Here is a 55,966-nt window from a genome sequence, read left to right as displayed (position 1 = left end):
CGACCCAGCAACTCAGGACTCGACGATGCGGCTTCGAGGGTGGGCGCAGTGCGGAGCGCGGCGCGCGGCGGAGCGCGGCGCGGCGCGGCGCGGCGACGGCCGCCGACCCGGGGGTCGACGGCCGTCGTGCGGCGTTCGCGCGTCAGTCGGTCGCGGGGGCGGCCGTCGGACGCTGGGCGCGCAGCGACGCGGTGTCGGCGCCCGGCTCGATCAGCGCGCCGAAGTCGTCGGCGGCCCGGTGGGCGAGGATGCCTGTGTCGAGTTCGGCTTCGTCCTCGTCCGCGGCGGCGCCGAGCACGGCCGCGACGCGCTCGCGGGTCGACTTGGCGTCGGCCTCGGCGTCATCCGCGGCCTCCTGCAGTGCCGACTTGGCACGCAGCGGCGGCGTCTTGAAGAACAGGGCGAGAACGAAGGCGATGAGCACGACGATCAGCGCGACCCAGTAGACCGTAACCGCTGAGGCACTGAACCCCTGCAGGAACGGCTTCGCCAGGCGCGGATCGGCACTGTTCAAGAACGACGTGTCGTCGAGAGCGCCGCCACCTGCGGTGCCTGCCGAGGCGGCACTACCGGACGGGTTCGCCTTGATCTGCGCGATGACGTTGTCGACGACGCCGGCACGTGCCTGGTCGTTGGACAGGTCGATCCCGGCCGGCAGGGCCGCCTTGATCTGGGTGACCTGCTTGTCGTAGGCCAGCGCCATGATCTGCTTGTTCTCCGGCGCGTTGGCCACAGCGGGGTCGAGTGCCGCGTTGAGCGCAGCGGACAGGGTCGCGTCGTCCTTGAATGCCGCGGTCAGATTCGTCGGGAACAGCGTGAACAGCAGTGACAGAAGCACGGCCGTGCCCAGCGTTCCACCGATCTGGCGGAAGAAGGTGGACGCGCTCGTCGCGACGCCCATGTCCTTCAGGCCGACCGAGTTCTGGCTGGCGATGGTGAGCGTCTGCATCAGCTGGCCGAGTCCGAGGCCGATCAGCAGCATGGCTCCGGCGATGAACCAGTACCCCGTGTCGTACTTGAGGAACGTCAGGTAGAAGAACCCGCCGGCGAGAAAGAGCGTGCCCAGGATCGGGAACATGCGGTATCGGCCCGTTCGCGCGATGATCTGGCCGCTCGCGATCGAGGAGACCATCAGGCCGAGGATCATCGGCAGCAACTGCAGGCCGCTCTCCGTGGGCGTGGACCCGAGCACGAGCTGCAGGTACAGCGGCAGGGTCAGCATCGCTCCGAACATCCCGAAGCCCACGAAGACGCCGATGATCGTCGCCATCGAGAAGGTCGGGGAGCGGAAGAGCTTGAGCGGGATCAGCGCGTCGTCCTTCATGGCCATCTCGATGAAGATGAAGGCCAGGATGCCGACCGCACCGATCACGTAGCAGGCGATGGCTCCCGCGCTGCCCCAGCCCCAGTCGCGACCCTCTTCGGCGACGAGGAGCAGTGGGACGAGTGCCACGACGACCGCCGTCGCACCCCACCAGTCGATGCGCACCGAGTTGGGTGTCCGCTTGGGAAGGTGCAGGAACCGCAGCACCACGAGCAGTGCGACGATGCCGATCGGCACGTTGATGAGGAACACCCAGCGCCAGCCGGCGATGCCGAGGATCTCGCTCGCACCGGCGAAGAGGCCGCCGACGAGCGGTCCGATCAGGCTCGAGATGCCGAAGACGGCGAGGAAGTAGCCCTGGTATTTGGCTCGCTCGCGTGGCGCGAGCATGTCGCCCATGATCGCGAGCGGCATGGACATCAGGCCACCGGCGCCGAGGCCCTGGATGGCGCGAAACACCGCGAGCTCGATCATCGAGGTCGAGAACGTGGCCAGGATCGACCCGATCACGAAGATGACGATCGCGAAGATGAACAGTGGCCGCCGGCCGAAGATGTCGGAGAGCTTGCCGTAGATCGGCGTGCTGATCGTCGAGACGATCAGGTAGGCGGTCGTGACCCAGGCTTGCTGGCTGAGCCCGTGCAGGTCGTCGCCGATGGTGCGGATCGCGGTTCCGACGACGGTCTGATCGAGGGCGGAAAGGAACATGCCGGCCATGAGGCCGAAGATGACGAACAGGATCTGCCGATGCGACATGATCGCGTTCGTCGGTGCGGCCGGGGCCGGAGTTGCTGGGCTTGACATGAGTCTCCGAGTCGAGAGTCTGAAAATGGGGACGCCCGGGCCACGGGCGACACACCGGTGTGGGCACAAAAGAAATTTGCGGAGAGTGCAAAGTTACACCTTATGTGACCATTTCAGCAATGTGAACTATCTGCGGCGGCGCGAGCGTTCGCCAACGGCGAACGCCGACTTCACCCGCGATTTCATGCGGACGAATGAACCGGTGCACGCCACGCTGCCCCCCGCACAGGTGACACAAAGGAGGCGGGAGTACCGTGAGTGAGGAGCAGAATCCGAACTCCGCACTCGAACTCCGAAGGTCTTATGCGCTTCTCTACCCGCTCCTCCACATCCCGCCGTCTCCTCGGCATTGCCGGATTCGCTGCGGTGACGTCTCTCGTCCTCACCGGATGTGCGGGGGAGCCCTCGCCTGTCACCAAGGCTGTCGCTCAGGTCACCCACGACACCACCACCTCGATCTCGGCCGTGCAGCCCGCCACAGGAAGCGTCTCCGGAGCGAGCACCGTGACCATCTCGGGCAAGAACCTGGGCGATGTGAAGACCGTGCAGATCGGGGGCCAGCCGGCCACGGTGACGAAGGCGTCCGACTCGTCGGTCGTCGCGGTCGTCCCCGCCGCCCCGAACTTCAAGGCGGGCGCGGTCGACGTGTCGCTCACTGCGGCGGGCGGCAAAGCGGTGGCCACGAGTGACAACGCGTACTCCTACACGGTGGCCACGCCGGTCGACCGTCAGCTCAGCTACGCGATGACCCACTGGAAGACGTACAACTCGGCCGAGTACGGCGATCTCAACTCGGTGGGCGGCGACTGCGCCAACTTCGTGAGCCAGACCCTGATCGCCCGCGGCTGGACCCAGAACGGCGATTGGTACAACCGCAACGCTGCCGCCGACTGGAGCCCGGCCTGGGGTTACGTGCCGTCGATGGACACGTACTTCCGCGATCATCCGGAGCTGGGCCTCACCGAGTATCCGCTCGACCAGCGGGCGAAGATCCGGGTCGGCGACATCGTGATGTTCGACTGGAACGACAACGACTCGCTCGACCACGTGCAGATCGTCTCGGCGGTGCAGAACGTGAACGGCAAGATCCAGATCAAGATGGCCGGCCACAACGAGGACAGCGACTACCGCGACCTCGACCAGACGATCACGGTCGACCACCCGGGCGCCGTCGGGCATTTCTGGAGCTTCCAGGAGTAGCGCACGTCTTCTCGCGAGGCTCAGCGTCCGTCCATCCGGCGCCAGCTATGCTCGACCCGTGAAACACGGGGTGGGCCGCGAGGGGCGGCAACGGATGCGCGGTCGCGCGATTCGACGCGGCGCGCTGTTCGCAGGCGCTCTCGTCCTGGCTGTCGCACTGGTCGCGTGCACCTCCGCGTCCGCGCCGTTCGGGAACTCGATGCGCCAGCCCACGGGCCGGCCCTCGACGGGTCCGAAGCCCACGCCCGGACCCACACCTAAGCCGACGCCCACGACGACCTCGCCTCCGGCATCCACCGCGCCTCCGACGACACCGAATCCGTCATCGCGCCCGACGCCCTCCAAGAGCCCGGCACCGACCGCGCCGGGCTTCGACAACGCGGCCCAGTCGATCGCGGACCCGGCCAGCAGCTGGGTCGTGGTCAACAAGACCCGTTCGCTCGGTCCGGTGACGTTCGTCCCTCCGGACCTCGTGTACCCCGACGTGACCTACGTGAACCGGCAGCCGATGCGACGACAGGTGGCCGACGCTCTCGTCGCGCTGTTCGCAGCGGGCAAGTCGGAGGCCGGCCTCGACTTCTCCGTGCAGAGCGCCTACCGCTCGTACGATTCGCAGGTACGCGTCTACAACGACGACGTCGCACGCAACGGCCGGGCCTACGCCGACACGGACACGGCGCGCCCCGGCCACAGCGAGCACCAGACCGGGCTCGCCGTCGACATCAGCGCCGTGCCGGCGCAGTGCTCGCTCGACGCGTGCTTCGCGCACGCCCGGCAGGGCGTCTGGCTCGCGGCCAACGCCTACCGGTTCGGGTTCCTGCTGCGCTACCCGGCGGACAAGGTCGCGGTGACGGGGTTCACCTTCGAGCCGTGGCACTTCCGGTTCATCGGAGCCCCGCTCGCCGCGCGACTGCACGCCAGCGGGGTGAGCACCCTCGAGGAGTACTTCGGCGTGCCAGGCGGCACCGTCTACCGCTGATCGCCACGGCCGCTGATCGGCACGGCCGCGCGACGCGCCCCGCCGCGCTGGGGCGGCCGCCTGCCGGCCGCCCCCGATCAGGCGCCGGCGAGAGCCTCGCCCACGATCCGCTTGGCCTCCTCCTGCACCTGCCGCAGGTCGTCCGCGCCGACGAACGACTCGGCGTAGATCTTGTAAACGTTCTCCGTGCCGCTCGGGCGCGCGGCGAACCAGGCGGTGGCGGTCTCGACCTTGACGCCACCGAGCGCCGCGTCGTTGCCGGGAGCCCGGCTCAGCTTGGCCGTGATCGTCACGCCCGCGAGTTCGGTGGCGGCGATCGCGTCGCCGTCGAGCTTTCCGAGGGCCGCCTTCTCAGCCGGGCTGGCCGGTGCGTCGACCCGCTCGTAGACCGGGTCGCCGAACTTCTCGGTGAGCTCTGCGTAGAGCTGCGAGGGGGTCTTGCCGGTGACGGCGAGGATCTCGCTTGCGAGCAGAGCGAGCAGGATGCCGTCTTTGTCGGTGGTCCAGACCGAGCCGTCGAACCGCAGGAAGCTGGCACCGGCGCTCTCCTCGCCGCCGAAGCCGACCGAGCCGTCGATGAGGCCGGGGACGAACCACTTGAAGCCCACCGGGACCTCCCAGAGCCGGCGCCCCAGCGACTCCGCCACCCGGTCGATGATCGACGATGAGACGAGCGTCTTGCCCACCGCCGCGTCTTTCTGCCAGCCGGTGCGGGTGCGGTACAGGTAGTCGATGGCGACCGCCAGGTAGTGGTTGGGGTTCATCAGCCCGCCGTCGGGCGTCACGATGCCGTGGCGGTCGGCGTCGGCGTCGTTGCCGGTGAGGATGTCGTACTCGTCTTTGTGCGCGAGCACCGACGCCATGGCCGACGGGCTCGACGGGTCCATGCGGATCTTGCCGTCCCAGTCGAGCGTCATGAAGCTCCAGGTCGGGTCGACCGTGGGGTTCACGACCGTCAGGTCGAGGTCGTAGCGCTCGGCGATCGCGGCCCAGTAATGAACGCTCGCACCGCCGAGGGGGTCGGCGCCGATACGGATACCGCTCTGCTTGATCGCCTTGACGTCGATGATGTTCTCGAGGTCGTCGACGTAGCGCCCGCGGAAGTCGTACGTCTCGACGGCGCTCGGCTCGCTCATCCGGACGCCCCTCAGCTCATCGGCGATGAGCTCGTTGGCCCGGTTCGCGATCCAGCTGGTGGCGTCGGTGTCTGCCGGTCCGCCGTGCGGCGGGTTGTACTTGAAGCCGCCGTCGGAGGGCGGGTTGTGGCTGGGGGTGACGACGATGCCGTCGGCCTGGTCGGGGTGGTCCGCGCGGTTGTAGGCGATGATCGCGTGCGAGACGGCCGGTGTCGGCACCCAGTCGTCGAACTCGTCGACCATCACGCGCACCTCGTTGCCGACCAGCACGGCCAGCGCGGTCGTCATCGCGAACTCGCTCAGCGCGTGCGTGTCTGCGCCGATGAAGAGGGGGCCGTCGATGCCCTGGGACGCGCGGTACTCCACGATCGCCTGCGTGGTGGCGGCGATGTGGTTCTCGTTGAAGGCGGTGTTGAGCGAGCTGCCGCGATGCCCCGAGGTGCCGAACACCACCCTCTGCTCCGGGATGCTCACATCGGGCTTGAGGTCGTAGTACGCGCGCCGCAGCGCGTCGACATCGACGAGATCGGAGGCCTGTGCGGGTGTTCCAGCTCGTTCGTTCATGGCCCCATCCTTCCACTCGCGCCCGATCGCGCCAGAGGGGCGGCGCAAGGTTGTGGATAACTTTTTCGGTCGCTCACCCGCATGGCTAAGCTGACGCCATGCCCGAACGAACCGAGCCCACCGCCGACCTGCCTGCCGCCGTCGACGAGGTCTACAGCTTCCTCGGCCCGTCGGGAACCTTCACCGAGGCGGCCCTCGCACAGGTCCCCGAGGCCGCGGGAAAGCACTGGCGCTCGGTCAACAACGTGGGGGAGGCGCTCGCCGACGTCGTCTCCGGGCGCAGCGTCGCGGCGATGATCGCGATCGAGAACTCGATCGAGGGCGGCGTCTCGGTCGCTCAGGATGCTCTCGCCACCGTGCCCGGGCTGCGGATCGTGGGCGAGTACCTCGTGCCGGTCAACTTCGTGCTCGTCGCACGGCCGGGAACGACGCTCGCCGACGTGCGTGTGATCAACGCGCATCCGGTGGCGTACGCGCAGTGCCATCTCTGGCTCGACGCGCACCTGCCCGAGCACGGGCACTTGCCCGCGTCGAGCAACGTGGCCGCCGCCTCCTCGCTGTTCCAGGGCAGCACGGCGGATGCCGCGATCGCGCCGCCGGGGATCGTCGACCACCACGACGTGGTCGTGCTCGCCGAGAACATCGGCGACAACCCGCACGCCGTCACGCGGTTCGTGCTGGTGAGCCGCGAACGCACCGTGCCGGCACCGACAGGCGCCGACAAGACCAGCCTCGTCGCCGAGCTCCCCGACGACCGCCCCGGCAGCCTGCTCGACCTGCTCGAGCAGTTCTCCACCCGCGGCGTCAACCTGAGCCTCATCGAGTCCCGTCCCATCGGCGACGCTCTCGGCCGGTACCGGTTCGTGATCGACGCCGACGGCCACATCCACGACGAGAGGGTGGCGGATGCTCTGCTCGGTCTCCGCCGGTTCAGCCCGGCCGTCATCTTCCTCGGTTCGTACCCCAGAGCCGACAAGGTCCGCGTCGAGTTCGACTCCCGCTACCGCGACGAAGTGTTCACCGAGGCGCGCGAATGGCTGGCGTCTCTCACCGGCGCCGACGGCGTCCCTCAGGGGTAGGCTGCGAGCCAGGAGCGAGGAGGCGCGATGATCCTGGACGAGTCGGGACGCGACGCGGGGGACGCCGGCGGCGACCCGCGCGCCGAAGCGTCCCGCCGCGACGCCGGTGCGGGCCAGGCCGACGCCGACTTCGACCCGCGCTACGACCCGGCGTTCCAGCGCGGCTATGAGCCGCGACCGGGCGAGCGCCCGCGCACGCAGTTGCGGTCGGCCGCCCCCGCCCGCGAACAGTCGCCGTTCCGCCGCCCGTCGAACGCCCCGGCACCGGATGCCGAGGGCGCGTCCACCGCGTATCGCCGCGCATCCGCCGAGTCGCCTGTGCGGCCCGCGCCGGAGCCCGAAGAGCTGATCGGCGATGCCGGCGTCCCCGACGAACTGCGTGAGGCCGACCCGCGATTCGTCCCCGATCCTCTGACCGTGGAGCTCGAGGCGTATCGTGCCGACGGCATCGCGGGAGCATCCGGTCTCTCGGGCACCGCGACGCGAGGGTCCTTCCTCGACGACATCGACGTCTCGCCGCGCCGCAACCCGTACTTCCTGGCACTGTGGCTGATCGGCGGCGGCTTCGTGGTGCTCGGCATCGTGCTCTACGTCGTCTCCGTCTTCACCTCCTACACAGCCAGCCCCACCGCCTCGCAAGACGCGACCTCTCTCGTGTTCAGCCAGGTCGGCTGGATGCTCGCCGGCCCGCTCATCACCGTCGGTCTGGCCACGATCGTCGCCCTTGTGCTGCTCTCGGCCCTGAAGTCCCGCCGTCGCGCTCCGGCCCGGGATGCTCCGCTCAGCGACGCCGCCCGGGAGGAGTGAATGCGCTGGACGTACCGGGTGCTGGTGATCCTCGCCATCGGCCTCGGAGCGGTCGCCGCCCTCTGCATCGCCGCGCCCGCGCTGGTGCCGTCCACCTACAGCCAGAGCGACCTGATGCGGCCGGAGATCCTCGTCGCGGGGGTCGCCGAGCTCGCGCGGGTGCCGGCTACGTCGCTCGCGCTGATCGCCGCCATCGGCGCCGTGTTCGTGCGAGCAGTCACCTGGAGGCCGTCGCCGAGCCGGGCGGGCCGGCTCGGTCGACTCGGCATCCGCGACCGGCCCGGCCGCCTCAGCCGACGGCGGGAACTCTGACCCTCAGCCCGCCCCGATCCACCGTGAAGTCGACCGCGGAGATCTCGCCGAGCGCGTCCCCGTCGAGCTCGAACGGCTCCGGGTCGCCGACGGTGAGCCGCACCGACTCGCCGCGGAGGTAGCTGAGCTCGGTGCGCACGGCACGATCGGTGATCCGGATGATCCGCTGGCCGAGCGAGGTCTTGCGCAGGATGCGGTTCTCCCAGGTGACCTTGCGCCAGATCATCAGCCAGCCGAAGATCGACTTCGGCTGCAGCACGGCGATGTCGAGCATCCCGTCGTCGATGAGCGCGTCGGGGATCAGCTCGATGTTCCCGGGCAGGCTGCCGCAGTTGGCGACCAGGATGGTGCTGACGTGGGCGGTGCGCCGTTCGCCGCCGTCGAGGGTGTAGCCGACCCGCACCTTCTTCGAGGTGGGCAGTGCGCGGAAGCCGGCATCCACGTAGGCGAGCCAGCCCAGCCGGCGCTTGAGCCTCGGCCGGGTGTTCGCGATCATCGCGGCGTCGATGCCGAGACCGGCCATCACGAGGAACGCGTGCTCGCGGGTCGCCCCCTCGACGTCGGTGATCGTGGCGACACCGAGGTCGATCGAGCGGGTGTCGCCTCCGAACGCGATGGCGCAGGCCTGCTCGAGGCTGGTGTGGGTGATGCCGAGGTTGCGGGCGAGGAGGTTGCCGGTGCCGGAGGGGAGGAGGGCCAGCACGGCATCCTGGTCGCGCAGCCCTTCGGCGACAGCGCGCACGGTGCCGTCGCCCCCCGCCGCGAGGACGAGCGTCGCACCGGCGTGGAGCGCCTGCCTGGTCTGGCCCTGGCCCTGGTCTTCGACGCTGGTGCGGAGCCAGAGCAGATCGATCTCGCCGGCGCGCGCGGCAGCATCCTGCACCGCCGTTCTGACGCGGTCGACGTCCACCTTGATCGGGTTGTAGACCACGGCGACGACGGCCCGGGAAGCGCTCTCGCGATCGGTCACGTGATCACGCTACTCGTTCGCTGTGGATAACTCAGATCGACGGATGCACGCTCGATAAGCTGATCCCGTGATCGATCCAGTTCTGCTCCGTGAAAACCCTGACCTCATCAAGCGTTCGCAGGAGGCCAGGGGCGACTCCGTCGACGTCGTCGACGAGGCGCTGCAGGCCGACCGGGAGCGTCGCGCCACGATCACCGCCTTCGAGGAGCTGCGCGCCGAGCAGAACGCCTTCGGCAAGAAGGTCGCCGCCGCGCCGAAGGAGGAGAAGAAGGAGCTCGTCGCGCAGGCGCAGAGCCTGGCGGCCCGCGTCAAAGAGGCGCAGCACGCCGCCAACGCGGCAGAGGTGCGGTTCGACGAGGTGCTCCGGCGCGTCGGCAACCCGATCATCGACGGCGTCCCGGCCGGTGGCGAAGACGACTTCATCACGCTCAAGACCGTGGGAGACAAGCCCACGTTCGACTTCGAGCCGCGCGACCACCTCGAGATCGGCGAGCGGCTCGGCGCCATCGACATGGCACGCGGGGCCAAGGTGTCCGGTGCGCGCTTCTACTATCTCAAGGGCGTCGGGGCGCGCCTCGAGATCGCCCTGATGAACATGGCGCTCGACCGTGCGCTGGCCGCCGGGTTCATCCCGCTCATCACCCCGACCCTGGTCAAGCCCGAGATCATGCAGGGCACCGGGTTCCTCGGCGAGCACTCCGACGAGGTCTACTACCTCCCGGCCGACGACCTCTATCTCACCGGAACGAGCGAGGTCGCGCTGGCCGGCTACCACGCCGACGAGATCCTCGAGGTGGACCAGCCCCTCCGCTACGCCGGCTGGTCGACCTGCTACCGCCGTGAGGCCGGGTCGGGCGGCAAGGACACCCGGGGGATCATCCGGGTCCACCAGTTCAACAAGCTCGAGATGTTCGTCTACACCCTGCCCGAGGAGGCTGAGGCGGAGCACGCCCGGCTGCTGTCGTACCAGGAGGACATGCTGCAGGCGCTCGGGCTCAGCTACCGCGTGATCGACGTCGCCGCCGGAGACCTCGGATCGAGCGCCGCCCGCAAGTACGACGTCGAGGCCTGGGTGCCCACGCAAGACGCCTACCGCGAGCTCACCTCCACCTCCAACTGCACCACCTTCCAGGCGCGTCGCCTCGACATCCGCTACCGCACCGAGAGCGGCAAGACCAGCCCGGTCGCCACCCTCAACGGAACCCTTGCGACCACGCGCTGGCTGGTCGCCATCCTCGAGACCCACCAGCGCGCCGACGGGTCGGTGCTGGTGCCGGAGGCGCTGCGTCCCTACCTGGGCGGCCTCGAGGTGCTGGAGCCGATCACACAGTGACCGCCGACGACCGCCTGCTGATCGCGCTCGACGTCGACGGCACGCTCATCCACGAGGACGAGACGATCGGCCACGCCGTGCTTGAGGCGGTGAACCGGGTGCGCGACGCCGGTCACGAAGTGATGCTCGCGACTGGTCGCAGCTGGGAGACTGCGCGTCCCATCCACGAGCGGTTCGGGCTCACCAGCGAATACGTCGTCTGCGCCAACGGAGCCCTCACGATGAGACGCGACGACACCGCCGAGGGCGGTTACCGCCGCGAGTTCGTCGAGGTGTTCGACCCGACCGAGGTTCTCGAGACCATCCGGCCCTTCCTGCCGAGCGGCAGCTTCATGGTCGAAGACGCCACAGGGTTCCGCCGCTACACCGAGGGCATGACCGACTGGGAGCTGGTGAACGCCGTGCAGGTCCCGTTCGAGGAGCTGTCCGCGCATCCGGCGACCCGTGTCGTCGTCGTCTCGCCGCAGCACGACGAGGAGCAGTTCCTCTCGATCGTCGAGCGCATGGGGCTGCACAAGGTCAGCTACGCCATCGGCTGGACAGCCTGGCTCGACATCGCGCCCGACGGAGTGAACAAGGCCACCGCGATGGAGCGCGTGCGAGAGCACCTCGGCATCCCGCGCAGCAACGTGGTGGCGGTCGGCGACGGCCGCAACGACATCGATTTCCTCGTGTGGGCCGCGGGGGAAGGCAAGGGCATCGCGATGGGCCAGGCTCCGGATGAGGTCAAAGCGGTCGCCAACGCCGTCACCGATCCCGTGGTCGAGGACGGGCTCGCAAAGGTGCTCTCCTCCCTCTGATCTACCGCGGCCTGGAGGGCCCGTGACCAGGGCTTCTTGCGCGTCCGCCCAGAAGTTTGCCAGGGTGATCTGCGAAGCTGAAGGTCCGCCATCATCGATGTGCGCCGAACTCCGACCCCCACTGACTCGCCTCCGGCGACAGGAGCGTGCCACGAAAGGGAGTGAATGAACGAGATGCCCACGCGCGCTTCCCTGCGCGCACAAGAGAAATCGGCCGGTCCGAGCATCGCTCGACACGGCCGCCTCAAGCGGCACCACCCTCTCCGTTTCATCCTCAAGATCATCGCGGCCGTCATCGGCGTCGCTCTGGTGAGCAGTGTCTCGCTGACCGCGTACGCCGTGCTGAACGTGGCCTCGAGCGTCAAGCCGGCAGTGAAGCTGGTCGACGCCAAAGGCAACCCGATCCCGCAGGTCGGCGCCATCTCCGGCGGCTTCAACGTGCTCCTCGCCGGCAGCGACAGCGGCGGCGGCAACGCCGCCTACGGCTCCCGCGGCGAAGTGCTCAACGACGTGACGATGCTGCTGCACGTCTCCGCCGACCACAAGAACGCGACCGTCGTGAGCTTCCCCCGCGACATGTTCGTGCCCATCCCGTCCTGCCCGAGTGAAGACGGCAAGGGCAGCTACGACGCGATGAGCGCCCAGAAGATCAACACGAGCCTCACCTACGGCGGCCTCGCGTGCACAGTGCTGACGGTAGAGCAGCTCACCGGCCTGACCATCCCGTACGCCGGCGTCATCGAGTTCGACGGCGTCATCGAGATGTCGAACGCGGTCGGCGGCGTGCCCGTCTGTGTGGCCGGCGACATCCAGGACCCGTACACCGGACTCGACGTGAAGGCGGGCCAGAACACTCTGCAGGGCTCGCAGGCGCTCGCGTTCCTCCGCACGCGTCACGGCGTCGGCGACGGCTCGGACCTCGGCCGCATCAGCAACCAGCAGGTGTTCCTCTCCTCGCTGGTTCGCACGATCAAGAGCTCGGACACGCTGTCGAACCCGGTCAAGATCTTCGGACTGGCCAAGGCCGCGGTCAAGAACATCAAGCTCTCCGAGAGTCTCAGCAACATGACCACGATCGCGTCGATGGCGGCCGCGCTGCGCAACATCGACCTCAACAAGGTCGTCTTCGTGCAGTACCCGAACCACTACGTCGACGGCGGCGTCGCCCCCACGACGGATGCGGCGGACACCCTCATGAACGCGCTGAAGGCCGACCAGCCGGTCGCCCTGACCGGTGACACGGGTGTCGGCTCGGAGGCTGCGCCGGCTACGCCGGCCACCCCCGCGACGCCGGCTCCGGCTACTCAGGCTCCGGCGACTCAAGCGCCGACGGATGCGGGGACTGCGACATCGACTCCGGCACCCGATTCCGGCTCGGGCTCGGGCACAGGGACCGGCTCGGGAACCTCGGTGGACCTGCCGTCGGATGTGCACGGCCAGACGGCCGGTCAGGTCACCTGCTCCAAGCCGTACAGCGGATAGCGCCGCGCGTCGTCCGTTAGAATCGGGCGACGCCGGTCAACGCCGGCGCCGGGAGGGCTGTCCGAGCGGCCGATGGAGCCAGTCTTGAAAACTGGTGGGCAGAAATGTCTCGTGGGTTCGAATCCCACGCCCTCCGCACTGTAAAAATCCAGATCAGAAGCTATTTATGAGGATTGAATTTTGATCTGTTCGTCGTGGTTTGACAACACTGAACCAGGCGACCAGCGTTTCACTGTCCGGGTCGACACCGCGGCCGACGACTTGGCGGTCGAGCGTTGAGCGCCACGTGGAGCTCAGGTTCGCCGGAATCGTGGTCCACGCACGAACTCCACGTCTTCGCTAAAGCGACGCCCCTTCGTAGACGCCGGTCAGGGCGTGCCAGAGGTAGTCGAGGTGTGCCGGGATGTCGATGGACTGGTCGTGCATCCATTGGATCTGCAGGCCGTCCCATGCCGCGAAGATGATGGCGGCTGCTTTTGCGGGGTCGACCGCCGGGTCGATCTTTCCTTCTTCCTGCTCGTGGCGAATCGCGTCGGCGATTCCGCCGCGCGCCCGCTCGTAGCGCTCACGAGTGAACTCATGCCCCACGTGACTGGGTCCCGATGATTCGACCATCACGCGGGTGTAGAGCTCGATGAGACCCGGAACGGATTCGTTGTCGCGAGCGAGACGCGAGGGCGTGAATGATCCTTCTGCGAATCGCTCTGTGCGTGCGTCGCGTTCGCGGAGGATCTCCACGAACAATTGGTCCTTCGTGCCGAAGTAGTGGATGAGTCCCGGCTGGCTCAGGCCGACCGCCTTCGCCAGCTGCGGGATCGTCATCTTGTCGTAGCCTTCTGAGCCGATGAGCTGGAGGGCCGTCTCAATGATTTCCGCGCGCTTGGCGACGCCTTTGGCGTACTGGGCAGGTCTGGTCACACCAACAGGCTATAACGTTTTGAAATTAAACCCATAGTGCCGTATGGTTTTGCCCGCCGACTGTTCAGTCGGTCATCGAGGATGATGAAAGGCTTACCCATGACGATCCCCTCCGAAGAACTCGCCGAACTTGCATTCATCGAGGAGGCTGCGGGAAACGAGGATCCGCCCACCCCGATCAAGGGCGTCCGTCGCCTGCTCTGGTGGATGATTCCCGCCAACCTCGGCATCTTCATCATCTGGGGCGCGTTCCTCCAGGTTCTCCTGCCGGCACAGGTCGCCGGTCTCGACCCGGCGCACAAGGTCGCCAACTTCGCGATCGTGTCGACGGTGGGAGCCATCTTCGCCCTCTTCGCCCAGCCGATCGCGGGCCAGCTGTCCGACCGCATGCGCTCACGTCTGGGCCGCCGCGCACCTTGGATCCTCATCGGATCCCTCGTCGGCGCCCTCTCGCTCGTAGGCCTGGCCTTTGCCAACTCGTTCGTCAGCATCCTGATCGCGGCGACGCTGGTCCAGACAGCGTTCAACTTCGCCCAGGGACCGCTGAGCGCCATCATGCCTGACCGGGTTCCGGTCAAGCGCCGTGGATCGTTCGCTGCCCTGACCGGAATCGGCGTCATGGTCGGCGTGCTCGGTGGCCAGATCCTCGCTTCGATCTTCCTCGGCAGTATCGGTGCCGGCTATATCGTCCTGGCTGTCCTGTCGGTCGTCCTGCTGTCGCTGTTCGTGGTCTTCAACCCGGACTACTCGAGCAAGGAACTCGTTCTCGAGCCCTTCAAGTTCGTCGACTTCCTGAAGACGTTCTGGGTAAACCCGGTCAAGCACCCTGACTTCTTCTGGGCGTTCACCGGCCGGACGCTGCTCTACGCCGGCTACTTCACGGTCACGGGATACCAGCTCTTCATCCTCACCGACTACCTCGGCATCAAGAACCCGGCTTCGGTCATCCCGCTGCTCGGCATTGTGAGCCTCGCGGGCATCCTGATCTCGACGATCATCTCGGGTCCGCTCTCCGACAGGTTCGGCCGTCGCAAGCCGTTCATCTTCGCCTCGTCGGTGTTCGTCGCGATCGCACTGTTGATCCCGATGCTCGTCCCCACCCTGCCCGGCTGGATGCTCATGACCTTCATCTCGGGCTTCGGCTTCGGCATGTTCCAGGCGGTCGACACCGCCCTGATGAGCCAGGTTCTGCCGTCGGCCAAGTCGTTCGCTAAGGACCTCGGCGTCGTCAACATCGCGGCGACGCTGCCTCAGGCACTGGCGCCGGCCATCGCCGGTGCGGTCGTGCTCGGCTTCGGCTACATCGGCCTGTTCCCGATCGGCATCGTGCTGAGCATCCTCGGCGCGTTCGCCGTGGTGCCGATCAAGGCATCCCGCTAATACCACTTCACGGCAACACCATCCGGTGGCGTGGTCGATTCGGCTACGCCACCGGATGAATGGAAAGAGAAGATGAGCACCACGCAGGTTCCCGACGGCACCCTCACCGCATCCATCAATCCGTTTCTTCCGGCGACCGAGTACATCCCCGACGGGGAGCCGCACGTCTTCGGGGACCGGGTGTACGTTTACGGCTCCCACGATCTCGCCGACGGCACCGCAGTCATGTGCGCTGGCGACTACGTCTGCTACTCGGCAGCGCTGACCGACCTTGCCCGGTGGCGCTACGAGGGTGTGATCTTCCGGCGTGACCAGGATCCGTTCGCCCGGATGATGACCGCGCGCGGTGGCGACCGCATGGGAATGAAATCCCATCTCTTCGCGCCCGATGTCGTGGAGATCGACGGAAAGTATTACCTCTACTACGGGATCGGCCTGTCCGAGTCGGGCATCGCGATGGCGGTCGGCGATTCGCCGATCGGTCCGTTCGAGTACGTCGGTCGCGTGCGTTATCCCGAGAGCGAGAAGCCCTCCGGCTGGAGCGACGGGAAAGACGGCCTCGCTGACGGGGACATGGCGTTCTTCGGCGGCCGGGCTGCGATCAGCCGGCGCGGCGTTCGGTTCAAGGAGTACCCCTACGACCCCTCGCTTCTGCTGCACGACGGTCGACTGTTCCTCTATTTCGGTCTCCTCAACTGCTACGTCGTGGAACTCGACCTGCGCGACAAGCGCACCGTGCTGAAGAACGAGTCAGGCGGCTACGCCACCCAGGTCGTGCGCGCCAGACCGTTGAAGCTCGCGAGCGATCTGTTGCGCAAGAGCCGCGTGGACGCGCATTTCGTGAACGGTCCCTCGATCCGGGAGATCGACGGCCGGTTCGTGCTGAGCTACTACGCCCTGGGGAGCGGCGGGTTCAACGGGATGTACTACGCGATCGCGGATGCGCCCCAGGGCTCGTTCACGCCGATGGGCCCGTTGGTTTCGCTCGGCAACGCCCGGTTCCACGGCCAGCTGGCGCCCACCGATCACACCGGAAACATCCACGGCGGAATGTTCTCCGTCGACGGCCAGTGGTACCAGATCTACCACCGCCAGACGAAGGCGGGCCGCTCGGCTTGCGTCGCACCCCTGACGCGCACGGCTGACGGTGGATTCGAACAAGCGGAACACACTTCGATGGGCTTCAGTGCGCATCCCCTCGACGCGTTCTGCCGCTGGCCGGCCTACATGGCGTGCCACCTGACGAACAGCAGGGGCGTCAGCGGCAAGAACAGCCCGATCATCGACCACCGTGCTTACGGTGCTGAAGGCGAGTTCCCAGTCGTCAGCCGCCTGCGGGCGGGAGACGTCATCGGGTACAAGTACTTCGACTTCGGCGACTCGGTTGCAGGGTCCCACGTGAGCCTCGAGGTCAACCCAGCAAGCCGCGGCCGGGTGGATGTTCGACTGGACGATCCATTCCGCGGCCCGGTCGTTGCTGTTGTCGACGTCGACGGGCGGATCGGCGAGCCGGGATTGTTCAGCGCGACAATGAAGGCGATTGGCGGAGTGCATGCGGTCTATCTGGTGGCCCGTCCTGAGGGCGAGGATTTGGGCGACCTGTCGTACCTAGCATTCGGCCGGTAGAGCAGCCCGGCTGTGCCGTCCGGTCGGCTAGAAAACTGCGCACATTTTGCGCACAATCGAATAGTGGCGTGCGAGGCCGGAGGGGGTCCGCGAAGCTCGAAAACCCTCAGGAAGCGGTGCGACGCGCGGGACTGAACGAACTCGAGATGCATGGCCGTCTGGGCCAGGGCCGACAGCAGGTAGAAGCCCTTCAAGTTGGCCCAGCCCGGTCCAGGTGAGCTCGGATGCGACCTGCCAAATACTGAGATCTTCGTCGACCTGTAGGCGCGCCGCGACTTCGCGCGACCGCCGCAGGTGGTGCTCTGCCGTCGACGCACACCGCGCAGCGAGTCCGCTGAACACGTACTCGTGGCCGGGGCATACCCGGAGATCGTCGTACGCCGCGATGCGTTCGAGGGACTCGAGGTAGTCGGCGATGGGACTTGTTGCCGTCTCGCCGCCGAGACCCAGGCCCGGGTGGATGGTCGGCAGAACGTGGTCCCCGGTGAAGACCAGCCCGTCGTCGGCATCCACCAGGCAGACATGTCCCGGTGTGTGGCCGGCGTCAGGACCACCTCGATTGCTCGCCCTGGAATGTCGAGCATCTCGCCCTCCACGAGGAGAGCGTTGGCAGGTAGCTGCCTGCTCATCGCCGGTCGACTCGCCGCCATCCCGAGATGGTCGGGTGCAGGTGCGTGACGGCGATGGTGGCCACGTCGTCGATGCGCTGGCCGGATGCGGCGAGTGCGCGCTCCAGCGATGCCCAGTTTTCGTCCGATGACCAGCCGGGGTCGACGAGGTGCACGTCGCCGTGCGCATCCTCGATCAGGTAGCAGAGGCTGTATGGTATGTGGCCGCCCGGCATGGCGACCTTCAGGGCCCGGATGCCGGGTGCCAGGCTCGCGGCGGTGAGATCGAAACCACCAACGCCTCTCCGGCGTTCTCCCTTGACACATTCGCGGCGTTCGATCACCACTCTCTCGCGCTCAACGGGATCAACTGGGACATCAACGACGTCGACTTCGTCAGCCGTCCGCTCAACAAGCTCTGCGCAGCCACCGACTCCGGTCTGATGCTGTATTCGGGCACCGCCTATGGGCCGGTCCGGCTGCATCTCCGGGCGGCCACAACGGAGCCGAATGCCGACGCCGACGCCTGGGAAATACTTGTCGAGGTCCCCATCCAGACGCCGGAAGGGCGGATCGAGTTCAGTTCTCTGCTCGGTGACCCAGTGCCGGAGGTGAAACATGGCGACCTCCGGTCCCGGCAGCTACCGGGTTCGGATCGGCAACCGCGGGTACAACCTCGCATACGACGAAACGGTCGACGAGCCAGTCGAAGATATCCTCCTCCAAGTGTGGCCCGCCCCCCGTATCGAGAACCGGAGCCGAGTAGCGCCAAGCGCATCCACCTGCAGCCTCGATCGTGACAACAATTTGACAACACTCGGGCGAGAACGGGGCGTATCTGCAAAGGTCGAGGTGACCCAAAGAAGCCCGAGATTCCGCGGTTCTGCGCGAACCGATCGTGAAGTACTGGGCAGCGAATAGAGTTCGAATCCCACGCCCTCCGCACCACGATTGTTGTTCTCAGGGCCACCTTCCTGCTTATGGAATGCGCTGCGTCGCAGTTTCGATCAGCTAGTTTGAGGCCTGGCCTGCCTGGCCTGCCTGGGCGAATCGGCTGATGCCCTTGATTTCGACCTCTTCGGCGCGGTCCTGCACGGACTCTTCGGTGCCGGACGCTGAGTCCAGCAGGCGGGCGCCGTCGTGGATCAGAACCTTGAGGGCGTCGTGCTCTGCGGCGTTTCCGAATACGCTGTAGGCGTTCTCGACCTCGTCGAAGGTGAATTCGTGGGTGACGAAGGCCCGTGCAGGTATGGCCCTTTGGGCGACGAGTTTCAGTAGCATCCCGAGCGTGTTCGTGTTCACGAGCCCCATCGAGATGGTGATGTTGCTGATCCACAGGGTGTTCAACGACAGCTCGACCGGTCGGCCGTGGACGCCGACGTTGGCGACGTGTCCACCGGGCCGCACGATCTCAGTCGCCATCGTGAAGGTGCGGGGGATACCGACCGCTTCGATCGCGACATCGACGCCCGCGCCGTCGGTGTGGGCGAGCACCTGCTCCTTCCAGTCGGCGTCGGCTGAGTTGACGGTGTCCGTCGCCCCGAAGTCGGATGCGCGGCGCAGCCGAGACGCATCGACGTCGACGGCGATGATCTTCGACGGGCCATAGAGCCGCGCGGTCATGACCGCCGCGAGGCCGACCGGGCCGGAGCCGACCACGGCGACCACGTCGCCGGGCTTCACCTGCCCGTACTGCACGCCGATCTCGAAGCCTGTGGGCAGTATGTCGGACAGGAGCACGGCTTCAGGGTCACTCACGCCCTCTGGGACTCTGTAGAGAGAGTTCTCCCCGAACGGGATGCGCACATACTCCGCTTGGGTGCCGTCGATCAGGTGTCCGAGGATCCAGCCGATTCCGGCGGCGCCTTCCGGATCGAGACAGTGGCTGTACAGTCCGGCTCGGCAGTTCTCGCACCGCCCGCATGAACTGATGCACGAGACGATCACGCGGTCGCCGACCGCGAGCCGCGTCACGCCGGAGCCGACCTCAGTAATGACGCCGACCCCCTCGTGGCCGAGGATCCGGCCGGGCGCGACCTCCGGGACATCCCCCTTGAGGATGTGCAGGTCGGTACCGCAGATCGTTGTCGCCTCCATCTTCACGATGGCATCGGTCGGATGCTGGATGACCGGCATCGGCACATCCTTCCAGGTCTTGCGTCCTGGGCCTTCGTAGACGAGCGCTTTCATGAGGTGCCTTTCGGTGGAACCGTGTTGGTGGTCGGACGGCAGTGACGTTTCGATCCGTAAGTCGAGGAGGTCAGAGTTCGGGTGAGAGTGCGCCATCGTCGGAACGGCGCACAGCATGAAGGTGGTGTTCGAATTGGCGACCGGAGATCACCGTCGGGACCACCTCGACGAAGACGTACTCGCTGACCGGGTTCCACGGTGGCAGGGCATCTTCTGCGGCGCGGTTCGCGTACGTCCGGTCCTTGACGACGGCGACGCCCTTGATCGTGACACTCCAGTTGTGAAGTTCGCCCACCGAATCCACTTCGAACACGACATGCCGATTCGAGACAAGACTCTGCAGTTTGGTGCCGTCGGCCGAGCGGAAGACGACGCTCCGACCATCGGAGAAATAGTTCACGGGGAAGATCTCGGGCAGGTCCGAGATGCTCACCCCGAGTCGGCCGACTCCAGCGCCGGCGATGAGTTCCCAGCAGCGACCATCGGAGAGCTCGATGACGGGTCCTTGAGCCGACCATTCCGGCAGGTCAACAGAGCGGTTCATGCGCGATCCTCATATCTTCTGGCCGTGTGACTCGATTCCAGCGCAGCCCTACGGTGAGCGGCAGGGTCAAACGTCCCGCCTCGTGTCAGCGCTGCAGACCGACGACGGTGCGAGGCGACGATGAACGTCTGCCCAGGAACATCGGCTCGGGACCTTCGACTCTGCAACCCCCGTCATCGATGACGAACACTCAGAACATGACCTCGCCCGAAAGCGAAACTCCCGCAGACCGACTCACGATCGGTGTGCTCCGCGAGACCGCGAACCAAGAGCGGCGCGTCGCCGTCGACCCGGATGTCGTCGGGGAGTGGGCGCGAAACGGATGTCATGTGCTTGTCGAGAGCGGCGCTGGGCTTCGCGCCGGCTGGTCCGATACCGACTACGAGGCATCGGGGGGAACCGTCATTCAGCGATCCGATGTGATTGCGGACGCGGATATCCTCGCGATGGTCCGTCCCCCCGACGACGAGACCGTGGCGGCCATCAGCCAGGGTCAGCTGTTGATCGGAATGCTCGACCCCCTGCAGAACCTCGAACTGATGAGCGCACTGTGTAGGCGAGGTGCGACGGTGGCCGCGTTCGAGCTGCTGCCGCGCACGCTCAGTAGGGCGCAGTCGATGGATGCGTTGACGTCCCAGTCGTCGGCGGCCGGTTACCGTGCGGCGATCGTTTCTGCTGAAGCGTTCGGTGGGTTCTTCCCGATGATGATCACGGCGGCCGGAACGGCACGACCCGCGCGAGTGTTGGTCATCGGCGCCGGGGTGGCAGGACTTCAAGCACTCAGCACGGCACGGAGGCTCGGAGCCCTCGTGACGGGATATGACGTGCGCCCGGCTTCGCGCCAGGAGGTGGAGTCAGTCGGGGCGTCCTTCGCAACGTCGACCGTCGCCGAAGGCGCCGCCACAGGCGGCTACGCGCGGGCGATGACCAGCGATGAGCTTGCGATCCAGCAGGCCGAACTCTCGCGCCTCGTCGCCGGTTTCGACGTCGTCATCACAACGGCGAAAGTGCCCGGCCGGCGCCCCCCGATGCTCGTTCCCCAGAAAGCACTCGCCTCGCTGGCACGCGGCTCCGTCTGCGTCGACCTCGCCTGCAGTCCTCAGGGCGGAAATGTGTATGGCTCGATCGACGGAGAACGCATCACCGATCAGAACGGAATCACCGTGATAGGAAGCTCGGACCTCGCTTCAACGATTCCCGCTGCAGCATCCCGGATGTTCGCCAAGAACGTCCACGCGATGGTGGCGGCTCTGACAAGCGAAGGACGCCTCGCGATCGATTTCGACGATGAACTGCAGCGCGAAGTGCTCGTCTGTCACGACGGCGCATTCGTGAGCCCGGATGTGCAGCGAGCGTTAGGCCTCAACGATTCGGAGAACGTGCCGGACGCATCCGCGGAGGGTGTGGTGGTCGCGTCATGACCACCGAGCTCTTCACCGGAATCACCGTCTTCGTGCTTGCCCTGCTGGTGGGTTTCGAGGTGATCAGCAAGATCCCGTCGACCCTGCACACCCCGATGATGTCCGGCGCCAACGCCATCCACGGCGTCGTCATCGCTGGAGCGATCATCACCGCGGTGCTCGCCGACAGCCCGCTCGGCTACCTCCTCGCGGGCATCGCAGCGGCGTTCGCCACCGCGAACGTCGTCGGCGGGTACCTGGTGACAGACCGGATGCTCCGCATGTTCCGCACGCACCGCAATCGAGCCGACACGGCATCGAGCGACGCAAAGGATAAGACCTTGTGACCACGCTGCAGAGCGCAATCGGCTTCGCCTACCTGATCGCCGCCGTCGGGTTCGTGATCGGGCTGCACCTCATGCGGACGCCCGCGACCGCGCGCCGCGGCAACCTCATCTCGGCATCCGGGATGGCCGTCGCGGTGATCGCGACCCTGGTCGACGCGATCACCCGCTCGGGTTCCCCGACCGGGTGGATTGTGCTGGTCGTCGGCATCGCTGTCGGAAGCGCAGCGGGCATCCTGGGTGCCCGACGGGTGAAGATGACTGCCGTACCTCAACTGGTCAGCCTCTTCAACGCCGTCGGCGGTGGCGCGGCCACGGCGATCGCCCTCGCCGACCTGCTGCATGCGCCGGCAACGCATCCGCTCGCCGTCAGCCTGTCCATACCCATCGTGCTCGACATCCTCATAGGGTCGATCACCTTTTCCGGTTCGCTGCTCGCTGCAGGCAAGCTGCAGGGCACCGTACCGAGCCGGTCGATCCAGTTTCCGGGCTCCCGCATCCTCAACATCGCCGTCGCCTTGATCGCCGTCCTTGCGGGGCTCGCCACGATCCTGCTGCCCGTCGGAGTCGTCGCGGTGCTCCTCCTGCTGGTCGCCGCACTCGCGTTCGGAGCACTCATGGTGCTGCCGATCGGCGGAGCCGACGCTCCTGTCGTCGTCTCCCTCCTGAACGCCTTCACAGGACTCGCGGTCGCGATGGCCGGCTTCGTCATCGGGAACCAGGCCATGATCATCGCCGGCGCTCTTGTGGGGGCAGCGGGCACCATCCTGACCCTGCAGATGGCCAAGGCCATGAACCGGTCGGTGGTCAGCATCATCGTCGGCGGGTTCGGCGCGACAACAGCGCAGACGGCAAGCGGCCCGGCCGCTGACGCCTCAGCTGTCCGCAGCCTCAGCGCAGACGACGTAGCCATCCAGCTCGCCTACGCCCAGCACGTGATCATCGTCCCCGGATACGGACTCGCCGCCGGTCAGGCACAGCACGAAGTCGCCGAACTGGCATCGCTGCTCGAACGACACGGGGTCGATGTCAAATACGCGATCCACCCGGTCGCCGGCCGTATGCCCGGACACATGAACGTGCTGCTCGCCGAAGTGAACGTGCCATACGACGACCTGCTCCAGCTCGACGACGCCAACCGAGCATTCGACGGTTGCGATGTCGCACTCGTGGTCGGCGCGAACGACGTGATCAATCCCGCAGCACGCCGCCCAGGCAACGCCGTCTCCGGCATGCCCATCCTCGATGCCGACCGCGCGAAATCGGTGGTCGTTCTCAAACGGTCGATGTCACCCGGCTATGCCGACATCCCCAACGAACTGTTCACCGACCCGAAGACCGGCATGTTCTTCACCGACGCAAAACAAGGACTCACCCAGCTCATCGCCGCGGTGAAGGAATACGTCACATCGTGACATTCAGAGCACAAGAGAACAAAAGAACACCATGACCATCCTCCCCGAACCGCGCACCGAGCAGGTTCCCGTCGCCAGAATCGGAACCGTCTACACGCGGCCCGGGCAGCCAGGAAGCCTCGTTCGTCGGCGCCAGCTGTCTTTCCGCGGGCCGATCGTAGCTCGTTCCTGGGGCTGCCATTGCGGGCTTTCGCGGCAAATCCTCCCTCCGCTGCGCTCCGGTCGGTATTCCACGGTCCCTCCACTTACGCCCCTTCCACTCGCATCGATCTCTCCGCCGGAAAGGCAAACAAAAACTCTAATTAGACCCGGCTGGTCTCGGACTGGCTGGCCGACTGACGGTCGGCCCAGGTGGTGCGTGACTCTAAACAAAATTGGCCCGATTCGGTGCCTTGCGATCGACCCGTCCGCGCGCCTGGGCTGAACGTCGGCCTGTCTGTTCCGATGGCTTGATAGAAGGTCGTCCACGACCGGGAATCGGCTCGTGTGACTCATTAGAGTTCCGCCTCGTAACGCTCCCAGACTGACGAATCGCACTATTCGTTGAGAGCAAAGGAGAGCCGTTCGGTGACTTCCGTGGCAGCCCAATACGATCACGTGGTTGGCGTGGATACCCATGCCAGAACACATACTTACGCAGTCTTGGACGCGGGCACCGGTCGGACGGTCGACTCGTCGACGTTCCCGACCACGGCGGCCGGGATGAGCCGGGCGATGGCGTGGATGCATCGTCGCGCCCCGGGACGGCTCCTGGTCGCGATCGAAGGGGCAAGCTCTTATGGGGCGAACCTGGGACGGGCGCTGACAGCCGCGGGCATCGACGTGTGTGATGTCCGGCCACCGAAGCGCCAGGCCCGTGCCGGACGGGGCAAGTCGGACGAGATCGATGCGATCGCTGCCGCCCGAACCGCACTGGCCACCGACCTCGAACGGCTGAACACACCACACTCCGATGGGTTGCGCTCCGCGCTGCGCGTGCTCCTTACGGGCAGGCAGGCGATGGACAGCCGGCGCACCGCGGAACGGAACGCATTGACCGCGCTGCTGCGCAGCTTCGATCTCGGCATTGACGTCCGCAAACCCCTCACCGACGCCCAGCCTCGGGAGATCGCCGGGTGGCGGCACCGTTCCGCGGACGACTCGGCAACCGTCACGATCCGGCAGGAAGCACGCCGGCTCGCGACCTCGATCCAAGCCTTGACCGCCCAGCTCGAAGACAACCAAGCTGCACTTGCCAACCACGTCCACGAGCTCGCACCCGGCCTGCAAGAGATCCGAGGAGTCGACCCCGTGACCGGGGCGATCCTGATCGCGGCCTACTCGCATAAGGGACGCGTCCGAAGCGAAGCCGCGTTCGCAGCCCTCGCCGGCGCATCCCCGCTAGAAGCGTCCAGCGGCAACACCACACGGCACCGGCTGAACCGGCACGGCGACCGCCAACTGAACCGGGCACTCGATGTCATCGCCCGCGTCCGCATCAGTTGCGACCCGACCACCCGCCAATACATGGACAGACGATTGGCCGAGGGCAAGAGCCGCAGGGAGATCCGCCGCAGCCTCAAACGCTATATCGCCCGCCAACTCTTCCGACACCTCAGCGCCGTCATGAGCTGAAGCACCTGGCTACGGCCTGTTCGGCAGGCAGTGCTGACCCTCGGGGGAATGCTCACACTTCGGCGCAGCCGAGGCGGAGGCGGAGCGAATGGGCCGTCGAGTGGTTGTGTGTTCAGTGCCAACCTGCGAGATATAGGTAAAGCCAACCCGCGCCAAGGCCTAAAAAGGCGATGACGATGGCAACAGTGATCCGAGCTCCCTTGCTCGTCGTCCATTTGACCGCCAGGAAGGGGAGGGCCAAGATCAGGCCGCCTAGCGCGAGAAGAGCCCAAGTCGGGCCCACTTCTCTCTGCAAATCCCGTTCCGGCCTGAGGCATCCGAACACGCCGCACCACGTGAAGACCGACCCGACCAACAGGGCGTACCAAAAGAGGAACGCGGCTGGGACTGACCAAAGGAGATGCAGACCCTGCTTTTTCACGCGCCTTCTTCCGTTGGGATCCTTGCCTACGAGACCCCTGCTCTGAGGCCACACCTGTTTACAGGGCATTCGACAGGTCGGCCACCCCCAGAATGAGTTCCAATCCGGCTGCCGCCCCCTCATGTTCTTCAGTCGCGACGTGTCCGTGGTCTTCCCCCGTACGTCAGCACGTCCTGCCGGACCTGTCCTACGGGCCGGGGAAGCGGAGCCGCACCGAGGCGGCGCTGCCATTTGCCGGATGGAACGCCTTCCGGCGTGCTGTTGCTTTTGGTTTTCTTTCCGATCCGGCAGCCGATCATAGCGAGCTCCATCAGCTGAGTTCCCTCCGGTCGTTATTTGCAGACTCCACTCGCACGCTCGCTGCGCTTAGCAACCGCTCCCTCCGGGCACTGCGCTGCCTCCGCTCGCTCTCGATCTTTGTGCCGGAACGGCAAGAAAAACGATCAGGGCAGAACAGCACAACCGCCCCCTCTGGTCACACCGACCCGGCAAACCAATTTGACACCGACCCATAGAAGGGTCGATCGACCAGGGGGGTTAGCGATATGCGGGTATTCATCATCGACACCAGAAACATGGGCTCGGAGTTGCAAGGTGGACTGATTGGGGTGGTCGGGTCGACCAACCCGACGGCGGAGGAGAAGCGGCAGTGTGTGGACACGGTGAGCCGGTATGCGGTCGATGGGTGGGCGATCGCTGCCGACCCGCACACCCCGATCGGCCGGCTCGCCGCCCTCACCGCCGAGACAGCAGGTGTTCCCTTCCTCGCATTCAGCCGAGTCGCCGCGTACGGCGGACCTTCCCTGGCGGGACCCGCTGCTTGTCGTCAGTTCCGCGATGTCTCCTCCTTAGGTCCTTTCTTGGTTTCGCCATCGTCGGCAATCGACCCGTCTCCGGTCGTGTTGGTGATGATCTGCTCGACCTCGCTCAGGTCGTACCCCCAGGCGGCGAGCTGGGCGAAGTAGACGGTATCGGTGTGCGTGGGGTAGCGCCAGCTTTGCTTGCTGGTAACGGACTCGGAGGCGGCAAGCACGATCGCGAGGACGACGTGCCGAGCCTTGCCGGGGCTCTGCTCGACGAGGGCCATGAGTTTGTCTGCTTCGAGATGGCTGGGCGGCTCGATACCGGGCAACTGGTGGGCGAGCGTTGTCCTCGATCACGAGAGTGTGCGGGTCGTGGTGTTCGATGATCCCGGTAGGGGCGCTGAGGTCGCTCATGGTTCTTCTCCGTTCAACTGTTCTTGTTCGCCTGTCTGGCAAGGGGACCGATGGTGAGCGGGAGCGAGCGGAGTGCCGGGACCGTGGAATACCGGAGTGAGCGAAGCGAGGGAGGATATGCCGCGAAAGCCTGGAACGATAGCTGCGGGAGCGGACTACGATCGACTGGCCAGACAGACGGACACCCGTAAAAGGGGTGCCGCTTGCGGCTCCAATCAGGCCGCCCGCTTTGTGTCGCAAGCAAGCGAGTCCAGGGCTGCCTCGCTGACGGACTTGAGCGCTGACCACGGGTATGTCTCGCCGGCCAGGTTGTTCACGGGACGACGGCGGGACTCGTCAAAGGGGGAGCGAGCATCGCCCGGTTTCGTCAACTGTTTCCTATCGAAGGACGGTTGTCGGCCTCGATTTGAGATGTCGGTTTCTGATATCGGAAGCGATATTGTCGCTTGGCGCACCCTCAAACGGAACCTGGTCCGGCGATAAGTGTCGCTAGATGAAGCAGGCTGTACCTGGGCGTAACCGGGGTGGCCAGCCCGTGCCCCCGGCGGCGGGTGACTCAAATGTTTGCGGAGGTGTGTGGTCCGTGTGCCGGTTCAGCGGCGCCCTCTACGTCCGACCATGATCCCGACGACGACGAGCGCTTGGACGATGACAATCGTGCTCACGGTTGCCGGGAAGGTGGCCGGTCCGAGGTCGCTTGAGGTCAGAAGGTCGAATCCGCCGTGCCAGAGCACCACGGGGATGATGCTCCAGCGTCCAAGTCTGGCCAGCCAGCCCAGCCAGAAGGATCCGGCGACCAAAGAGACCGCCCATCCGATAGCTGCCCACCCCATCCCCTGAAATCCGGGGTTGAAGAGGAACTGTGGGGCATGCCAGAGCATCCACACGGCGGCAACCATCAACGCTGCCACGACGAAGCCGAAGCGGCTGGTGAGGGTGGGCATCAACCAGCCTCGCCATCCGGTCTCTTCGCCGATGCCGGCTGTGAGGACCCAGATCAGCAGCACCACGATCGCGGGTATCCCGGGAAGCTTCGTGGTCAACCCGAGGGACGGCAGCCGATCGAGCGAGCCGGTGGCGATCTGTTCGACGAGGATTCCGAGCCCGAGGTAGAGGACGAGCGACACGACCGCGACGATCACCGCGCGACCGATGCCGACGAATGAGAACGTACGCGTCGCCCACACACTGAGCCCGCCAGGCGGGCGCAGCACCAGGGTCGCAGCGACTGCTCCGAGGGCTGGTCCGGCCTCTCCCGCGTAGAAGTACCACGGCATGACGTTCAGCGGAGGTGCGACGACGAGCGGCAGCGCGGTGAGCCAGGTGAATCCGAACGTCACTGCGATGAAGACCGCGACCGCTCGACCGAGCCGCGGCACGGGCGAGGCCCGATCGGTCGTAGCTCGCGGGTCACTCGGCATGGCGATCATGGGAAACCACGATGTCGGTCGACCCCGGCGTACCGAATCAGAGCCGTACGCTGCCGAGCGTCGCACCGATCTGCCGTCCCCACTCTCGCGCGCGTTCCAGTTCCCCGATTTCGAGGCGGCTCTGCTTGTCGACGAGATAGCTCTCCGAGGCCGTGATGGGATTCGAACCGAGCTTGTGCAGATTCTTCTCGATCTTTGCCGCGGCGGATCCGCTGAGCAGACGAGCGATGTCGGCTCGTGTGTCGAATGCGGCGAATCGCGGGGCGACGGCGGTCACGCTCGCGAGCCACTCGCGGACGCCGAGACCTTCCGCGTTCGGCTCGAGCTGGAGATCCTTGGCAGGATCGTCGGCCCACTGGCCTGCCTCGATTCGGGACTCCGGGCGGCTCAGGCCGTGCGTGTGCGTCGGCGCGCCCACGATCAACAGGTCGGAGTCGGCTGTGGACTCGGGCGCGTCCGAGACGGGAAGGACGACGACTTCGCCGCTCGACCGGACACCGTCGGCGATCGCTTCGGCGATCTGGCGAGTATTGCCGAACATGGACTCGTAGACGACGGTCGTCTTCATTCCTTCGTCTCCGGGGGAGTGTGAATCACCAGGACGGGGCAGACAGCGTGCTCGGCGCACGCCGAACTGACGGACCCGAGGAGGAGCCCTGCGAAGCCGCCGAGGCCGCGACTGCCCACGACGAGCATCTCGGCGCCTTCGCTCTCGTTGAGGAGCTGACGTGCGGGTGAGCCTTCGCGGATCACGATCGAGTACCAGTCGGGGGCGCGGCCGCCGAATACCGTCTCGACTGCTTGCTCGGCGATACTCGTCGCGTCGCGTTCGGGAGACCAACCCGAGATCTCGTAGCCGGGCCACGACTGAGGGAAATGCCAGACGGTGACGCCGACGAGAGAGCAGTGCAACGCTTCGGCGATGTGCGCGGCACGGCGCATCGCCGACAGCGAACCCGGCGATCCGTCGAGCCCCACGACGATGCGGCCACCCGAACGGATGCGGTCTTCAGTTGCTGGGGGGGAGGCGTTATCGTTCATGAGATCTACTGTTCCTCGCCGTCAGGGACGATCATAGGGTCGAAGGTCACGCGGGCTCCCTGTCATGCACGACGAGCACAGGGCACTGGGCGTGCGCAGCGACCTGAGTGCTCACCGAGCCGAGCAGCAGGCCGGGGAATCCTCCCCGCCCCCTACTGCCGACGATGACCATTTCTGCGTTGTGACTGCGCTGGATGAGGGCCTGCGCAGCCGTACCCTCGACAAACTCCGCAGAGAACCAAGCGGGTGGCTCCTGACCGAAGACTTCGTCGATCGCACTCAGCTGCGCAGCCCGTGCGTCGTTCTCCGGTTCCCACCCGTTCACGACATAGGCGCCGAAGGTGATGGGGTAGTGCCAGGCGGTGAGCGCGACCAGTCGGCAGTGCAGGGCATCGGCGATCCGGTAACCGCGGCGCAAGGCATCGATCGACCGCCGTGAGCCGTCTACTCCAACCACGATCTCTTTCGTGCGAGCATCCATGCGCGTGCCTTTCGTCGGGTCAAATCTGGTAGTCCGCGCCGACGACGATGGTCGGGATGCGGATATTGAGGATCATCGTGTGGCTGACCGACCCGAGAAGCAAACGGGCGACCCCGTGGACGTGCCGGTTTCCGAGCACGAGCGTGGACGCGCCGATAATCACCTTGTTGAGCGCGTGGTGGGGGTCGTCGCGGATCAGGTGGGGGCGGGTGGCGAGCTCGGGGTGGCTCGCGGCGATGCTGTGGACGGCGGAGTCGAGAACGATCTGGTGCTCCCGCTCGAGCTCGACGACGAAATGGTTCTCCGGGTACAGGTCGGGAACGTCGACCATCGGCTCGAGCCAGGCGTGCACGATATGGAGTTCTTCACCCAGCCGCATGGCTTCGTTCGCGGCGACGCGTGCCGCCTTGAGCGAGACCTCCGAGCCGTCCACGCCGACGACGACCCCGGATCGCAGGCCGTCGGTGTCGGGGATGATCACCACTGCGCCGGGCGCCGAGCCCGCGAGTCGTGCTCCGAGCGACCAGCGGTAGCGGAGGCGGAGGCCGCGGCGCTGATCGGTGCCGACCGCGATCAGGTTGTCGGCTCGGGAGAACATGGACAATTGGTCGAGTGGGTTGCCTGCGACAACGTGGGTGTTCAGGTGGAGGTGCGGGTGCTCGTCGATGATGCGCTGTGCTTCGGCGTCCGTCTTCAGATGCTCCGTGGCTAAAGCCTGCTCGGTGACGATGGAACTCACCAAGGGCGTGCCCCGGTTGAGCACGTTCACCATGACGATGGTTTCGTGGGTCGCATCCGCTCGGGCGACCGCCCAGTCGAGGGCTCGCCGCGCTGCGGGCGAGCCGTCCCAGCCGACGACGATGGTTGTGGTCATGTCGGGTTCTCCTTCTTCTGCGCAGGCAGGTCGAGGGGAAGCCGGGCTGCGGACCCGACAACGACGACGACAGGACAGCGGGCGTGGGAGGCGCAGTGAAGGCTGACCGAGCCGAGGAAGGCGGAGGTCAGGCCGCCGCGACCACGGCTGCCCACAACGAGATGGGATGCGTTCCCGCTGGCTTCGACGAGGGTCTCGCCGGGATTGCCGACTTCGGCGCGGATGGAGAACCAGGCCGGCCAGTGCGCGCCGAATTCCTTGGAGGCTGCGGCATGCGCGGTCTCGAGAGCGCGGATCTTCGGTGACGCCCCCGGCTCCGGATGGTACGCGTCGTACATCGACGTCGAGTACTGCCAGACGGTAACGGCCTCGAGCCGGCGCCCGAGTGCTTGGGCGAGGACGACGGCCTCATGGAGGGCGGCCTGCGCTTCGCTTGAGCCGTCGATTCCGACCACGACGGGCTTGTTCGTGTCACCTGATGTGTTGTTGATTGGTAGCGTGCTCATGAGTGGTCCGATCACGGAACCACGACGGCGCGGCCACGGATGGTGCCCGCTTTGAGGCGCCGGTAGGCTTCAGGGCCGTCGTCCAGGCTGAAGCGTTCAACGTGGACGGTGATTGCGCCGCTGCGGGCGAGGTCGAGCACTTCCATGAGCTCGGACCTCGAACCCCAGTATGGAACCCTCACCCAGGCGCCGAACGGTGTCGAGAAGAACCCGCTCGGGAGCAGGCCGCCGCCGATGCCGACGATTTGGACGATGCCGTCGACAGCCACGGCGAGACGAGCGGTCTCGAGTGTGGCCGCCGAGCCGACGAAGTCGAAGACGACATCGGCTCCCACTCCGTGCGCCGCGTCGCGCACCGCCGCGTGCGCTGAGTCATCGGAGGCGATCGTGAGATGGGCGCCGACTTCCTTTGCCAGCGTGAGCTTGTCGGCGTCGATGTCCGCGGCGATCACCGTGGCGCTGCTGACGGCCCGGAGGATCTGGATCGCCATGTGCCCGAGGCCTCCGGCTCCGATCACGAGGGCGGTCGAACCCGGGCCGAGTTTCGCGAGGCTCGCTTTGATCGCGTGGTAGGGCGTCAGGCCAGCATCCGTGAGCGACACCGTCGCCACCGGGTCGAGGTCGCCGAGCGGGAGCAGGTGCCGTGCGTCATCGACGATGAGGTACTCGGCGATGGCGCCTGGTGCGCCCAATCCGGGAGGGGCGATGCCGAGCGCGGCCGCGTTCGTGCAGTAGTTCTCCTGCCCTTCGAGGCAGGCGTGGCAATGGCCGCAGCCCCACGGGCCGTAGACGGCGACGGCGTCGCCGACCGTCACGCCGTGTGCTCCCGAGCCGAGCTTGTTGACGATCCCGACGCCTTCGTGGCCGAGAGTGAGGGGGAGGCCGTAGATGTACTGATCTTCGGGAAGACCCATGATGAACTCGTCCGAATGGCAGAGCCCGGCAGCGGTCACCTTGATGCGGATCTGTCCGGGGCCGGGCTCGGGTGTGTCGATGTCGACGAGCTCGGGTTCGGCTCCGATCGTGCGGTATTGGAGTGCTCTCATGAGGCCATCCTGGAATGTCCGAGTCTCCGTCGACAGGGTCATTCGTCCCGTGCTCAGTAGCGGTCGGGTTCGGGCAGGCGCATGAACGTCCGGCCGCTGATCGTGGTCGGTTCGATGCGCACGTAGCGGTACTTCAGGGTGGGGATCCACGGAGTGAGCGGTACGCGGTCGGCTTCGTCGATCTCGGCTTGCGATTCGAGCTGCCGAGCCCGCCCCTTGACGACTACGCTCCACGCATTGTCGGCACTGTTGGCGTCCACCTCGAACGCGACCCTGTCGTGCACGGTGAGGGCGAGAAGCTTGGTGCCCGGGGCTGTTCGGATCAGGATGGTCGACCCGTCGGCGTAGAAGTTCACAGGGAAGATGTCGACGTCTCCGCCGACCTCTGTGGCCAGACGTCCCACAGAGGTCTCTGCCAGTCGCTGCCAGCATTCGTTCGTGTCCAGGTCGCGGACGACCTCATCGGGTGGCATGGTGCTCTCCTTCCGTCGCCGCGGAGTCCGCGACGAGATCGATGGCTTCAGTCGAGTGGAGGTTCGCGTGCACGACGAGGGTCGGCGACGTCAGGTTGAGGAGCACGTCGTAGGCGACCGATCCGAGCGTCCCCGGTTGCGCTCCGGGGCGACGAGAGTCTCCGATGACGAGCACCTCGGCGGCCCGTGCGAGCTCGTTCAACGCTGCCCCGGCGGGCCGGCGCACGACGCGGCTGCGGATCGTGGTGTCGGGGCACCGCCGTCGAGCCCGGTCCACAGCCGAAGCCAGCACATTTCGCGCCGCCTCGTCGGTGCGGGCTTGCCAGTCGCGGCGCTCATCGTCGTCGAAGCCGATGGGCATCTGCAGCGTCGAGGCTCGGACGAGGGTCAGCTCGGCATTGCGCCGGGAGGCTTCGTCGGCGGCCAGGTCGATCGCTTCCATTCCGGTGGGCGTCGGGTCGACACCCACGACGACCCCACTGCGGAACCGCACGGCCGACTCGGGAACGACAACGACGGCCCCCGCGGCGAGGGTGGCCAGTTGCAGGCTGCGAGAGCCGAAGGCCCGCCCGTAGTGGAAACCCGATTTGTGGGTGCCGACGGCCAGCAACGTCTCCCCAAACGAGAGCTGCGCCAGCTCCCACATCGGGCTGCCACGCAAGACGAGGGTCTGAACGTCGAGCGTGGGCGCCAGTCCTTGTGCATAGTGCCGCTCGCGTTCGACGAGCTCCGCCGCGTTCCTGCCGACCTCGTCGACCATCCGGGGGCTGACCGTGCCCCACTCGGTGTCGATCACGTGTGCGAGCGCGACCTCGGCGCCGGTCGCGAGCGCTTCTTCGACGCTCCACCGGACGGCGGCGCGACTCGGAACGGATCCGTCCACCCCGACGATGATCTTCTTCATGGTCACCAGTCCTCCTCGGATTCCGGCAGCAAGTCGGCGGCGACGAATTCGTATTCGTCGCCCACGACGATCACCGGGCTAGTGATGTTGGTCAGAACGTCGTGGCTCACCGACCCGAGCACGGACGAGGCGATTCGTCCCCGTCCTCGCGTCCCGATCACGAGCAGCTCGGCGTTCCGCGCTCTCTCGATCAGGGCGGCAGCGGGATTCTGCCGGACGACCTCCGGCACGATCCGCACCGCCTCGGAGGTCGCGACCTGATCTATGGCGTCAACCACGAGCGCGAGTTGGGCTTCCTCGAAGCGCGGGTCCGGATGCACGTGGGGGAGAAGCTCGTCCTCGAGGACAGGAGGGACGTTCCAGGCGTGCAGCGCGGTGACATCCGCACCGAGCCAGCCCGCCTCCCGTATCGCGGTCGCGAGTGCGGTGAGCGCTTGTGGGGAGCGGTCGATTCCGGCCAGCACGCCGCTGCGACGCGCACGGCCGATGTCGGGGATGACGGCCACCGCGCACTCCGCCTTCGCGGCCACCGTGAGGGGCAGCGTGCCGACCCGCGGACCGCTGGCATCCGGCGACTTGTCCGTCCCCAGGACGACCAGACCGGCCGTCGCCGAGCGACGTACGAGTTCGTGCACGGGCCTGCCGTCGAGCCACGTCGTCGTCATGTCCAGCCGACCGCCGCGGGTCGCGACGCGATCCGCGGCCCAGTCGAGCGCGCGCTTCGACGATGTCGAACCGTCGACACCGACGACAGTCAGATCGTTCATTTGCGTTCTCCGCTCTTGTCATCCCTTCGATCGTTTCGCGCCGGATGCTCGGCGCGAAGTGCCGAAAGTCCCATGGGACTTTCGTCCTCGCCCGTCGAGGCGCCGGGTGTTGACTTGTGAACACGCCCCCGACCGTCGGGCGTGGCTAGACTTCGGTGAAGAGGCGACCCACCTCGATGGAGACTCGAGCACTGTCACGGATGCCCGGGCGAGCGGACTGGACGGCCTGTGGCTGAGGACGACGCGATCACCTTCCCGGATGCGCCCCGCGGTGAGTTGGACCGTGCTCTTCAGGAACTGGTGGAGCGCGCGAACGACGTGATGAAGACCCAAGGCAGACTGCGTGCCCTCGTACGTGCCAACCAGGCCGTCGTCTCCCATCTCGATCTGCCGACGGTGCTACGCGCGATCGTCGACGCTGCCGTCGAACTCGTAGAGGCACGATACGGAGCACTCGGTGTCGTCGCCGAGCAAGGCGGACTGGAGCAGTTCATCCACGTCGGGATGACTCCGCGGCAGGTGGAGGACATCGGGCACCTGCCCGAGGGGCACGGACTTCTCGGCGCGCTGATCGACGACCCCCGACCGATTCGCCTCGACCGTATCGCCGACGATCCGCGCTCCGCCGGCTTTCCGGCCGGGCATCCGGCGATGAACTCGTTCTTGGGGGTGCCGATCCGGGTTCGAGATTCCGTGTACGGCAACCTTTACCTGACGAATCAGGTCGATGGCCAGTTCACACACGAAGACCAGGAGCTCATCAAGGCTCTGGCAGCGACGGCCGGCTTCGCGATCGACAACGCACGCCTGTTCGCAGAGACCGAAGCGCGCCAAGCATGGAGCGCCGCGAGCGCAGGCGTGACGTCGGCACTGCTCTCCGGCGAGACAGCCGAAGCTCTCGTGGAGCTCGTCGACCATGTCGAACGACTGACGAAGTCCGGCCTGGTGTGCGTTCTGAGCGCCGGACGCAACCCCGGAAGCGTGGACGTCCTGGTCGCGCGCGGAAGCCGATCGACCGGTCTCGACGGCACTGAGTTGCCACTGGACAGCGACCTCCTGCGTGGCGCGATCGAGAGCTCGCAGCCTCAGCGCGTCGAATCGTTGGACGGTGTCTCTTTCCGGTCCGGATCGTGGACCCCGGGGCCCGCCCTGATCGTGCCCCTCCGGACCGTCGACGATTCGACCTCCATTCTCGTGGCACTCAGGGAGCAGGGTGCTCCCTCCTACACGACCTTCGACCTGGAACGTGTCGCCGATATTGCCGGCCAGGCCGGACTCGCGATGGAACTCGCACGTTCGCGCGCCGACCGGCAGCGAATCCTGCTGCTGGAGGACCGGACCAGGATCGCGCGCGACCTGCACGACCACGTGATCCAGCAACTGTTCGCCGCCGGTCTCGAGCTGCAGAGCATCGAAGCGGAGCTGGGGCCCGGGCGAATCGCCGACCGCGTCGAGGGCACCGTCGACACGCTCGACCAGGCGATCTCACAGATCAGGACGATCATCTTCGCCCTCTCCCATTCCGGCCCGAGCAGCGGCGTCCGTCACCAGTTGATCGACCTGGCAGACCAGTTGAGCGCCGGACTTGCCCACCCGGCCACGGTCGCCTTCGCGGGCCCGCTCGATCTCGTGGTCACCGGCGAGCTGGTCGACGACGTGGTGGGATTCATCCGAGAAGCGCTCACCAATGTCGTCCGGCATGCCCAGGCGACTTCTGCGGCTGTCTCGGTAACTGCGGTGATCGACTCGGTGACCGTCATCGTCGAGGACGACGGCGTCGGACTGCAGGGAGCAACCCGGCGAAGCGGACTGCGCAACGTCGCGGAGCGCGCAGAACGACACGGAGGCACGCTGGTGGTGGAGTCGAGCGGACGCGGGACACGGCTGACGTGGGCAGTCCCGGTCGGAAAGCAAGAGTGACAGCGATGTCCGACGCGACCATTCGCGTGTTCCTCCTGGACGATCACGAGGTGGTCCGGCGTGGGATCGTCGGGCTGCTGGACGCCGAGACGGACATCGAGGTCGTCGGTGAAGCCTCGACCGCGCGCGAAGCGCGGGCCAGGATCCCGGCGACGAAGCCCGACGTCGCCGTGCTCGACGTGCGCCTCCCTGACGGAAGTGGAATCGACGTGTGCCGGGAGATCCGGCAAACGCTGCCGGACGTCAAATGCCTGATCTTCACCGCTTACGACGATGACGAGGCGCTCCGTGCTGCCGTGATCGCGGGGGCATCCGGGTACGTCATCAAAGACATCCGCGCAGGCCGGCTCCTCGAGGCGATCCGGCTGGCCGCCGCGGGCAGGCCGCTCATCGACCCAGCGATCAAGAGCAAGGTCGTGGACCAGCTCAAACAGTCGCAACACGATCCGACCTTCGACTCGCTCGGCCTGAGGGAGCACCAGATCCTCGCGCTCATCGCGGACGGGCTGACCAATCGTCAGATCGCCGACCGGCTGGGGCTCGCGGAGAAGACCGTGAAGAACTACGTGAGCTCGCTTCTGGCGAAGCTCGGACTCGAGCACCGCACCCAGGCGGCCATCCTCCACCTCGAGCACAAGCTCTCCACCGAATCCTTGTAGGACTTTCGACACTGCTCGCGGGGAGCGATCGACGCCACGCTGAAATCATCGGAAACCGAGCCATCGGAGGATGTGATGAGCGAGAAGATCGTCGTGGCGGTCGACGGGGACCCCGCACACCGGGCGCCCGTCGCGTGGGCCGTCGATCGTGCCATGCGGACGGAGGCGGAGATCGAAATGCTCTACGTCATCCAGCGATCGTGGGGTGACCGGGAGCCGGCGCCGGAGCGTCTGCTCGTCGCGGCGGCGCAAGCGGTCCTGGACGCCACCGCGGACTATGCCGAGCGGCGAGCGCGCACTCACGCGAGTGCGCCGAAACGGACTCTGGCCGTGTCGGGGGCGACGAGACACACCCAAGAGCTGGACTTTCCGGCCACGCGCTGGACGTACGGGCGCGTGGCCGAGGAACTCGATCTCGCGTCGCACGACGGTGACCTCCTGGTCGTCGGAGTGCACCGGACGCTCAGCACCGAGCACGCCTTCAGCGGGTCGCTGGGCTTGCGGGTCGCTTCGAGCGCGGCCTGTTCGGTGGCGTTGGTCCCACACGATTGGGCCGCTGGACCGGCGGGAGTCGTCGTGGGTGTCGACGGCACCCTCCCGTCGGAGACAGCCCTCGCCTTCGCCGCCGACGAAGCAGCGTCATCGGGCGAGACTCTCACCATCGTCTGTGCCGGCTTCAGTGCTAACCCTCTGCTCGCCGGCCTGGTGCCCGAGATCTCGCTCGGGGATCGGCGACAGCACATCGTCGACGGCGCCGCTGAAGTCGTCCGCGACGTGCATCCGGACGTCGGCGTCGTGAAGCGCGTCGTCGAATCGTCGCCGGCGAGCGGTTTGGTGACCGCGGCCGCAGACCACCGGATGCTCGTGCTCGGCAGCCGAGGACGTCACGGCGCCAAGCGCGCCTTGCTCGGATCGGTCGGCCACGACGTGATCTTGAACCTCCGCACTCCGGTCGTCCTCGCACGGGATCTGACCGAGGACGGCGACGCCTGATGACCGAGAAGACCGTCGTCGGCTGGGACGGCTCCGCCAAGGCGGACGTCGCTCTGGACTGGGCTGTCGACCGCGAGAGGGCTCGTCACGGCGCGCTGGACGTCATCGTCGTGGTCGACGAAGGGCTCTTCATCGGCGACGACGATGCGTTCGAGCGAGCGTTCGACGTCCAGGAGCGGAAGCTCGAGGGCGCAATCGCACGGGTGCGCGGGCAGGCGCCGGACGTCGAGATCCGGAGCGCTATCCTGCGGGGCGATCCGACCGATCTGCTTGCCGCACAGACCGGGCCCGGCACCCTCCTCGTCGTCGGGACGCGACGCAGAACAGGTCCTCGTGCCCGTTTCGGGTGGTCCCTCGGCGCGCGGCTTGCCGCCGCGTCGGCGGGACCTGTCGCGATCGTGCCGGAACTCGGCACCGACGAGCCGCGACGGGTGGGGGTCGTGGTCGGGATCGACGGATCGCATGTCGGCGATCGTGCGCTCGACTTCGCCGCCCGCGAGGCCTCCCGTCGCGGGGAGCCGCTGACCATCGTGCACGCGTGGCTCGAGCCTCTCGCCTGGCAGCCCGAGGCCATGCCGGACGACGACTTCGTCGAATCCATTCAGGCGGCCCGCCGCGAAATGCTGGACGATCGCGTCCGCCGAACGGCCGAACACCATGTGGGCATCACCATCGAGTCCGTTCTCGTCCGCGGCGAGCCGGTCATCGCGCTCCGCGACGCTTCCGGCGCTGCGTCGGCGCTCGTCGTCGGCAGTCGGCGCCTGGGCAACTGGAAGCGGGCATGGCTCGGGTCGGTCTCACACGGAGTGATCCTCGACATGGTCAGTCCTGTCATCGTCATCGGACCTGAAACGGAGACCGCGCATCATGACTGACACAGAACGCAGTGAACCGGTCAGTGTCGTGCTGGAGCAAGACGTGCCCGTTCGCCTGGTGTGGAAAGGGACCCGCTACTACGTGGACGAGCCCCCGATCGCGCTCGGCCGGACCCGCCCCACCGCAGAGGGAGAAACCCCGCACCCCGCGCTCGTCACCGGATGGCGCATCCGCTGCTCTTCCGTCGACGGCGACTTGCACCTGTTCGAAGTGAAGAACTGCGGTCGCGCGCGGTGGAGCCTCGCGTCGGTGCAGGACTGCGCGTGACGGTTAAGGACAGCCGGCGCGCACCGGCCGGTGAATCGGACCTCCTCCGCGCGGCAGCGTCCTGGCCGACCGACGAGGTCCTCCGGTTCGCGGCGTCCGGACCGGATGGTCTGACGGATGCTGAGGCAGGAGCGAGACTCAGGTCGGTCGGCCCCAACGCGGTGCGCGGGCACCGTGCGCGACCCTGGCTCGTGCTCCGGCGGCAGTTGACGAGTCCGATCCTGATCCTGCTCTTCATCACCGCAGTCGTCTCGGCGTTCCTGGGGGACGCAACCAACTCCGTCATCATCACCGTCATCCTCCTCGTGAGCGTCGGTCTCGGATTTGTGAATGAGTTCCGCGCCGAGCGGGCGGCCGACGCCTTGCACGACCAGGTCAGGTACAACGCGGTCGTGCTGCGGGACGGCGGACGCCGTTCCGTCGACGTCGTCGATCTGGTCCCCGGAGATCTCGTGGTGCTCGCCGTTGGAAGTGTCGTCCCCGCCGACCTCCGCCTGCTCACGTGCGATGAACTGCAGTGCGACGAGGCGATCGTGACCGGCGAGTCACTGGCGGTGGCGAAGGATCCCACTGCGGCGCCGGCGGGAGCCGGGCTCGGCGATCTGACCAGCTGCGCGCTCATGGGCACGGTGGTCCAATCGGGGAACGGAACAGGCGTGGTCGTCGCCACCGGACCACGCACCGAATTCGGTCGGATCGCCGTCGGGCTCGGAACTCAGGTGCCTCAGACCGAGTTCCAGCGAGGGCTCGGACGTTTCTCGCTCCTCCTCCTCGAGGTCGCCATCGCTCTCACCTCGGTCATCTTCGTCGCCAACTTGCTCCTGCAGCGTCCGTTGATCGAATCGCTCCTCTTCTCCCTCGCGATCGCGGTCGGGATCACGCCGCAGCTGCTGCCTGCCGTCGTCAGCACGAGCCTCGCCACCGGGTCGCGCGCTCTGGCGAAACGGAGAGTGCTGGTCAAACGGTTGGTGTGCATCGAGGACCTCGGAGACATGGACATGCTCGTCACCGACAAGACCGGCACCCTGACCGAAGGGCACATCAGCTTCACGGCTGCGATCCCGGTCGCGCCCGGGGTGCAAGCGCATGAGGTGGAACTGCTCGGGCTGTTGGCGACCGAGACCGACTATTCCGTGCCCTCCCCGTCGATGGTCGGTCTCAACGCTCTCGATTCGGCGCTCTGGGCGAGCGTCGCAGCGCAGGGCTTCGATCCCGCTCAGTACCGCAGGCTCGACCTGATTCCGTTCGACCACGACCGCCGGATGACCACTGTGCTGGTCGCGGACTCCGCCGGGCGCTACCGCTTGATCAGCAAGGGCGCACCTGAGGACCTCATGCGGCGCTGTATCGGACTGCCGTCGGGCGCCCAGGCCGCCCTCGACGCGCAGTACGACGCGGGAGCTCGGGTCGTGGCGGTCGCGGCACGGGACGCCGGCCCGGCCACCAGGATTCGACCGGGCGACGAGCGGGATCTCGCCCTCGTCGGACTCCTGATCTTCGTCGATGCGCCGAAAGCCGACGCGCGCGAGTCGCTGGAGCGACTGGCCGAGCTGGGAATCGCGGTCAAGATCGCCACCGGCGACAACGCCCGAGTCGCCGAGAAGGTGTGCGCGGAGCTCGGGATGGCGTCGACCGGAACCCTCACCGGCGAGGACATCGATCGGCTCGACGACGACGCTCTCGGCGAGAGCGCTCGCCGGACGACGATCTTCGCTCGTGTCTCGCCGCAACAGAAGGCACGGGTCGTCAAGCTGTTGCGCGAGAAGGGTCGTTCGGTCGCCTTTCTGGGCGATGGCGTCAATGACGCGCTCGCACTCCACCACGCCGACATCGGCATCTCAGTCGAGTCGGCGGCGGACGTGGCGAAGGACGCAGCCGACGTCCTCCTGCTCGACAAGGACCTCGCCGTTCTCGCGAGCGGCGTCATGGAGGGCCGTCGCATCTTCGCAAACACCATCAAGTACGTGCTCATGGGGACGAGCAGCAATTTCGGCAACATGTTCAGCGCCTCGATCGCTTCCGTCCTCCTCCCTTTCCTCCCGATGCTCCCCGGTCAGATCCTCCTCAACAATCTGCTCTACGACGCCGGGCAGCTGGCCATTCCGACCGATCGCGTCGACCGGGAACAGCTCCACGCGCCGTCGCACTGGGACATCGCCTACATCCGCCGGTTCATGCTCCTCTTCGGCCCGATCAGCTCCCTGTTCGACTTCGCCACGTTCGCACTGATGATCTTTGCGTTCAGCGCGGCCCCGTCGGAGTTCCGGACGGGCTGGTTCATCGAGTCGATCGCCACCCAGACGTTGATCATCTTCGCAGTGCGTACCCGTCGGGTGCCCTTCTTCCGCAGCCGGCCTTCTGCCGCCTTGACGATCGCCTCCCTGGGCGTTGTGGCCGCCGGTGTCTGGTTGCCGTTCTCGCCGCTTGCGGGTGTGCTCGGGTTCGCACCCATCCCGCTGCCGTTCTTCCTCGCGCTCGTCGGGATGGTCCTGGCCTACCTCGTGCTGGTGGAGGTCGCGAAGCTCTGGTTCTTCTCGCGTGCCGCCCAGCGGCCGGCCGCAGCGGTCCGCCGGCGCGGCTATCCGCACCGCGTGGTGAGGCGTGCTGCGCGGTTCACCGCCAGGTCGCCGCGCCCCTCAGCGCGCGGCCGATCCGGGCGTGTCGTCGGGCCCGCGGACTAGGCTCGAGCGATCGCGGTGACGTCCACCGTCTCGCCGAGGTCGGGGACGCGGACGGGCCACCCGAGTGTTCGCTGGATGCGCAGCCGTAGCGCGTCGGATGCTCCCGGCTCTCCGTGGGTCACGAAAGTCGCTTTCGGCGGCACAGGGGCGGCTCGGAGCCACTCGAGGATCTGCGAGGCGTCGGCGTGGGCGGACAGGGATTCCAGTGCGACGACCTTTGCGCGGATAGGAACATCCTGGCCGTAAATGCGCAACGACCTCTCACCGCGTTGCAGGGCCGCCCCTCGGGTGCCGCCGGCCTGGAACCCCGTCAGCACGATCGCGTTCCGCGAGTCCGATCCGTAGGCGATGATGTGGTGGAGGACGCGTCCTCCTTCGAGCATCCCGCTCGCTGAGATGATCACGGCTGGACCGCCACGAAGGTTCAGGAGCTTGGATTCGTCGACGGTACGGACGAGCGTTGCCAGGCCGTACATGTTCGCGAACTCGTGCGCGGAAATGCGGTGCTCCTGCGGGTACCGCTCGTAGATGTCGGACGCGTTGACCGCCATCGGACTGTTGAGATAGACCGGCACGTCAGGGATCGCGCCGAGCTCGCGCAGCCGTGAGAGATGCAGGAGTAGCGTCTCTGCGCGTCCGACGGCAAAGGCGGGCAGGATCACGAAGCCTCCGCGCCCGCAGACCCGGGTGATCACGTCGCCCAGGCGCGAGGACGGGTCTTCGGGAGGGTGCACGCGATCGCCGTACGTCGACTCGGTCACGAGCACGTCGGTTTCCTCAAGGGGTCGCGGTGGCTTCATCAAGGTGTCGTCGGCCCGTCCGAGATCGCCGGTGAAGTGAACACGCGTGCCCCCGGCCTCCACGCGCACCTGGGCGGCACCGAGGATATGTCCGGCGGGCACGAAATGGGCGGACACGGCGTCGCCCAACGGCACTTCGTCGTCGAACGGGTGGCTGCTGAAGCGTTCGAGCGCGGCCATCGCGTCCCTCTCCGTGTACAGCGGACGTGGCTGCTCATGCTTAGAGGTGTGGTGCCGGGAGGAGTACAAGGCCTGCTCCTCGAGGAGCCGGCCGCTGTCGGGGAGGATGAGTCCGCTGAGGTCTGTCGTGCCGTGGGTGGCATGGATCCTGCCGCGGAACCCGTCGCGCACGAGCGCGGGCAGGTAGCCCGTGTGGTCGAGGTGCGCGTGCGTGATCAGCACCGCATGGATGCTGCTCGGGTCGACCGGAAAGGGTTTCCAGTTGCGCTCGCGGAGCGCCTTGTAGCCTTGGAAGAGCCCGCAGTCCACCAGGATGCGCCCCGCCGAGGTGTCGAGCAGGTAGCGGGAGCCGGTCACGGTGTCCGTCGCACCGAGGAACCGCAGCGTTGTGTCCATCGTCAATGGGTTCCGGACGCTCGGATGCTCGTGCGCCGTGGAGCGAACAGTCCGAGGCCGAGGATGACCAGACCCAGTTCCGCGAGCCCGGCGGCGAAGTACAGCGCCTGCAGGATGCTGAACGGGATGAACATCATCTGGACGAAGATCCAGATGAGCAAACCGAACCCAGCGATCGTGACAGCCAGCGGACCGGCGGTCGATCGACGGCCGATGAGGATAGCGGCGAGGACATGCGTTCCGCCCACGACGACCGCGAGGAGGAGACCCGGAAGGACATAGGAGGTGAAGGGACTGTCGCCGAGAAAGGCGCGGTCGGGCACGATCGCGCCGGAGGCTGTTTGAGCGAACGAACCCACGAGCAATGCGATGCCTCCGGCGATTGCCGTCAGCCCGATCGTCGCCGTCACTGTGACGAGAGCAATTCGAATCCAGGGTTTCATGGTGCCTCCTCGAGTCCCTGAACCAGAGTGACGCGTACGAGCCCGGCGCAGTAGGGACGAAAGGCCCGTGCAGTGACCGGCCTCGGCCACCGTATCTCGCGAGCAGTCGTCGCTAGGGTGGGCGTTGTGAGCTTCTCGCTGCTGGCGCTGGTGGTGCTCGTCGGGCTCGTCGGGCCGCTGCTGTCCGCCCGGACGTCGTGGCGGGTGCCGGTCGTCGTCGGGGAACTGGCGGGCGGGCTGCTCATCGGCGTCTCCGGGCTGAGGCTCGTGGACCCGACGGTGGACGACTTCCGTCTGCTGGCGAACATCGGGTTCGGCCTGACCATGGTCGTGGTCGGGTCGCAGATTCCGGTGAGGGACCCGGCATTGCGGGCGGCGCTGCCCCGTGCGGTGCTCGGCGCTGCGGCGGTCGGAGTGTGCGCTGCTGTGCTGGGGGTGGTGATCGGGGTGGGATTCGGAACCGGGCACGCGGCTGTCTACGGTCGGCGAACCCCATCGGCTCGCCCGTCAGCTCTTCGGCATCACCGAAGGCTTCTTCGGCCCGCTCTTCTTCGTGTGGCTCGGCGCCTCCCTCGACCTGCGCGCCTTCGCGGGGCATCCGGCGATGATCCTGCTCGGCGTCGTGCTGGGCGTCGCGGCCGTCGTCGCGCATCTCGCCGCCCGCGCGGCCGGACTGCCCTGGATGCAGGCGGTCGCCTCGGCAGGCCAGCTGGGGGTTCCCGTGGCTGCGGTGACCCTCGGCATCCAAACTGGTGCTTTCCTCCCGGGTGAAGACGCTGATCACCGTCGCCGTCTCCGCGGCCGCGACCGGCTCCCTGGCCGCCGCGGCGCAATCGCCGCCCGCTCCCATTGACCGGGCGCTCTGCCAGCTCGACGACGGGCCGCGGCGCAGCAGGTGTATGCGCTCACGGGAGCACAGTGGCGGTCGTCGCCGCGCGCTGCCGCATCCGGGACTGGCGTGCGTCGAGGCGGACGCCGACCGCCCGTAGGGCTGCCAGGATCGTCGTCAGGTCGACGAGCTCTTGGATGAGGGCTCCGGCGGTCGCGGGGATCAGGCCGAATGCGGCGATCGCCATCAGGACCACGGAGACGGCGATCCCCAGCCAGATGCTCTGCAGGGCGATCCGGACCGTGTCGCGTCCGAATTCGACCGCGCTGGCGACACGGGAGATGTCGTCGACGAGGATGACCGCATCCGCCGACTCGCTGGCGGCTGTGGCGCCCTTGGCGCCCAGAGCGATGCCCACATCCGCTGCTGCGAGAACAGGCGCGTCGTTCACGCCGTCGCCGACCATGATCACCGGCCGCTTTGCGATGCCCCTCACCTCAGCGACTTTGTCCGCCGGCAGACATTCGGCCCTGACCCGAGTGATCCCGAGCTCGGTCGCGATGTGCTGCGCGGTCTCGGCGGCATCCCCGGTCAGCATCATCGTCTGCCCGACGCCCAGCTCCTGCAGGCGCTGCAGCATGGCTCGCGCATTCGCTCTCACGCTGTCGCTCGCCAGCAGAGCGCCCGCATACACTCCGCCGATCCCCACGTAGACCGCCAGCTCGCCCGGCGCGATCGACGTGCGACGGGCATCCGGAGCATGCTGGGCGACGAATGCGAATTTTCCTACCACGACCTCTCTGCCCTGGATGCGCGCGACGACGCCGTTCGTCGCAGCCTCCTGTGCGGACTCCGCCTCGTGCAAGGGAAGCCCGCGCTCGACGGCCGCGGCGATCATCGAGGCCGCGAGCACATGCGAGGAATACTGCTCGGCGCTCGCTACCGCGACCAGAAGGTCGTCGGCAGTGAACGGAGCCTCCGGTCTGACGTCGGTGAGGGCCGGTGTCCCGTGAGTGAGGGTGCCCGTCTTGTCGAACACAACGGTCTTCGCCGCCGACAGCTGCTCGAGCACACCGCCGCTCTTCACGATCACACCGTTGCGCGCCGCCCGGCTCATACCGCCGATGAACGCGACGGGCGCCGCGATTAGCAGAGGACACGGTGTGGCGAGCACCAGGACCTCGGCGAAACGCACCGGATCGCCGCTCGCCGCCCAGGCGATCGCCCCCAGCGCCAGAGAGAAGATCGTGAACGGCACGGCGTAGCGGTCGGCGAGCCGGACCACCGGCGCCTTGCTCTCGGCCGCTTGGGCGACGAGAGCGACGATCTGCTGGTATTGGCTCCCTGACGCCTGCTCCGTTGCGCGGATCTCCACCGCCTCCTGTCCGTTCACCGATCCGCTGAGTACGGTGTCGCCGGCGTGCTTTTCGACAGGGATGCTCTCGCCGGTCAGAGAGGATTCGTCCACGGTCGTTTCGCGCGAGAGCAGCACGCCGTCGACCGGGACGATCTCCGACGGGCGCACGAGCAGGATGTCGCCAACCTGCACGTCGTCGACAGGCACATCCCGGTACCCGTCGCCCATGGTGCGGTGCGCGAGCTGAGGGGAACGCGTGAGGAGGGCATCCAGTTCGCGCTTGGCTCGGCGGTTCGCATAGTCCTCGAGCGCTTCGCCGCCGCTGAGCATGAGCACGACGACCAGAGCGGCGATGTACTCGCCGACCAGGACGGTCGAGACGATTGCGGTCACCGCGAGAATGTCGAGACCGAACTCCCTGCGGGCCATGGACCGGATCATCCCGATCGACTGCCAGCCGGCGACACCGAGGGAGTATGCGCTGAACACCCATTGCGTCAGCCAGCCAGCGCCGGCGACCGCCAGGATCACACCGGCCAGTGCGACCGCGACGGTGAGCGTGACCACCCAGTATCGTCGTGCGAGACCGATGACGCGAGGCATTCCGCCAGTCTCGCTGCGCCGGCGGTCATCGCGCGATCCCCTCGCACCGCGTGACGGAGGCAGGCTAGGTCTCTTCCGTGTGCCCGACCTGCTCGGGTTCACCGGTGACGGCCAGAACGGACTCCTCGGAGACTTGCCTGCGATGGCGGGATCCGCTGACTCCGAAGAGGTACACGGCGTCGAGGACCCCGAGAGTGTTTGTGACGAGGAGCGTGACGAACCACGGCTTGCTGTCGTCTTTCGCCGCCTGCCACAGGGAGACGCCCTTCCAGGCGAGCGTCCATGCGACGGCCGCGATGATCAGCCCTCGTGCTGCGGGCGGGGGCATGTGGTTCGCGTGAGTAGTGGACATCCCAGTGCGTCCGAAGTGTGAGCGCCCGGACTGAGGGTGGTGCCCGCCGAATGATGACGTCCCACTGGATTGCCAGTGCATGATGGTCCGATCTCTCGTAATTGAGTCATCGCGTCCGACGATGTGAATTCCGTGCTCTTCGTCTAGACAAGGCGCGTTCCGCCTCCCTCAGTAGGGTCGAAGGTCCTGTCAGCACCGGTCCAGCCCAGGGTGATCTAGCCATGATTCGACCTGCGCTTGCCCGTCGCGTGAGTTTCCAACGTCAATCGCCAATCTGTCGCCCAGGGTGGAATTGGGGTGGCGCTCCCGTACCGTGCCCACTCCGCTGGCGGCGCAGGTGTCGAAGGCGCGGATGGTCCAACCGGTGAGGTTGACGGAGTCGATGACGGTCGCAAGATCGTCGACGCCTTCGGCGCGCTTGTTGCATTTGACGGTGGTTTCGTACGCAGCCGATACAGATCCGCACCCGAGCGGACAAATGGCGGCCATCAGCATTGTCCCGACCTGGCTGAGCCTGCGGCAAGTGCGACCCCGCGCGGCGCGTGGTCGCGGGTCTATGCTGTGGTTGGTGCGCCGGGAAGTCTGGTCGGCGGGCAGTCGGTTCGGCTGCTCCGATCGATCGATTGTGGGTGTCGCCTGTGACACAATCTGCGGTTCCTCTTGCTTCTGAGCACGAGGGAATGGTGATGCGATCAGTATCCCGGACCTATCCGGGTGGCGTCGGCGTGCACGCTGTCTCGCTCGAGGTGCGAGCGGGTGAGGTGCACGCTCTTGTCGGGTTGAACGGTGCAGGCAAGTCGACACTGATGAAACTCCTCCTCGGGATGCTGCGACCGCACTCCGGAACGGTGAGGCTCGGCGGCGAGGACATCCGCACCGCTCCGCCACCGCTGTGGTCACAGGTGGGTCAGCTGGTGGAGACGCCGTTGGCGTATCCGGAGTTCACCGTGACCGGGAACCTGCTGATGAACGCGACGCTCCGTGGCGTCGCCGCCGCCCAGCGCCGTGCGATGGTGGATGAAGCGATCGTGGAGTTCGGGCTCGGCGAGTTCGCCGGCAACCGGGCGAGGGTCCTGTCGTCTGGCAACCGTCAACGACTGGGTCTGGCGGCGGTCCTCCAGCACTGGCCCCGTTTCGTCGTGCTGGATGAACCGACGAACGCGCTCGACCCGGCCGGCACCATCGTGTTGCGGGATGTGCTGCGTGAGCGTGCGGAAAATGGTGCCGCAGTCCTCATCTCGAGCCATCATCTCGACGAAGTCGCGCGGGTGGCGGACCGGATCACGGTGATGAACGCCGGGCGGCTGATCGGTCGCCTCGACCCGGGAGCGACCGAGCTCGAGAAGGCGTTCTTCGCGCTTGTGCTGCACGACGACGAGACCCGCGGCGAGACGACGGGGCAGCACCTATGAGCATCCACGGGCTCGGGGCGGCAGTCTCGGTGGAGGGCCGCAAGGCGATCGCGGCGCGCGTGCCGGTCGTCACTGCCGTTCTGCTGATCGTCGGTGTCACCGCGATCTGCTTGTCCACGACGATTGCGGCCGCCTCCGGGTCGGCCGACATCATGGCCAAACTCGGTCCGCTGGTCGCCGCCGGCGGTTGGCCTGGCTACCTCAACGCAGCACTTCAGGTCACCGCGGCCGGCAGCGCCGGCGCGTGCGGGATCTTGCTCAGCTGGAGCTTCGGCCGGGAATTCAGCGAAGGCACCATTTCCGGCCTGTTCGCCCTCCCCGTCTCCCGGGTCGCGATCGCAGCGTCGAAGCTGGCTGTCTATCTGCTGTGGTCCGTGGTCGCGGCGGTGGCGGTGACCGTCGTGCTGGTTGTCGCCGGCCTGGCGGCTGGGCTCGGGACCCTGACAGCCGCTGACGTCGGCGTCGCCGGCAGGATCCCGGTGCTGGTGGTGTTGACCGCGTGCATGGCGACCCCGGCCGCCTGGGTCTCCACGCTCACCCGCGGACTGCTCGGCGGAATCGCGGTGACGATCGGTCTGGTGGCCAGCGCCCAAGTCCTGGTTTTCGCCGGGTCTGGCCCGTGGTATCCGCCCGCAGCTCCCGCCTTGTGGGCGCTTCAACCCACCGGAACGAACGGGATCGCTGCCCTGGTCGGGCTGCTCCTCCCGCTCGTGTTCGTGTGCCTGACCATTCTCGGTTGGCGGCGACTGCAACTCGACCGATGACAGGGCTGTTCTCGGTGGGTGCGAGTCCGGACGTGCTGAGAAGTCTGGTCGGCAGGCGGTGATCAACCGCTCAGACCGTTGTGAGGAGCCCGGATGTTGTTCGTTCGATCGGAGCGCCTGTGAGCCATCCTGCTGCTCGTCGCCGCCGTCATCGGCCTGGTGGTGGCGAACTCGGCGATCACGTGCCGGTTATGGCGGAAGCTCTCAATATTGCGCACCATCGGCTCCCGACTTGCCTTCGCCAGACGAAAGGAAGCGTTCGCTCAGCGGTGGCCGAAGCCACCGGATTGGCCGTCGTCGATTTCTGGAGGAGCGGGCCGGACGAACGTGAGGATCTCACCGCATACGACTACGGGTAGCTCGCCACTGCGGGCGAATACGTCGACGTCGTCGTCGACTCGCTGAGGGACGGGCGCGATGGCGCCAACACTCAGCGGAGAAGCTCGGAGCGCCCACCTTTCACAGCTGCCTTGGTGTGACTGGTCAGTACATGCCAGGAGACGCCGCCCAGCGGGGGCATGCGCGGGCAGATTTGTGCACCTTTTGCGCACAACTGGGTGTGATCGTCGAAGGCTGAAGGGAGTTCCGAAGACCCGCAGATCGCCGAAACTCCGCGGATCCGGGCTGGCGGCGCATCCCCGTCTAGCCCGTGGATAGAGTTCCAAACCCACGCGCATGACACAGGGTCTGCCGAGAAAATTGGCCAACCTCTCGCGCTAAGCCGAGCTTCGTGTGATGTGTCAAGACATCGGTAACGAATCTGCCTCAGCAACATCGGTAACACTTCATGTCTCAGTACATCGGTGACAGTTGGTGGGGTTCGCGCGGGCAATGCCCCGCGAGTCGCCGCTGCGCGAGCACGTAGAAGCCTTCGCGCGCAACGCACTCGGCCGCGACTGAGTGTCTTCAAGCGGGGGTTTCTCCGACGTGTTCACGCCGCCCCCCGGAGAAATGCGTCATCGCCCCTCGCTGTCGGTGTCCGGCGTACTTCGCAGCGGGACCTTCGACTCTGTCGGGGAGGGTCGCGGTGGCCGATGATCACGGCATGATGTGGAGCATCGAACGACAGGGCGGCGTCGCCGGTTTGGTGTCGGTGGCGATCGGACTCCTCGCTGAGGTGTTCGAGCGCGGCATCGCCCGTGGCGGCACGGACGCGGCGACGATCCGGCACTTTCAGGAGCAGGCTGGCGCCGTGCGAATGCAGACGCTTCTCTTCGTTCTCGGCGCGGCCTTCCTGTTCTGGTTTCTCGCGGGGTTGAGATCGCGTCTGGCTGCGGCCGAAGGCGGTGACGGCTCTCTTGCCCTCCTCGTCTTGGTTGCGGGGGCGGCATCGAACACCGTTTCGCTGATCGCCCTGTCGGTGCAGGAGGCGTTGACACTCGAGACGCCTTCGACGGCTCTCGCAGCGCTCGACGACGCGCTCTTCTTGATCGCCGGTCTGCCGCTCGCAGTCGTGCTGGTGGCCGTTGCCGTTCTGGCGTTCACGCGTCACGCGTTCGCCTCGTGGATCGGTTGGCTGTCGATCGCTGCGGCAGTTCTGCAGATCGTGCCGCTATTCGGCATGCTCGCCAGCGGCGGCCCCCTGGCGCCCGGCGGATGGGTATCTGCATTCCTGCCCTACCCGCTGTACCTCATTTGGCTAACCGCGGTCGCGGTGCTGATGACGATGAGGCCGATCTCAGAGAGCGAGCGCGTCCGCCGGGATGTTCCAGCTTCAATTGTGAGGTAGCGCATCGAGCACGCCTTTCCGTTGGTGGTCGAGAGAGAGGGAGAGGTGCACAATGCCGAGACCGTGGAGTACCGGGCTGGGGTTCAGCGGAGGGAAGATGCGCCGCGAGACCCTGGCACAGAGCACCGGAAGGAGCTACGATCGGGCGGCGGAAGGACACCAGAAGCAGCAGGTACAGCGCCGCGCACGGCGACGGCGATCATCGGCTCGGGGGAACGGGTGGCCACTGCTTGATCGCGAGACGGACGCGAGGATCAACGAGTTCGACGCGGCTCGTTCCTCAAAGAACGAGGAGAAGCGTCACCACCAAACAGCACAGAAGTGTCACCGATGTCTGAGGCAGATTCGTCACCTATGTCCTGAGACACATGGCGGCGGCCTTCCCACCGTCAGGCGAGATCGACGTTGACCAGCACCCAACCAGTGCCCGGCGCCCGGGCTTGCTGACTCACCTTGATTGCCGCGGCGCGCAGCTGAATTGCGGTGCGCTGCCGCGCGTGGCTCACGTGGGCATACTCGTTCGTCTAATGCGAGCCCGTAACACATCTGCGGTGCGCACGCATGCCCTCCCTGCATCCCTAGTACTAACGCCGGTGTCCCGTCGGGGGGTCGGCGTGACAACACTTTGACAACACTTGGGCGAAACCAGAGAGTGTCGAGCGAGGTCAAGGAGCGTCAAGGACCGGCCAGATTCTGCGGTTTTGCTCGTGGTCTCCGACGTCGCAAGACCCTCGGTTAGAGTTCGAATCCCACGCCCTCCGCGGACACACGAATGGCAGGGCGTTCTGCCCTGGGCTTCAGCGGGAAGATCCCGTGGCCATCCGAGCGTCTCGTCAGATTTTCGACTCAAATAGCTTCTTGCGCCATCGCGCGGAGAAACAGGTCGCGGCGAAGCCGATCGACTCGTTGACGTCGAGCATGGGGCGGTTCTCTTCGGCGTTGACTGTCTCCACGCGTTGGCAGGCGGGGAACCGGGCAGCCAGTTCACGGAGGTTTGTGAGCTTCAGCAGCATCCCAAGTCGGCGTCCGCGGTGCTCGCGCAGAACCAGGGTGTCCATCTGCTCGGCCGGCCGATCGGACTCGGCCGACACGTCGAGTTCAGTGAACCCGACAGCCTGTCCTGTCGCCTCGTCGACCACGATCGACGTCAATGCTACGCGGGGGCTTTCGGCCCAGAGGTCGTCGACGGATCGGACGCGGTCCGCCGTCCAGACGTCGGTCAGTTGGATGCCGGCGTTGGGTGCGTCGGTGCTCATCCTGGAGCGCAGGAGCGCGATGGATTCGACCCACTCCTCGGGTGTCCGCCCCTGCCAGGTGATCGTCCGGTAGCCGGCGGCTGCGGTGACCGCGTCGCCGAGGCGAGCGGAAAACACATCCGCGTCGAGGGGCAGCGGCAGAGCGCTGACACACGCCACCTGTTCGAGCGAGAACCCCTGACGTCGCAGGAATCGGGTCGATGGGAGATCGAGCGGAACCGACCCGAAGCCCGTTGGTGCGGGGACGGCCTCGCCCTCGACGCCTGCCGGGTAGGTCGTCTGATTCTGGATGGTCGTGCGGCCGGCATCCTGAGCCATCTGCTCCAGGCGGCCATAGAGCGCCGAGCCGATGCCGAGACCACGGAACTCGGGAAGGACGGAGATTGCGCCCCAGCATTCCTCCGCACCGACCGGCAATGCCAGGTTCCCTCGCGCGACGACGCGGCCGCCGACCTTGGCGACGAGTCCGGCCATCGGCCTCGACTCGTCCTTCCAGTCCGGCAACAGCTCGGCCGCGGTCATGACCTCGCCGCCGTGGCCGCGCTGCTCCGCCTCGACGGCGCTCCGCACCGCGGCCATGGCGATGAAGTCCGCCGCATCCGCTGCGTTGATGCTGACCGGGACGACGAGCGGTTCGATGGTGAAGCCCGAGAGCGTGATGGTGGGATCTGAAGAAAACATGAAACCTCTTTGTTCGCAGGATCGATCGACTCACCCACGGTCGTGGGGAGGAAGGGAATCGCTGCTAGAGGATCACGAGGTCCAGCATTCCACAGCAGCGCCCCGGGCGACAAGGCTCGGGCGCTCAGCCAGGAGATCGGGACTTCCGCCCGGGTGCGGGCTCAGCAGACCCATCGAGGCCGCCGACGCCGCCCGACCGAGCGTCTTCCCACAGATTGCGAGTGATGGTCGTCTGAATGCGCTTGTCGAACGCTGAGGCGAGCGAGACCCCAGGGCACCGTGGCCCACGCAGAACCCGCTAGCTGACACCGATGCCCTGAGACATGAACTGTTACCGATGTCCTGAGGCGGAACTGTCAGAGATGTCCTGATACATCACAGACATGACACGGCAACCGCGCCTCAACGAGACCAAATTTGCGCACATTTTGCTCACAATCGAGAGATCGAATGGGATCACGAAGGGCCGAGGACGGCGCAATATTGTTGATCCCACGCCCTCCGCTGGATGAAATACCCGATCAGAAACGGGCCCGTTCGTAATCCGGAGCGAGATGTGCCCACGGTTGGTCCGTATCTCGGCCGCGGGCGCTACTCTCACCCGCCTTCTCCAAGCCGTCTGACACTGCCACTCGACCAAGGTTGGTCGGCGCCGCGGCGATCGAGCTCGTTCAGGCGACCCATCGAGGGCGTCGACGGCATCGCGCTCCTGCCCCGCGCCTCCTTCAACATCGCGGGAACAAATCCCGCGCCGTTGTCGAAATGCCTCTTCTGCGTTCGTTGCACTGGTGAGAGAAAGGAACTCACCATGAAACTCACGATCAGCCTGCAGGTCACCCTGGACGGAGTCGCACAGGCGAATGGCGGGAACAACGAGGAGATGGACCCCGGATTCACACGCGGCGGCTGGGCGCTCTCGTTCGACGACAAGGATGCTACCCAGTACATCCTCGATACCTGGCGGCGTCCGGATGCGTTCCTGCTCGGCCGCAGGACGTTCGGCCTATTTGAGACGTTCTGGGGAGCCAGGAGCGACGACAGTTGGTTCGGGGAGGCGATCAGCTCCAAGCCGAAGTACGTGGTCTCGAACACGCTGACCGATCCCGCCTGGGAGCACACCACCGTGATCTCGGGTGAGATCGCCGCCGAGATTCGCGAACTCAAGGCCCGGCCGGGCGGCGAACTCCTACTCGTCGGCAGTGCTGCGCTCGCCCGCTGGCTCCTGGAGAACGAGCTGGTCGATGAGCTGAACCTCGTCCAGTTTCCGGTGATCGTCGGGGAAGGTAGGCGCCTCTTCCCGCAGGACGGCCTGGACTTCGGGCTGGAGCTGCAGGATTCGAGGGTGTTCGGCACGGGCATCGTCGCACTCACCTACCGCGTGGGCGGCCGCCCCGTCTACGCGTGAGTGAGAGGATCGACGGCATGCAGTACTTGGTCAATGTCATCGACGACCGCAGCGAGTCGGGGACAGCCGAAGAGGCTGTCGCGATCGACGCGTTCAACGAGAAGCTGGTGGCCGGCGGGAACTGGGTGTTCGCGGCCGGCCTGGCCGACCCGACCGCATCGACCGTCGTCGACGGCCGCGGCGACGAGCCGGTGTTCACCGACGGCCCGTTCGTGGAGGCGAAGGAATGGGCGGCGGGGTTCTGGATCATCGAGGCCCCCGACCTCGACGTCGCCCTGAAGCTGACGGCGGAGGGCTCGAGAGCCTGCAACCGCCGCCTCGAGATTCGTCGGGTTCTTCCGCCGCCCGAGTGAGCGACGTCCGCGACGCGCTGACCCGTGCCCACCGCGAGGAGTGGGCGCGGGTCGTCGCGACGCTCGCCAAGCGCTTCACCAACCTCGACACCGCAGAGGACGCAGCCGCAGAGGCCTTCGCAACCGCAGCAGAGCGGTGGCCGGAGGACGGCATCCCGCCGGCACCGGGCGCGTGGCTGACGACGACGGCGACGCGGAAGGCGATCGACAGGATCAGGCGCGAGAGCACGCGCGATGCCAGACACAGGGAGGCGATGCTCGTGTACGACACCGAGCAGGAGCCGCTCGGCGTCATCGACGACGATCGACTGCGGCTGATCTTCATCTGCTGCCACCCGGCCCTCGCGATGGAGGCGCGGATCGCCCTGACGCTCCGCATGGTCGGCGGCCTGACCGTGCCGGAGATCGCGAACGCGTTCCTCGTGCAGGACACGACGATGGGCGCCCGCATCACACGCGCGAAATCGAAGATCACGGCGAGCGGCATCCCGTATCGCATGCCTGCCGCCGTCGATCTGCCCGCCCGGGTGTCGGGGGTGCTGGCCGTGCTGTTCCTGATCTTCAACGAGGGCTACCTGGCGTCGGGGCCCGATACACCGCCGGTGCGTGAGGAGCTCACAGCAGAGGCCATCCGCCTCACCCGGTTGCTGCGCGAGCTGCTGCCGGCGAACGGTGAGGTCACCGGGATGCTGGGGCTGATGCTGCTGACCGAGGCGCGTCGTAGGGCGCGCGTCTCGCCGTCGGGTGAGCTGGTCCCGCTCGGCGAGCAGGACAGGGCCTTGTGGGATGCTGCGCTCATCTCCGAGGGGCACGCCCTGGTCCGCGAGCGGCTGGCTTCCGGTCGCGCGCCCGGGCGGTATCAGTTGTTGGCCGCGATCAACGCGGTGCACACCGACGGCACAGCGACCGACTGGGCGCAGGTCGTCTCGCTCTACGATCAGCTGGTGGCGCTCGACCCTTCTCCGATCGTGCAGCTCAACCGGGCCATCGCGGTCGGCGAGTGCGACGGCCCCGCCAGGGGACTCGCACTGGTCGACCGGCTCGCGGACGAGCTCAACGGGTATCACCCCTTCCATGCGGCTCGGGCGCTGTTGCTCGGACGTCTCGGCCGGGACGCCGAGGCGCGGGAGGCGTACGGTGCCGCGAGCGCGCTCGCGGAGAACTCCGCCGAGATCGCGTATTTCGAGCGGCGTCGGCGGGAGCTCCGGTCCTAGGCCGCGTGCCGACGAGGGGCATCAGTCGTGCGCGCGTTTTCGTGCCCGCGGAGCATCCGTGGGCACCGCCGGGCCTCGTTCGCGACGTTCGAATCGTCGGCCGAGCGGGCGCGCTGAAACCCCGTGTGATCACGCTGAGAAGCACCGTTACGGTGACGGCTGAAACGGCCGTAGCGACCACGTCGGATGCTCCCAGTTGTACGATCGCGAGGAGCGCGAATACCACTGACGCAAGGCCGCGTGGGCCGAACCATCCCATGAACAGCACCGTTGCTCGATCCTCGGGCGTCCTGATGAGTGCGATCGTTACAGGAACAATGCGGATCACGGTCAAGCTCAGGACCGCATAGAGGACGACGGTCAGCGAGAAATGCTCGAAGGCGAGAGGGACGAGGACTGCTCAGAAGAAGAACCAGACGACCAGCGCTAAGAGTTCGCCTCCGAGTTCGGGGAGCTCAGCGAGCGTATCCCGGTTCGGAAGCCTTCTGGGCAGTGCCGATCCGAAAGTGATGCCGGCGGCGAAAGCGGCGACGAAGCCGTTGCCATCGATCGTTATCGTCAGCGCGAAGCTTGCGTTGAGCGCACGGCGAACGCTCATGGGAAGGGCCTCGTCGTTGATGACTTGTGAACTGAGGGCTGCATCAGTGGGGGCAAGAGCCGCACCCACGAAACCGGCGAGAGCCCAGGCGAAGTCGTGAAAAAGCCACGCCGCGGTAACGCTGCCCAGAATGACGGTCACCGGGAGTCCTATGCCGAGGAGCCGTGACGGCACGAGAAGATTCCTGCGGAGCCCCACTGATCGTTCGC

At 66.7% G+C, this 55,966-nt stretch carries 53 protein-coding genes, 1 tRNA gene and 1 pseudogene; 29 read left to right on the top strand and 26 right to left on the bottom strand.

The window, feature by feature from the left end; genetic code table 11:
* Positions 1-142: 142 nt before the first annotated feature.
* Positions 143-2,128: an MDR family MFS transporter gene (locus ACFVV5_RS15720; protein ID WP_387245953.1), complete on the bottom strand. Its 1,986-nt coding sequence runs from the start codon at positions 2,126-2,128 to the stop codon at positions 143-145.
* 366 nt (positions 2,129-2,494) lie between these two features.
* On the opposite strand from ACFVV5_RS15720, the gene ACFVV5_RS15715 reads away from it, so the two are divergent.
* Together ACFVV5_RS15715 and ACFVV5_RS15710 are read left to right on the top strand one after the other, a co-directional pair.
* A complete protein-coding gene (locus ACFVV5_RS15715; RefSeq protein WP_387245951.1) occupies positions 2,495-3,328 on the top strand; it encodes an amidase domain-containing protein in 834 nt (277 codons plus the stop codon).
* 58 nt (positions 3,329-3,386) lie between these two features.
* Complete coding sequence (locus tag ACFVV5_RS15710) at positions 3,387-4,307, top strand: D-alanyl-D-alanine carboxypeptidase family protein (RefSeq protein ID WP_387245949.1); 921 nt, start codon at positions 3,387-3,389, stop codon at positions 4,305-4,307.
* A gap of 77 nt (positions 4,308-4,384) precedes the next feature.
* On the opposite strand, the gene pgm is transcribed toward ACFVV5_RS15710, so the two are convergent.
* Positions 4,385-6,007: a phosphoglucomutase (alpha-D-glucose-1,6-bisphosphate-dependent) gene (pgm, locus tag ACFVV5_RS15705; RefSeq protein ID WP_387245947.1), complete on the bottom strand. Its 1,623-nt coding sequence runs from the start codon at positions 6,005-6,007 to the stop codon at positions 4,385-4,387.
* Between the two features lie 98 nt (positions 6,008-6,105).
* On the opposite strand from pgm, the gene pheA reads away from it, so the two are divergent.
* The 3 genes from pheA to ACFVV5_RS15690 are packed head-to-tail and all read left to right on the top strand — an operon-like array spanning position 6,106 to position 8,205.
* A complete protein-coding gene (pheA, locus tag ACFVV5_RS15700) occupies positions 6,106-7,086 on the top strand; it encodes a prephenate dehydratase (RefSeq protein ID WP_387245945.1) in 981 nt (326 codons plus the stop codon).
* Between the two features lie 27 nt (positions 7,087-7,113).
* Positions 7,114-7,893: a hypothetical protein gene (locus ACFVV5_RS15695; RefSeq protein WP_387245943.1), complete on the top strand. Its 780-nt coding sequence runs from the start codon at positions 7,114-7,116 to the stop codon at positions 7,891-7,893.
* Entirely contained in the window at positions 7,894-8,205 is a 312-nt protein-coding gene (locus ACFVV5_RS15690) for a hypothetical protein (RefSeq protein WP_387245941.1), read from the top strand. It abuts the gene before it with no gap.
* On the opposite strand, the gene ACFVV5_RS15685 is transcribed toward ACFVV5_RS15690, so the two are convergent.
* The gene (locus ACFVV5_RS15685; protein WP_387245939.1) at positions 8,183-9,175 is read right to left on the bottom strand and encodes a diacylglycerol/lipid kinase family protein; all 993 of its coding nucleotides are present in this window, start codon (positions 9,173-9,175) and stop codon (positions 8,183-8,185) included. The genes ACFVV5_RS15690 and ACFVV5_RS15685 overlap by 23 nt on opposite strands.
* A 67-nt stretch (positions 9,176-9,242) precedes the next feature.
* On the opposite strand from ACFVV5_RS15685, the gene serS reads away from it, so the two are divergent.
* The 4 genes from serS to ACFVV5_RS15665 all read left to right on the top strand — a co-directional run bounded on the left by serS (position 9,243) and on the right by ACFVV5_RS15665 (position 12,926).
* Positions 9,243-10,508 (top strand): serine--tRNA ligase, encoded by a 1,266-nt coding sequence (gene serS / locus ACFVV5_RS15680; protein ID WP_387245937.1) that lies wholly within the window; start codon positions 9,243-9,245, stop codon positions 10,506-10,508.
* A complete protein-coding gene (locus ACFVV5_RS15675) occupies positions 10,505-11,308 on the top strand; it encodes an HAD family hydrolase (protein WP_387245935.1) in 804 nt (267 codons plus the stop codon). The genes serS and ACFVV5_RS15675 overlap by 4 nt, the downstream gene beginning before the upstream one ends.
* Before the next feature lie 165 nt (positions 11,309-11,473).
* Positions 11,474-12,790, top strand: a complete 1,317-nt coding sequence (locus ACFVV5_RS15670; RefSeq protein WP_387245933.1) for an LCP family protein — start codon at positions 11,474-11,476, stop codon at positions 12,788-12,790.
* A 51-nt stretch (positions 12,791-12,841) separates the two neighbouring features.
* Positions 12,842-12,926: transfer RNA gene (locus ACFVV5_RS15665), tRNA-Ser, on the top strand.
* A gap of 203 nt (positions 12,927-13,129) precedes the next feature.
* On the opposite strand, the gene ACFVV5_RS15660 is transcribed toward ACFVV5_RS15665, so the two are convergent.
* The gene (locus tag ACFVV5_RS15660) at positions 13,130-13,708 is read right to left on the bottom strand and encodes a TetR/AcrR family transcriptional regulator (protein ID WP_387245931.1); all 579 of its coding nucleotides are present in this window, start codon (positions 13,706-13,708) and stop codon (positions 13,130-13,132) included.
* Positions 13,709-13,807: 99 nt separating this feature from the next.
* Between ACFVV5_RS15660 and ACFVV5_RS15655 the strand changes: the two genes are divergently transcribed.
* Both ACFVV5_RS15655 and ACFVV5_RS15650 read left to right on the top strand, forming a co-directional pair.
* Complete coding sequence (locus tag ACFVV5_RS15655; RefSeq protein ID WP_387245929.1) at positions 13,808-15,088, top strand: MFS transporter; 1,281 nt, start codon at positions 13,808-13,810, stop codon at positions 15,086-15,088.
* Positions 15,089-15,118: 30 nt separating this feature from the next.
* Complete coding sequence (locus tag ACFVV5_RS15650; RefSeq protein WP_387245927.1) at positions 15,119-16,714, top strand: hypothetical protein; 1,596 nt, start codon at positions 15,119-15,121, stop codon at positions 16,712-16,714.
* A gap of 27 nt (positions 16,715-16,741) precedes the next feature.
* Here the strand turns inward: ACFVV5_RS15650 and ACFVV5_RS15645 are convergent, their stop codons facing one another.
* The 4 genes from ACFVV5_RS15645 to ACFVV5_RS15630 form a co-directional block, all read right to left on the bottom strand.
* Complete coding sequence (locus ACFVV5_RS15645) at positions 16,742-17,227, bottom strand: hypothetical protein (protein WP_387245925.1); 486 nt, start codon at positions 17,225-17,227, stop codon at positions 16,742-16,744.
* A gap of 112 nt (positions 17,228-17,339) precedes the next feature.
* On the bottom strand, positions 17,340-17,942 hold the full coding sequence (locus ACFVV5_RS15640) for an MBL fold metallo-hydrolase (RefSeq protein WP_387245923.1): 603 nt from the start codon (positions 17,940-17,942) through the stop codon (positions 17,340-17,342).
* 391 nt (positions 17,943-18,333) lie between these two features.
* A complete protein-coding gene (locus ACFVV5_RS15635) occupies positions 18,334-19,512 on the bottom strand; it encodes a zinc-dependent alcohol dehydrogenase family protein (protein WP_387245921.1) in 1,179 nt (392 codons plus the stop codon).
* Positions 19,513-19,582: 70 nt separating this feature from the next.
* Positions 19,583-20,056 (bottom strand): pyridoxamine 5'-phosphate oxidase family protein, encoded by a 474-nt coding sequence (locus ACFVV5_RS15630; protein WP_387245919.1) that lies wholly within the window; start codon positions 20,054-20,056, stop codon positions 19,583-19,585.
* Positions 20,057-20,253: 197 nt separating this feature from the next.
* Here ACFVV5_RS15630 and ACFVV5_RS15625 point away from each other — a divergent pair, with 197 nt between their 5' ends.
* The 4 genes from ACFVV5_RS15625 (at position 20,254) to ACFVV5_RS15610 (ending at position 24,829) form a co-directional block, all read left to right on the top strand.
* Positions 20,254-21,477, top strand: coding sequence for an NAD(P) transhydrogenase subunit alpha (locus ACFVV5_RS15625; RefSeq protein ID WP_387245917.1), 1,224 nt, complete (start codon positions 20,254-20,256; stop codon positions 21,475-21,477).
* A complete protein-coding gene (locus ACFVV5_RS15620) occupies positions 21,474-21,803 on the top strand; it encodes an NAD(P) transhydrogenase subunit alpha (protein ID WP_387245915.1) in 330 nt (109 codons plus the stop codon). Before ACFVV5_RS15625 ends, ACFVV5_RS15620 begins: the two co-directional genes overlap by 4 nt.
* Entirely contained in the window at positions 21,800-23,215 is a 1,416-nt protein-coding gene (locus ACFVV5_RS15615) for an NAD(P)(+) transhydrogenase (Re/Si-specific) subunit beta (protein WP_387245913.1), read from the top strand. Before ACFVV5_RS15620 ends, ACFVV5_RS15615 begins: the two co-directional genes overlap by 4 nt.
* A 567-nt stretch (positions 23,216-23,782) precedes the next feature.
* Positions 23,783-24,829 (top strand): IS110 family transposase, encoded by a 1,047-nt coding sequence (locus ACFVV5_RS15610; protein WP_387245911.1) that lies wholly within the window; start codon positions 23,783-23,785, stop codon positions 24,827-24,829.
* Between the two features lie 1,247 nt (positions 24,830-26,076).
* Here ACFVV5_RS15610 and ACFVV5_RS15605 read toward each other — a convergent pair.
* The 11 genes from ACFVV5_RS15605 to ACFVV5_RS15555 form a co-directional block, all read right to left on the bottom strand.
* A complete protein-coding gene (locus ACFVV5_RS15605; RefSeq protein ID WP_387245909.1) occupies positions 26,077-26,337 on the bottom strand; it encodes a hypothetical protein in 261 nt (86 codons plus the stop codon).
* 723 nt (positions 26,338-27,060) lie between these two features.
* Positions 27,061-27,888, bottom strand: coding sequence for a type II CAAX prenyl endopeptidase Rce1 family protein (locus ACFVV5_RS15600; protein WP_387245907.1), 828 nt, complete (start codon positions 27,886-27,888; stop codon positions 27,061-27,063).
* Positions 27,889-27,934: 46 nt separating this feature from the next.
* Entirely contained in the window at positions 27,935-28,465 is a 531-nt protein-coding gene (locus ACFVV5_RS15595) for a flavodoxin family protein (RefSeq protein WP_387245905.1), read from the bottom strand.
* Positions 28,462-28,938, bottom strand: coding sequence for a universal stress protein (locus ACFVV5_RS15590; RefSeq protein WP_387245903.1), 477 nt, complete (start codon positions 28,936-28,938; stop codon positions 28,462-28,464). The genes ACFVV5_RS15595 and ACFVV5_RS15590 overlap by 4 nt, the downstream gene beginning before the upstream one ends.
* 46 nt (positions 28,939-28,984) lie before the next feature.
* A complete protein-coding gene (locus tag ACFVV5_RS15585; protein ID WP_387245901.1) occupies positions 28,985-29,419 on the bottom strand; it encodes a universal stress protein in 435 nt (144 codons plus the stop codon).
* Between the two features lie 19 nt (positions 29,420-29,438).
* Positions 29,439-30,293, bottom strand: coding sequence for a universal stress protein (locus ACFVV5_RS15580; RefSeq protein WP_387245899.1), 855 nt, complete (start codon positions 30,291-30,293; stop codon positions 29,439-29,441).
* Positions 30,290-30,799: a universal stress protein gene (locus ACFVV5_RS15575; protein WP_387245897.1), complete on the bottom strand. Its 510-nt coding sequence runs from the start codon at positions 30,797-30,799 to the stop codon at positions 30,290-30,292. Before ACFVV5_RS15575 ends, ACFVV5_RS15580 begins: the two co-directional genes overlap by 4 nt.
* An 11-nt stretch (positions 30,800-30,810) precedes the next feature.
* Positions 30,811-31,845 carry an NAD(P)-dependent alcohol dehydrogenase gene (locus ACFVV5_RS15570; RefSeq protein ID WP_387245895.1) on the bottom strand — a complete coding sequence of 345 codons (1,035 nt, stop codon included), beginning with the start codon at positions 31,843-31,845 and terminating at the stop codon, positions 30,811-30,813.
* Positions 31,846-31,898: 53 nt separating this feature from the next.
* Positions 31,899-32,318, bottom strand: coding sequence for a pyridoxamine 5'-phosphate oxidase family protein (locus tag ACFVV5_RS15565; protein WP_387245893.1), 420 nt, complete (start codon positions 32,316-32,318; stop codon positions 31,899-31,901).
* Positions 32,305-33,222: a universal stress protein gene (locus ACFVV5_RS15560; protein ID WP_387245959.1), complete on the bottom strand. Its 918-nt coding sequence runs from the start codon at positions 33,220-33,222 to the stop codon at positions 32,305-32,307. The genes ACFVV5_RS15565 and ACFVV5_RS15560 overlap by 14 nt, the downstream gene beginning before the upstream one ends.
* 2 nt (positions 33,223-33,224) lie before the next feature.
* Positions 33,225-33,989 (bottom strand): universal stress protein, encoded by a 765-nt coding sequence (locus ACFVV5_RS15555; protein ID WP_387245891.1) that lies wholly within the window; start codon positions 33,987-33,989, stop codon positions 33,225-33,227.
* A gap of 228 nt (positions 33,990-34,217) precedes the next feature.
* Here ACFVV5_RS15555 and ACFVV5_RS15550 point away from each other — a divergent pair, with 228 nt between their 5' ends.
* The 6 genes from ACFVV5_RS15550 to mgtA all read left to right on the top strand — a co-directional run bounded on the left by ACFVV5_RS15550 (position 34,218) and on the right by mgtA (position 41,385).
* A complete protein-coding gene (locus tag ACFVV5_RS15550) occupies positions 34,218-35,909 on the top strand; it encodes a GAF domain-containing protein (protein ID WP_387245889.1) in 1,692 nt (563 codons plus the stop codon).
* 5 nt (positions 35,910-35,914) lie between these two features.
* Positions 35,915-36,568: a response regulator gene (locus ACFVV5_RS15545; protein WP_387245887.1), complete on the top strand. Its 654-nt coding sequence runs from the start codon at positions 35,915-35,917 to the stop codon at positions 36,566-36,568.
* 75 nt (positions 36,569-36,643) lie between these two features.
* Positions 36,644-37,561 carry a universal stress protein gene (locus ACFVV5_RS15540; RefSeq protein ID WP_387245886.1) on the top strand — a complete coding sequence of 306 codons (918 nt, stop codon included), beginning with the start codon at positions 36,644-36,646 and terminating at the stop codon, positions 37,559-37,561.
* The gene (locus ACFVV5_RS15535; protein WP_387245884.1) at positions 37,561-38,436 is read left to right on the top strand and encodes a universal stress protein; all 876 of its coding nucleotides are present in this window, start codon (positions 37,561-37,563) and stop codon (positions 38,434-38,436) included. Before ACFVV5_RS15540 ends, ACFVV5_RS15535 begins: the two co-directional genes overlap by 1 nt.
* Complete coding sequence (locus tag ACFVV5_RS15530) at positions 38,429-38,704, top strand: hypothetical protein (protein WP_387245882.1); 276 nt, start codon at positions 38,429-38,431, stop codon at positions 38,702-38,704. Before ACFVV5_RS15535 ends, ACFVV5_RS15530 begins: the two co-directional genes overlap by 8 nt.
* The gene (gene mgtA / locus ACFVV5_RS15525) at positions 38,701-41,385 is read left to right on the top strand and encodes a magnesium-translocating P-type ATPase (protein WP_387245880.1); all 2,685 of its coding nucleotides are present in this window, start codon (positions 38,701-38,703) and stop codon (positions 41,383-41,385) included. The genes ACFVV5_RS15530 and mgtA overlap by 4 nt, the downstream gene beginning before the upstream one ends.
* On the opposite strand, the gene ACFVV5_RS15520 is transcribed toward mgtA, so the two are convergent.
* Positions 41,382-42,761, bottom strand: coding sequence for an MBL fold metallo-hydrolase RNA specificity domain-containing protein (locus tag ACFVV5_RS15520; RefSeq protein ID WP_387245878.1), 1,380 nt, complete (start codon positions 42,759-42,761; stop codon positions 41,382-41,384). The two genes, mgtA and ACFVV5_RS15520, sit on opposite strands and share 4 nt — an antisense overlap.
* Before the next feature lie 2 nt (positions 42,762-42,763).
* Complete coding sequence (locus ACFVV5_RS15515) at positions 42,764-43,204, bottom strand: hypothetical protein (RefSeq protein ID WP_387245876.1); 441 nt, start codon at positions 43,202-43,204, stop codon at positions 42,764-42,766.
* A gap of 72 nt (positions 43,205-43,276) precedes the next feature.
* Between ACFVV5_RS15515 and ACFVV5_RS15510 the strand changes: the two are divergent.
* Both ACFVV5_RS15510 and ACFVV5_RS15505 read left to right on the top strand, forming a co-directional pair.
* Positions 43,277-43,603 (top strand): annotated as a pseudogene (locus tag ACFVV5_RS15510) (cation:proton antiporter); the annotation flags it as partial.
* Between the two features lie 73 nt (positions 43,604-43,676).
* Positions 43,677-44,057, top strand: coding sequence for a cation:proton antiporter (locus ACFVV5_RS15505; protein ID WP_387245957.1), 381 nt, complete (start codon positions 43,677-43,679; stop codon positions 44,055-44,057).
* 52 nt (positions 44,058-44,109) lie between these two features.
* Here ACFVV5_RS15505 and ACFVV5_RS15500 read toward each other — a convergent pair whose 3' ends face one another.
* From ACFVV5_RS15500 to ACFVV5_RS15490, 3 genes are all read right to left on the bottom strand, one after another.
* A complete protein-coding gene (locus ACFVV5_RS15500; protein ID WP_387245874.1) occupies positions 44,110-45,993 on the bottom strand; it encodes a heavy metal translocating P-type ATPase in 1,884 nt (627 codons plus the stop codon).
* A gap of 64 nt (positions 45,994-46,057) precedes the next feature.
* Positions 46,058-46,345, bottom strand: coding sequence for a DUF5652 family protein (locus ACFVV5_RS15495; RefSeq protein ID WP_387245872.1), 288 nt, complete (start codon positions 46,343-46,345; stop codon positions 46,058-46,060).
* A gap of 189 nt (positions 46,346-46,534) precedes the next feature.
* The gene (locus tag ACFVV5_RS15490) at positions 46,535-46,840 is read right to left on the bottom strand and encodes a hypothetical protein (RefSeq protein ID WP_387245870.1); all 306 of its coding nucleotides are present in this window, start codon (positions 46,838-46,840) and stop codon (positions 46,535-46,537) included.
* Positions 46,841-47,031: 191 nt separating this feature from the next.
* Here ACFVV5_RS15490 and ACFVV5_RS15485 point away from each other — a divergent pair, with 191 nt between their 5' ends.
* The 3 genes from ACFVV5_RS15485 (at position 47,032) to ACFVV5_RS15475 (ending at position 50,250) form a co-directional block, all read left to right on the top strand.
* Positions 47,032-47,757 (top strand): ABC transporter ATP-binding protein, encoded by a 726-nt coding sequence (locus ACFVV5_RS15485; protein WP_387245868.1) that lies wholly within the window; start codon positions 47,032-47,034, stop codon positions 47,755-47,757.
* A complete protein-coding gene (locus tag ACFVV5_RS15480; RefSeq protein WP_387245866.1) occupies positions 47,754-48,521 on the top strand; it encodes an ABC transporter permease in 768 nt (255 codons plus the stop codon). The genes ACFVV5_RS15485 and ACFVV5_RS15480 overlap by 4 nt, the downstream gene beginning before the upstream one ends.
* Positions 48,522-49,548: 1,027 nt before the next feature.
* Positions 49,549-50,250, top strand: a complete 702-nt coding sequence (locus ACFVV5_RS15475; RefSeq protein WP_387245864.1) for a hypothetical protein — start codon at positions 49,549-49,551, stop codon at positions 50,248-50,250.
* An 833-nt stretch (positions 50,251-51,083) separates the two neighbouring features.
* Here the strand turns inward: ACFVV5_RS15475 and ACFVV5_RS15470 are convergent.
* Positions 51,084-52,187: a GNAT family N-acetyltransferase gene (locus tag ACFVV5_RS15470; RefSeq protein ID WP_387245862.1), complete on the bottom strand. Its 1,104-nt coding sequence runs from the start codon at positions 52,185-52,187 to the stop codon at positions 51,084-51,086.
* A gap of 808 nt (positions 52,188-52,995) precedes the next feature.
* On the opposite strand from ACFVV5_RS15470, the gene ACFVV5_RS15465 reads away from it, so the two are divergent.
* The 3 genes from ACFVV5_RS15465 to ACFVV5_RS15455 are packed head-to-tail and all read left to right on the top strand — an operon-like array spanning position 52,996 to position 55,159.
* Positions 52,996-53,592: a dihydrofolate reductase family protein gene (locus ACFVV5_RS15465; protein ID WP_387245860.1), complete on the top strand. Its 597-nt coding sequence runs from the start codon at positions 52,996-52,998 to the stop codon at positions 53,590-53,592.
* Positions 53,593-53,609: 17 nt separating this feature from the next.
* On the top strand, positions 53,610-53,945 hold the full coding sequence (locus ACFVV5_RS15460) for a YciI family protein (RefSeq protein ID WP_387245858.1): 336 nt from the start codon (positions 53,610-53,612) through the stop codon (positions 53,943-53,945).
* Positions 53,942-55,159, top strand: a complete 1,218-nt coding sequence (locus ACFVV5_RS15455; protein WP_387245856.1) for an RNA polymerase sigma factor — start codon at positions 53,942-53,944, stop codon at positions 55,157-55,159. The genes ACFVV5_RS15460 and ACFVV5_RS15455 overlap by 4 nt, the downstream gene beginning before the upstream one ends.
* 400 nt (positions 55,160-55,559) lie before the next feature.
* Here ACFVV5_RS15455 and ACFVV5_RS15450 read toward each other — a convergent pair whose 3' ends face one another.
* Positions 55,560-55,898, bottom strand: a complete 339-nt coding sequence (locus ACFVV5_RS15450) for a hypothetical protein (RefSeq protein ID WP_387245854.1) — start codon at positions 55,896-55,898, stop codon at positions 55,560-55,562.
* Between the last annotated feature and the right edge of the window lie 68 nt (positions 55,899-55,966).

Source organism: Leifsonia sp. NPDC058248, assembly GCF_042881905.1.
Taxonomy (GTDB): domain Bacteria; phylum Actinomycetota; class Actinomycetes; order Actinomycetales; family Microbacteriaceae; genus Leifsonia.
Note: the sequence above shows the minus strand (reverse complement) of the source record. Positions and strands in the feature narration are given on the sequence as shown.

Bases quoted from the DNA above. Each gene is read 5' to 3' on its own strand.
- ACFVV5_RS15555 (WP_387245891.1), bottom strand. From the start codon at position 33,989: ATGAACGATCTGACTGTCGTCGGTGTCGACGGTTCGACATCGTCGAAG.
- ACFVV5_RS15470 (WP_387245862.1), bottom strand. From the start codon at position 52,187: ATGTTTTCTTCAGATCCCACCATCACGCTCTCGGGCTTCACCATCGAA.
- ACFVV5_RS15580 (WP_387245899.1), bottom strand. From the start codon at position 30,293: ATGACCACAACCATCGTCGTCGGCTGGGACGGCTCGCCCGCAGCGCGG.
- ACFVV5_RS15625 (WP_387245917.1), top strand. From the start codon at position 20,254: ATGACCTCGCCCGAAAGCGAAACTCCCGCAGACCGACTCACGATCGGT.
- ACFVV5_RS15640 (WP_387245923.1), bottom strand. From the start codon at position 17,942: ATGTTTCACCTCCGGCACTGGGTCACCGAGCAGAGAACTGAACTCGAT.
- ACFVV5_RS15565 (WP_387245893.1), bottom strand. From the start codon at position 32,318: ATGCCACCCGATGAGGTCGTCCGCGACCTGGACACGAACGAATGCTGG.
- ACFVV5_RS15520 (WP_387245878.1), bottom strand. From the start codon at position 42,761: ATGGACACAACGCTGCGGTTCCTCGGTGCGACGGACACCGTGACCGGC.
- ACFVV5_RS15620 (WP_387245915.1), top strand. From the start codon at position 21,474: ATGACCACCGAGCTCTTCACCGGAATCACCGTCTTCGTGCTTGCCCTG.
- ACFVV5_RS15460 (WP_387245858.1), top strand. From the start codon at position 53,610: ATGCAGTACTTGGTCAATGTCATCGACGACCGCAGCGAGTCGGGGACA.
- ACFVV5_RS15560 (WP_387245959.1), bottom strand. From the start codon at position 33,222: ATGAAGAAGATCATCGTCGGGGTGGACGGATCCGTTCCGAGTCGCGCC.
- ACFVV5_RS15630 (WP_387245919.1), bottom strand. From the start codon at position 20,056: ATGAACCGCTCTGTTGACCTGCCGGAATGGTCGGCTCAAGGACCCGTC.
- ACFVV5_RS15635 (WP_387245921.1), bottom strand. From the start codon at position 19,512: ATGAAAGCGCTCGTCTACGAAGGCCCAGGACGCAAGACCTGGAAGGAT.
- ACFVV5_RS15605 (WP_387245909.1), bottom strand. From the start codon at position 26,337: ATGGCCCTCGTCGAGCAGAGCCCCGGCAAGGCTCGGCACGTCGTCCTC.
- ACFVV5_RS15480 (WP_387245866.1), top strand. From the start codon at position 47,754: ATGAGCATCCACGGGCTCGGGGCGGCAGTCTCGGTGGAGGGCCGCAAG.
- ACFVV5_RS15590 (WP_387245903.1), bottom strand. From the start codon at position 28,938: ATGAACGATAACGCCTCCCCCCCAGCAACTGAAGACCGCATCCGTTCG.
- ACFVV5_RS15695 (WP_387245943.1), top strand. From the start codon at position 7,114: ATGATCCTGGACGAGTCGGGACGCGACGCGGGGGACGCCGGCGGCGAC.
- ACFVV5_RS15655 (WP_387245929.1), top strand. From the start codon at position 13,808: ATGACGATCCCCTCCGAAGAACTCGCCGAACTTGCATTCATCGAGGAG.
- ACFVV5_RS15720 (WP_387245953.1), bottom strand. From the start codon at position 2,128: ATGTCAAGCCCAGCAACTCCGGCCCCGGCCGCACCGACGAACGCGATC.
- ACFVV5_RS15670 (WP_387245933.1), top strand. From the start codon at position 11,474: ATGAACGAGATGCCCACGCGCGCTTCCCTGCGCGCACAAGAGAAATCG.
- ACFVV5_RS15535 (WP_387245884.1), top strand. From the start codon at position 37,561: ATGACCGAGAAGACCGTCGTCGGCTGGGACGGCTCCGCCAAGGCGGAC.
- ACFVV5_RS15575 (WP_387245897.1), bottom strand. From the start codon at position 30,799: ATGAGCACGCTACCAATCAACAACACATCAGGTGACACGAACAAGCCC.
- ACFVV5_RS15690 (WP_387245941.1), top strand. From the start codon at position 7,894: ATGCGCTGGACGTACCGGGTGCTGGTGATCCTCGCCATCGGCCTCGGA.
- ACFVV5_RS15595 (WP_387245905.1), bottom strand. From the start codon at position 28,465: ATGAAGACGACCGTCGTCTACGAGTCCATGTTCGGCAATACTCGCCAG.
- pheA (WP_387245945.1), top strand. From the start codon at position 6,106: ATGCCCGAACGAACCGAGCCCACCGCCGACCTGCCTGCCGCCGTCGAC.
- ACFVV5_RS15600 (WP_387245907.1), bottom strand. From the start codon at position 27,888: ATGCCGAGTGACCCGCGAGCTACGACCGATCGGGCCTCGCCCGTGCCG.
- ACFVV5_RS15490 (WP_387245870.1), bottom strand. From the start codon at position 46,840: ATGCTGATGGCCGCCATTTGTCCGCTCGGGTGCGGATCTGTATCGGCT.
- ACFVV5_RS15530 (WP_387245882.1), top strand. From the start codon at position 38,429: ATGACTGACACAGAACGCAGTGAACCGGTCAGTGTCGTGCTGGAGCAA.
- pgm (WP_387245947.1), bottom strand. From the start codon at position 6,007: ATGAACGAACGAGCTGGAACACCCGCACAGGCCTCCGATCTCGTCGAT.
- ACFVV5_RS15495 (WP_387245872.1), bottom strand. From the start codon at position 46,345: ATGTCCACTACTCACGCGAACCACATGCCCCCGCCCGCAGCACGAGGG.
- ACFVV5_RS15540 (WP_387245886.1), top strand. From the start codon at position 36,644: ATGAGCGAGAAGATCGTCGTGGCGGTCGACGGGGACCCCGCACACCGG.
- ACFVV5_RS15485 (WP_387245868.1), top strand. From the start codon at position 47,032: ATGCGATCAGTATCCCGGACCTATCCGGGTGGCGTCGGCGTGCACGCT.
- ACFVV5_RS15500 (WP_387245874.1), bottom strand. From the start codon at position 45,993: ATGCCTCGCGTCATCGGTCTCGCACGACGATACTGGGTGGTCACGCTC.
- ACFVV5_RS15465 (WP_387245860.1), top strand. From the start codon at position 52,996: ATGAAACTCACGATCAGCCTGCAGGTCACCCTGGACGGAGTCGCACAG.
- ACFVV5_RS15545 (WP_387245887.1), top strand. From the start codon at position 35,915: ATGTCCGACGCGACCATTCGCGTGTTCCTCCTGGACGATCACGAGGTG.
- ACFVV5_RS15585 (WP_387245901.1), bottom strand. From the start codon at position 29,419: ATGGATGCTCGCACGAAAGAGATCGTGGTTGGAGTAGACGGCTCACGG.
- ACFVV5_RS15570 (WP_387245895.1), bottom strand. From the start codon at position 31,845: ATGAGAGCACTCCAATACCGCACGATCGGAGCCGAACCCGAGCTCGTC.
- ACFVV5_RS15515 (WP_387245876.1), bottom strand. From the start codon at position 43,204: ATGAAACCCTGGATTCGAATTGCTCTCGTCACAGTGACGGCGACGATC.